General features: G+C 41.6%; 55 protein-coding genes, 1 tRNA gene and 1 riboswitch (1 of these 57 running past the window's edge). Of the genes, 9 read left to right on the forward strand and 47 right to left on the reverse strand.

Going from position 1 to position 57,671, the window contains the following annotated elements; all coding sequences use genetic code 11:
- Positions 1-189: 189 nt before the first annotated feature.
- The 8 genes from galU to DSBG_RS03595 all read right to left on the reverse strand — a co-directional run bounded on the left by galU (position 190) and on the right by DSBG_RS03595 (position 9,317).
- Complete coding sequence (gene galU / locus DSBG_RS03560) at positions 190-1,092, reverse strand: UTP--glucose-1-phosphate uridylyltransferase GalU (protein WP_068962851.1); 903 nt, start codon at positions 1,090-1,092, stop codon at positions 190-192.
- 97 nt (positions 1,093-1,189) lie between these two features.
- Complete coding sequence (locus DSBG_RS03565; protein ID WP_068962852.1) at positions 1,190-1,564, reverse strand: GtrA family protein; 375 nt, start codon at positions 1,562-1,564, stop codon at positions 1,190-1,192.
- A gap of 1 nt (position 1,565) precedes the next feature.
- Positions 1,566-2,534 (reverse strand): glycosyltransferase family 2 protein, encoded by a 969-nt coding sequence (locus tag DSBG_RS03570; RefSeq protein ID WP_068962853.1) that lies wholly within the window; start codon positions 2,532-2,534, stop codon positions 1,566-1,568.
- An 18-nt stretch (positions 2,535-2,552) separates the two neighbouring features.
- The gene (locus tag DSBG_RS03575) at positions 2,553-4,709 is read right to left on the reverse strand and encodes a glycosyltransferase family 39 protein (protein ID WP_068962854.1); all 2,157 of its coding nucleotides are present in this window, start codon (positions 4,707-4,709) and stop codon (positions 2,553-2,555) included.
- Positions 4,710-4,882: 173 nt separating this feature from the next.
- Entirely contained in the window at positions 4,883-5,257 is a 375-nt protein-coding gene (locus tag DSBG_RS03580) for a hypothetical protein (protein ID WP_068962855.1), read from the reverse strand.
- Between the two features lie 360 nt (positions 5,258-5,617).
- Positions 5,618-7,081: a DUF4179 domain-containing protein gene (locus DSBG_RS03585; RefSeq protein WP_068962856.1), complete on the reverse strand. Its 1,464-nt coding sequence runs from the start codon at positions 7,079-7,081 to the stop codon at positions 5,618-5,620.
- 11 nt (positions 7,082-7,092) lie between these two features.
- Complete coding sequence (locus tag DSBG_RS03590; RefSeq protein WP_068962857.1) at positions 7,093-7,623, reverse strand: sigma-70 family RNA polymerase sigma factor; 531 nt, start codon at positions 7,621-7,623, stop codon at positions 7,093-7,095.
- A 179-nt stretch (positions 7,624-7,802) separates the two neighbouring features.
- The gene (locus tag DSBG_RS03595; protein WP_083236714.1) at positions 7,803-9,317 is read right to left on the reverse strand and encodes a DUF4153 domain-containing protein; all 1,515 of its coding nucleotides are present in this window, start codon (positions 9,315-9,317) and stop codon (positions 7,803-7,805) included.
- 640 nt (positions 9,318-9,957) lie between these two features.
- Here DSBG_RS03595 and DSBG_RS03600 point away from each other — a divergent pair.
- Positions 9,958-11,151 (forward strand): Na+/H+ antiporter NhaC family protein, encoded by a 1,194-nt coding sequence (locus DSBG_RS03600; RefSeq protein ID WP_491005702.1) that lies wholly within the window; start codon positions 9,958-9,960, stop codon positions 11,149-11,151.
- A gap of 303 nt (positions 11,152-11,454) precedes the next feature.
- Here DSBG_RS03600 and DSBG_RS03605 read toward each other — a convergent pair whose 3' ends face one another.
- On the reverse strand, positions 11,455-12,993 hold the full coding sequence (locus DSBG_RS03605; protein WP_068962858.1) for a sensor histidine kinase: 1,539 nt from the start codon (positions 12,991-12,993) through the stop codon (positions 11,455-11,457).
- Positions 12,990-13,673 carry a response regulator transcription factor gene (locus tag DSBG_RS03610; protein ID WP_068962859.1) on the reverse strand — a complete coding sequence of 228 codons (684 nt, stop codon included), beginning with the start codon at positions 13,671-13,673 and terminating at the stop codon, positions 12,990-12,992. Before DSBG_RS03610 ends, DSBG_RS03605 begins: the two co-directional genes overlap by 4 nt.
- A 415-nt stretch (positions 13,674-14,088) precedes the next feature.
- Between DSBG_RS03610 and DSBG_RS03615 the strand changes: the two genes are divergently transcribed.
- Positions 14,089-14,391: a DUF5316 domain-containing protein gene (locus DSBG_RS03615; RefSeq protein WP_083236715.1), complete on the forward strand. Its 303-nt coding sequence runs from the start codon at positions 14,089-14,091 to the stop codon at positions 14,389-14,391.
- A 75-nt stretch (positions 14,392-14,466) separates the two neighbouring features.
- Here DSBG_RS03615 and DSBG_RS03620 read toward each other — a convergent pair.
- From DSBG_RS03620 to DSBG_RS21590, 14 genes are all read right to left on the reverse strand, one after another.
- Positions 14,467-14,552: transfer RNA gene (locus DSBG_RS03620), tRNA-Leu, on the reverse strand.
- Between the two features lie 55 nt (positions 14,553-14,607).
- Positions 14,608-15,621 carry an acetyl-CoA carboxylase carboxyltransferase subunit alpha gene (locus tag DSBG_RS03625; RefSeq protein WP_068962860.1) on the reverse strand — a complete coding sequence of 338 codons (1,014 nt, stop codon included), beginning with the start codon at positions 15,619-15,621 and terminating at the stop codon, positions 14,608-14,610.
- The gene (accD, locus tag DSBG_RS03630; protein WP_068962861.1) at positions 15,605-16,519 is read right to left on the reverse strand and encodes an acetyl-CoA carboxylase, carboxyltransferase subunit beta; all 915 of its coding nucleotides are present in this window, start codon (positions 16,517-16,519) and stop codon (positions 15,605-15,607) included. Before accD ends, DSBG_RS03625 begins: the two co-directional genes overlap by 17 nt.
- Before the next feature lie 3 nt (positions 16,520-16,522).
- A complete protein-coding gene (locus tag DSBG_RS03635) occupies positions 16,523-16,723 on the reverse strand; it encodes a hypothetical protein (RefSeq protein ID WP_009623934.1) in 201 nt (66 codons plus the stop codon).
- 77 nt (positions 16,724-16,800) lie between these two features.
- On the reverse strand, positions 16,801-17,301 hold the full coding sequence (gene coaD, locus DSBG_RS03640; RefSeq protein WP_068962862.1) for a pantetheine-phosphate adenylyltransferase: 501 nt from the start codon (positions 17,299-17,301) through the stop codon (positions 16,801-16,803).
- A gap of 75 nt (positions 17,302-17,376) precedes the next feature.
- Positions 17,377-20,901 (reverse strand): DNA polymerase III subunit alpha, encoded by a 3,525-nt coding sequence (locus DSBG_RS03645; RefSeq protein ID WP_242877395.1) that lies wholly within the window; start codon positions 20,899-20,901, stop codon positions 17,377-17,379.
- A 523-nt stretch (positions 20,902-21,424) separates the two neighbouring features.
- Positions 21,425-22,747: a DRTGG domain-containing protein gene (locus DSBG_RS03650; RefSeq protein ID WP_068962864.1), complete on the reverse strand. Its 1,323-nt coding sequence runs from the start codon at positions 22,745-22,747 to the stop codon at positions 21,425-21,427.
- A 68-nt stretch (positions 22,748-22,815) separates the two neighbouring features.
- Positions 22,816-22,995, reverse strand: coding sequence for an alpha/beta-type small acid-soluble spore protein (locus DSBG_RS03655; protein WP_068962865.1), 180 nt, complete (start codon positions 22,993-22,995; stop codon positions 22,816-22,818).
- A gap of 1 nt (position 22,996) precedes the next feature.
- Positions 22,997-23,137 carry a hypothetical protein gene (locus DSBG_RS03660; RefSeq protein ID WP_009623940.1) on the reverse strand — a complete coding sequence of 47 codons (141 nt, stop codon included), beginning with the start codon at positions 23,135-23,137 and terminating at the stop codon, positions 22,997-22,999.
- Positions 23,138-23,252: 115 nt separating this feature from the next.
- A complete protein-coding gene (locus DSBG_RS03665; RefSeq protein WP_068962866.1) occupies positions 23,253-23,951 on the reverse strand; it encodes a metal-dependent hydrolase in 699 nt (232 codons plus the stop codon).
- Positions 23,952-23,962: 11 nt separating this feature from the next.
- The gene (locus DSBG_RS03670; RefSeq protein ID WP_068962867.1) at positions 23,963-24,931 is read right to left on the reverse strand and encodes a glycosyl hydrolase family 18 protein; all 969 of its coding nucleotides are present in this window, start codon (positions 24,929-24,931) and stop codon (positions 23,963-23,965) included.
- 87 nt (positions 24,932-25,018) lie between these two features.
- Positions 25,019-26,098, reverse strand: a complete 1,080-nt coding sequence (locus tag DSBG_RS03675) for a glycosyltransferase family 4 protein (RefSeq protein WP_068962868.1) — start codon at positions 26,096-26,098, stop codon at positions 25,019-25,021.
- Positions 26,099-26,177: 79 nt separating this feature from the next.
- Complete coding sequence (locus DSBG_RS03680; protein ID WP_068962952.1) at positions 26,178-26,648, reverse strand: tRNA (cytidine(34)-2'-O)-methyltransferase; 471 nt, start codon at positions 26,646-26,648, stop codon at positions 26,178-26,180.
- Positions 26,649-26,664: 16 nt separating this feature from the next.
- Positions 26,665-26,880, reverse strand: coding sequence for an FmdB family zinc ribbon protein (locus DSBG_RS21590; RefSeq protein WP_083236716.1), 216 nt, complete (start codon positions 26,878-26,880; stop codon positions 26,665-26,667).
- A 248-nt stretch (positions 26,881-27,128) separates the two neighbouring features.
- Here DSBG_RS21590 and DSBG_RS03685 point away from each other — a divergent pair, with 248 nt between their 5' ends.
- The 3 genes from DSBG_RS03685 (at position 27,129) to DSBG_RS03695 (ending at position 30,782) form a co-directional block, all read left to right on the forward strand.
- Complete coding sequence (locus DSBG_RS03685; protein WP_068962869.1) at positions 27,129-29,054, forward strand: aconitate hydratase; 1,926 nt, start codon at positions 27,129-27,131, stop codon at positions 29,052-29,054.
- 70 nt (positions 29,055-29,124) lie between these two features.
- Positions 29,125-29,622, forward strand: a complete 498-nt coding sequence (locus DSBG_RS03690) for an Lrp/AsnC family transcriptional regulator (protein WP_068962870.1) — start codon at positions 29,125-29,127, stop codon at positions 29,620-29,622.
- Entirely contained in the window at positions 29,619-30,782 is a 1,164-nt protein-coding gene (locus tag DSBG_RS03695) for an aminotransferase class I/II-fold pyridoxal phosphate-dependent enzyme (RefSeq protein ID WP_068962871.1), read from the forward strand. Before DSBG_RS03690 ends, DSBG_RS03695 begins: the two co-directional genes overlap by 4 nt.
- A gap of 311 nt (positions 30,783-31,093) precedes the next feature.
- On the opposite strand, the gene queG is transcribed toward DSBG_RS03695, so the two are convergent.
- The 5 genes from queG to DSBG_RS03720 form a co-directional block, all read right to left on the reverse strand.
- Complete coding sequence (queG, locus tag DSBG_RS03700; protein ID WP_068962872.1) at positions 31,094-32,095, reverse strand: tRNA epoxyqueuosine(34) reductase QueG; 1,002 nt, start codon at positions 32,093-32,095, stop codon at positions 31,094-31,096.
- Positions 32,096-32,509: 414 nt separating this feature from the next.
- Positions 32,510-33,157 carry a flavin reductase family protein gene (locus DSBG_RS03705; protein WP_068962873.1) on the reverse strand — a complete coding sequence of 216 codons (648 nt, stop codon included), beginning with the start codon at positions 33,155-33,157 and terminating at the stop codon, positions 32,510-32,512.
- 132 nt (positions 33,158-33,289) lie between these two features.
- Positions 33,290-34,867 carry a tRNA nucleotidyltransferase/poly(A) polymerase-related protein gene (locus DSBG_RS03710; RefSeq protein WP_068962874.1) on the reverse strand — a complete coding sequence of 526 codons (1,578 nt, stop codon included), beginning with the start codon at positions 34,865-34,867 and terminating at the stop codon, positions 33,290-33,292.
- A 323-nt stretch (positions 34,868-35,190) separates the two neighbouring features.
- The gene (locus DSBG_RS03715; protein ID WP_068962875.1) at positions 35,191-36,072 is read right to left on the reverse strand and encodes a diacylglycerol/lipid kinase family protein; all 882 of its coding nucleotides are present in this window, start codon (positions 36,070-36,072) and stop codon (positions 35,191-35,193) included.
- Positions 36,073-36,229: 157 nt separating this feature from the next.
- Positions 36,230-37,348, reverse strand: coding sequence for an aminopeptidase (locus DSBG_RS03720; protein WP_068962876.1), 1,119 nt, complete (start codon positions 37,346-37,348; stop codon positions 36,230-36,232).
- Between the two features lie 153 nt (positions 37,349-37,501).
- Here DSBG_RS03720 and DSBG_RS03725 point away from each other — a divergent pair, with 153 nt between their 5' ends.
- A complete protein-coding gene (locus tag DSBG_RS03725) occupies positions 37,502-38,449 on the forward strand; it encodes an RluA family pseudouridine synthase (protein WP_176716161.1) in 948 nt (315 codons plus the stop codon).
- Here the strand turns inward: DSBG_RS03725 and DSBG_RS03730 are convergent.
- The 3 genes from DSBG_RS03730 to map all read right to left on the reverse strand — a co-directional run bounded on the left by DSBG_RS03730 (position 38,442) and on the right by map (position 39,905).
- Positions 38,442-38,636, reverse strand: a complete 195-nt coding sequence (locus tag DSBG_RS03730; RefSeq protein WP_068962877.1) for a YwbE family protein — start codon at positions 38,634-38,636, stop codon at positions 38,442-38,444. The two genes, DSBG_RS03725 and DSBG_RS03730, sit on opposite strands and share 8 nt — an antisense overlap.
- Positions 38,637-38,722: 86 nt before the next feature.
- Positions 38,723-39,142, reverse strand: a complete 420-nt coding sequence (mscL, locus tag DSBG_RS03735) for a large-conductance mechanosensitive channel protein MscL (RefSeq protein ID WP_068962878.1) — start codon at positions 39,140-39,142, stop codon at positions 38,723-38,725.
- 13 nt (positions 39,143-39,155) lie between these two features.
- Positions 39,156-39,905, reverse strand: coding sequence for a type I methionyl aminopeptidase (map, locus tag DSBG_RS03740; protein WP_068962879.1), 750 nt, complete (start codon positions 39,903-39,905; stop codon positions 39,156-39,158).
- A gap of 455 nt (positions 39,906-40,360) precedes the next feature.
- Between map and DSBG_RS03745 the strand changes: the two genes are divergently transcribed.
- On the forward strand, positions 40,361-40,768 hold the full coding sequence (locus DSBG_RS03745) for a glycine zipper domain-containing protein (RefSeq protein WP_068962880.1): 408 nt from the start codon (positions 40,361-40,363) through the stop codon (positions 40,766-40,768).
- Between the two features lie 199 nt (positions 40,769-40,967).
- Here DSBG_RS03745 and DSBG_RS03750 read toward each other — a convergent pair whose 3' ends face one another.
- The 7 genes from DSBG_RS03750 to DSBG_RS03780 form a co-directional block, all read right to left on the reverse strand.
- Positions 40,968-43,100: a heavy metal translocating P-type ATPase gene (locus DSBG_RS03750; RefSeq protein WP_068962881.1), complete on the reverse strand. Its 2,133-nt coding sequence runs from the start codon at positions 43,098-43,100 to the stop codon at positions 40,968-40,970.
- A 276-nt stretch (positions 43,101-43,376) separates the two neighbouring features.
- Positions 43,377-43,598 (reverse strand): hypothetical protein, encoded by a 222-nt coding sequence (locus DSBG_RS03755; protein ID WP_068962882.1) that lies wholly within the window; start codon positions 43,596-43,598, stop codon positions 43,377-43,379.
- 424 nt (positions 43,599-44,022) lie between these two features.
- On the reverse strand, positions 44,023-44,901 hold the full coding sequence (locus tag DSBG_RS03760) for a hypothetical protein (protein WP_068962883.1): 879 nt from the start codon (positions 44,899-44,901) through the stop codon (positions 44,023-44,025).
- Positions 44,902-45,560: 659 nt separating this feature from the next.
- The gene (locus tag DSBG_RS03765) at positions 45,561-45,884 is read right to left on the reverse strand and encodes a glycine zipper domain-containing protein (RefSeq protein WP_068962884.1); all 324 of its coding nucleotides are present in this window, start codon (positions 45,882-45,884) and stop codon (positions 45,561-45,563) included.
- Positions 45,885-45,903: 19 nt separating this feature from the next.
- Complete coding sequence (locus DSBG_RS03770) at positions 45,904-46,134, reverse strand: hypothetical protein (RefSeq protein ID WP_068962885.1); 231 nt, start codon at positions 46,132-46,134, stop codon at positions 45,904-45,906.
- Between the two features lie 67 nt (positions 46,135-46,201).
- Complete coding sequence (locus DSBG_RS03775; protein ID WP_068962886.1) at positions 46,202-46,462, reverse strand: DUF5132 domain-containing protein; 261 nt, start codon at positions 46,460-46,462, stop codon at positions 46,202-46,204.
- Between the two features lie 65 nt (positions 46,463-46,527).
- Positions 46,528-51,234 (reverse strand): cation-translocating P-type ATPase, encoded by a 4,707-nt coding sequence (locus DSBG_RS03780; protein ID WP_242877396.1) that lies wholly within the window; start codon positions 51,232-51,234, stop codon positions 46,528-46,530.
- 245 nt (positions 51,235-51,479) lie between these two features.
- Here DSBG_RS03780 and DSBG_RS03785 point away from each other — a divergent pair, with 245 nt between their 5' ends.
- Both DSBG_RS03785 and DSBG_RS03790 read left to right on the forward strand, forming a co-directional pair.
- Positions 51,480-51,740 carry a hypothetical protein gene (locus tag DSBG_RS03785; protein ID WP_207647213.1) on the forward strand — a complete coding sequence of 87 codons (261 nt, stop codon included), beginning with the start codon at positions 51,480-51,482 and terminating at the stop codon, positions 51,738-51,740.
- Between the two features lie 237 nt (positions 51,741-51,977).
- Positions 51,978-52,592 (forward strand): manganese efflux pump, encoded by a 615-nt coding sequence (locus tag DSBG_RS03790; protein WP_068962887.1) that lies wholly within the window; start codon positions 51,978-51,980, stop codon positions 52,590-52,592.
- A gap of 67 nt (positions 52,593-52,659) precedes the next feature.
- On the opposite strand, the gene ribB is transcribed toward DSBG_RS03790, so the two are convergent.
- From ribB to DSBG_RS03830, 8 genes are all read right to left on the reverse strand, one after another.
- Positions 52,660-53,301 carry a 3,4-dihydroxy-2-butanone-4-phosphate synthase gene (gene ribB / locus DSBG_RS03795; RefSeq protein ID WP_068962888.1) on the reverse strand — a complete coding sequence of 214 codons (642 nt, stop codon included), beginning with the start codon at positions 53,299-53,301 and terminating at the stop codon, positions 52,660-52,662.
- A 119-nt stretch (positions 53,302-53,420) separates the two neighbouring features.
- A riboswitch (FMN riboswitch) is annotated at positions 53,421-53,571 on the reverse strand.
- A 180-nt stretch (positions 53,572-53,751) separates the two neighbouring features.
- Positions 53,752-54,030 (reverse strand): inositol monophosphatase family protein, encoded by a 279-nt coding sequence (locus DSBG_RS03800; protein WP_068962889.1) that lies wholly within the window; start codon positions 54,028-54,030, stop codon positions 53,752-53,754.
- A 36-nt stretch (positions 54,031-54,066) separates the two neighbouring features.
- Complete coding sequence (locus tag DSBG_RS22290) at positions 54,067-54,276, reverse strand: hypothetical protein (RefSeq protein WP_141694232.1); 210 nt, start codon at positions 54,274-54,276, stop codon at positions 54,067-54,069.
- On the reverse strand, positions 54,266-54,481 hold the full coding sequence (locus tag DSBG_RS03805) for a hypothetical protein (protein WP_068962890.1): 216 nt from the start codon (positions 54,479-54,481) through the stop codon (positions 54,266-54,268). Before DSBG_RS03805 ends, DSBG_RS22290 begins: the two co-directional genes overlap by 11 nt.
- Before the next feature lie 14 nt (positions 54,482-54,495).
- The gene (locus DSBG_RS03810) at positions 54,496-55,359 is read right to left on the reverse strand and encodes a PHP domain-containing protein (RefSeq protein WP_068962891.1); all 864 of its coding nucleotides are present in this window, start codon (positions 55,357-55,359) and stop codon (positions 54,496-54,498) included.
- 87 nt (positions 55,360-55,446) lie between these two features.
- A complete protein-coding gene (locus DSBG_RS03815; protein WP_242877397.1) occupies positions 55,447-55,797 on the reverse strand; it encodes a GNAT family N-acetyltransferase in 351 nt (116 codons plus the stop codon).
- A 20-nt stretch (positions 55,798-55,817) separates the two neighbouring features.
- Entirely contained in the window at positions 55,818-56,657 is an 840-nt protein-coding gene (locus DSBG_RS03820; RefSeq protein ID WP_242877398.1) for a PhnE/PtxC family ABC transporter permease, read from the reverse strand.
- A 312-nt stretch (positions 56,658-56,969) separates the two neighbouring features.
- On the reverse strand, positions 56,970-57,671 hold the 3' portion of the coding sequence (locus DSBG_RS03830; protein WP_068962893.1) for an alpha-D-ribose 1-methylphosphonate 5-triphosphate diphosphatase. It continues 504 nt past the right edge of the window; 702 of the gene's 1,206 nt are visible here — the last part of the coding sequence; the start codon falls outside the window, past its right edge; its stop codon occupies positions 56,970-56,972.

Here is a 57,671-nt window from a genome sequence, read left to right on the forward strand (position 1 = left end):
ATATTACCGAACAGTGAGTTGCTTTCATTTGGCAATGAGTTGTGAGATTCAGCAATACTTTGAGTTGATTGAGCATTACTGCTATAGCTCCATAGTGAAGTTACGCATATTACTCCTGCGAACAATAAAAGTATTAGTAAGCTTATTTTGAGTATATGCTGTTTTAAGCCCACTGCTTAGCTACTCCTTTCAAACCGCTGCCCTCTTCGGCCGCTTCTTGTCTAGTTGCTTTTTAAGCACTTGCTGCAAATAGTCGATCATTAGGGGTTGCAGCTCTTCCCGCTGCAGCCCCATTTCAATGATAGCTTTCATGTAACCAAACTTATCTCCGATATCGTAGCGGTCTCCCTTCAATTCTAGGCCAAGCAGACCTTCCTCTTGACAAACTTCTCGCAAGGCGTCTGTCAGCTGATATTCGTTCCCCGCTCCTCTTCCTTGAGTTTTTAGAAAGGGGAAAATAGTTGGTTTTAAGATATATCTGCCCATGATGGCAATGTTGGAAGGGGCACTGGCAGAAGTGGGCTTTTCAATCAAATCTCGTACTTGCAAAATCTTGCTATGCTGAGCTAGCGCTGAAATAATGCCGTATTTGCTTACTTCCTCAGGTTGAACTGGCTGAACGCCAACAACAGTTTGCTCATAAGTTTCAAAAACGTCCAACATTTGTTTTAAGGCAGGAGGATCAGAAAGCATAATATCGTCTCCTAGCAGAACGGCAAACGGTTCGTCACCAATAAATTGCTCAGCGCAAAGAATGGCATGCCCCAGACCAAGTGGTTCCCCTTGGCGGATATAATGAATATTTGCCATAGTACTAATGTTTTGAATCTCATGCAGTAAATCGGTTTTTCCCTTTTCGCTGAGCATTTGCTCGAGTTCAACGGATCTGTCAAAGTGGTCCTCAATGGATTTCTTGTTTCTCCCCGTTACAATGAGTATGCTTTCGATACCCGATTGCACCGCTTCTTCTACAATATATTGGATGGCCGGCTTATCAACGATTGGGAGCATCTCCTTAGGCTGAGCTTTAGTTGCCGGCAAAAATCTCGTCCCTAGACCAGCTGCAGGGATAACAGCTTTCCTAATTTTCATACTATTCACTCCAATCTTTATCAGTTTGTTACAATCTCTCTGAAAGAGAAAAATATCAAACTGTGTTCAGTATACGCGAACATATCAAGCAACCGGGTCAACTAAAAACTAATACACGGCTGCCCATAAAATTAATGACAAGGCTTACTCCAGTGGCAAGCAATTTGCTGACAAGGATTGGCCATACTAAATAATCGTGCAAATAGACTAATATCCCATAAGTTATTGTTAGAGTTCCCAGATTCAGGACCAAGAATCGAATCCACTGACTGGAGTATTGACCACGTCCCCGAAAGGTCCATGTTCGGTTCAGCAGATAACTGTTCAATACTCCACAGGTGTAGGAGACACATTGTGCCACTAATAATAGAACACCCATATTGGAGAGAACCGTAAACACTGTAAAGTCTATGACCGTATTCACGGCTCCCACTAAAGAAAATTTTATAAACTCCAGAGGTCCCTTTGCCATATTAGACAACCTTCTTCACATATCGGTTTTTTTTCATCATCCCATGGCATTCACTTACAATATATAAGGGGCGGTCTCTGGCTTCGTCATAAATACGTCCTATATACTCTCCGATAATCCCCATCATCGCTAGGAGGATGCCGCTTAACACCAGTTGCATCACCATAACCAGATTCCACCCGGAGATAACAGACTCAGTGAATCCCTTCAAAAGTAACAGGACTGCCAAGTAGCTCAAGCCGGAAGCGAATATTACAGACCCTACATAGGTTGCCATTTTAATAGGTTTAAAGGAGAAGGAGGTAATGCCGTCGAGGCTCAACTTAATCATTTTTTTAAGAGGATACTTGGTTTCTCCAGCTAAACGTTCATCTCTTTCATATTCAACGGCAGTTTGCCGAAAGCCAATCCAACTCACCAAGCCGCGAACATAACGATTTTTCTCCGGCAACCGTTTCAGCTCTTCACAGACTCTGCGATCCAGTAAACGAAAATCTCCTGTGTCGGTCGGGATATCGAGATCTGTGGAGGCGCTCAGGATTCGGTAAAACAATCGAGCGGTTTGCTTTTTGAAGAACGTTTCCCCTTTCCGCTTTGTCCGTTTGGCGTAAACGACATCAAATCCTTCTTTCCATTTAGCAATCATATCCAGAATTAGTTCCGGGGGGTCTTGCAAATCGGCATCGATGACGACCACTGCCGAACCTAAGGCATAGTCCATCCCGGCTGTTATAGCTATTTGGTGACCAAAATTGCGCGAGAAAGAAATGAGTTTCACCGCATTATCTTGCTCTCTAAATCGTTTGATCATTTCAGTTGTATGATCACTACTTCCATCGTTCACGAAAATCAGTTCATAGGGCTCTCCCGTCAAATCCATCACCCGCTTCAAGCGCTGGTAAGTTTGGCCAATGACAGCTTCTTCATTGTAGACGGGAATGACAATAGAATAGCGAATGTCCGGATTCATACTCTTACCTCCTACTTTTTAGGGATTGATTTCGTATAGGGTTTGAGAACCGTTCCTACCCATAGCGCCCTGGGAATTCTGATTTTCTGTACTTGATTGCCACTCTGTCTGTGGGACTACCTTTGCGTTCTGGATGATCCAAGCTTGAACATCCGAACTGCCTCCTCCTTGACCACCAGAGGATGTTAAGAAATATTTGACTTCCTTGTTGGCAACCATTTGTTTCAATTTATCGACGGTCAGGATTGGATCGGAGCCGGAAAACCCACCCATCGCCATTACTGCTTTACCGGTATTGATAATGTAGGCTTCGGCTGTACTCGCATTGGTCGTTGCAAACAGATACTTCTCACCTGTATTATTGGCCGTTAAATAAGCTAGTAGATTTGTATTGACATTTCCCGATGATTGCCCAGCAGGCTGAGTCAGTGCCTTCCCTTGAGTTTGTTCTTGTATCTTGTCTGGAGTCTGATCTTGTGTCTGATCTTTTTCCTGCCCTTGTCCTGGCATACCACCCATTCCATTCCTCGAGGATGTCGGCCCCGCTGCTGGCAACATGCTGTTTCCTCCATAGATAATGGGAGTTGCTGCCCAAAAGAGGGGAGCTGCTAGCAGGGCTAACAAACCTACTACAGCGGCAGTTTTATTAATCATAATTCGAAGTTTGCCGTTTGAGGGTCGAGTGACTATTAGGGTACTGAGAATGAGTGAAACCACAACGCCTATAACCCCAACAGCAATCGGCAATCCAAGTCCAATTTGAGTCTTATAAGGAAGCAGAATATAAATTTCAAAGGCTGTCGAACCTAAAATCCCGACTGGCAGCAACCACTGTATCCAACCTGCGTGGTTGCGGCTAAAGCTATATAATTCTACCCAACCCGCGCCTGTAAGCGCTGCTATGGGGGGAGCCAACATAATCAGATAATACTGATGAAAAAACCCGGCGACACTAAAGAACCCCATGATCGGTAACAACCAAGCCAGCCAAAACAGACTTTCCTTTTGCTTATCCGTCAGCTGCTGTTTTCTACTAATCCCCATCAGTAAGCCCACTGCTCCTAATAAAGCAAAAGGGAGTAACCAACTGATTTGTCCTGACAACTGAGATTGGAACAAACGAAGTGGTCCAGCTGTTCCTGTGTTGAACATACCGTTGCCACCATTCCCCATCCCCCCACCATCCGGGGGACCCCCATCCCTCATTTGACGACTTGTATTGTTGTCATCAGTACCTGGAGTTGGTGCAGCACCATCTGTCATTTGAGCACTGCCGTCTTGCTGTTGTCCTGAAGAAGGTTGTTGCCATTGCCGACCATCAGGCATCTGGCCTCCGTCATCTTGTCCATCGCTAGCTCCTCCACGACTGCCTCCTCCTGGCCCTCCCTGTCCTGTCAACCGGGAAATGCCGTTATAACCGAAGGCTAGTTCTAAGACTGAATTTGTTTGACTACTTCCGATATACGGCCGATTTGCCGCAGAAATACTGTCGACAATGAGCGGCCACGATAACGATACTATCAACAGGGCTGCAGTTGAGGCAGCCAGTATAGCAAACTTCCTTTTCCAATTAACTTTGAAGGCCAGTAAATAGAACAAATAGAAGGCAGGCAGTACCATATACGCTTGCAGCATTTTGATATTAAACCCTACCCCGATCATGGCAAAAGCTGCGATAGACCAAATCCATTTCTTTGTTTTTACAGCCCGAAATAACATCCAGGTTGCTGCAAGAAGGGTAAAAACCAATAAACTATCGACATTATTTGTACGACTTACAGCTGCAGCGATGGGCGTACAAGCAGCTACTAGAGCTGCGATCCTGGCAGCTGTTTTACCAAAAGACGGTTTGACAAGAACGTAGATCAACAAAACCGATCCAACTCCAGCTAGAGCCTGTGGTAAGATAACACTCCAACCGTGTACGCCGAAGACCGATGCGAACAGCGTCTGAATCCAGAACGCGACAGGAGGCTTATCCACAGTCACGAACCCGCCTGGATCGAACGATGCAAAAAAGAAGTTGTGGAAACTTTGAAGCATACTTGTGACCGCTGCTGTGTAATAGGCATTAGCATATTGATCCTTCCAAATGCCGTACATATTTAAGAAAGCTGCAAGCAAGGTGATCCCAATCAACAACGGGTCAAATCGTTTAAACTTTAATGATTTCATTGCTTTATTAACTCCTTTACATATTGTTGTCTGTCGGTCATTACTCTGCTGTAGCTCTTGTAGGCTCTCTATAACTATAACCTGCGTTTCTGAATCAGGCCTAAATGTTACCTGAACGTTTATTGAGCGTTTCCTGAAAATTAGCTGAAATATATTGGAAAGATATTAGTTAATTAGTTCGATTGGTCAACTTGATTCGTTGGAAAAGATCTTCCTCCCTCTCCATGAAAACCATGAGCATTTCGTTGGGGACTAAAAACAGCAAGGGAATAACAAAGCCCAACGGAAACTAATAAAGTAGCTACTGCAGCGATAAGCTTCATTTTATGATGCACTATAGTCTTCGTAAGATTTACGATCCATCCTATATGCATCAAGAGGTGGATCACTAAAATTCCTGCCATTATATAGCCCGACCAAATGTGAAGCGTGTTCACATTAAACAAATTTGATCTTGAATCTAACAAAAAACCTGTGACAATACAAACGAGAGACATAACAATGAGCGAAATATTGATAAAATAGTTTTTCTCCGGCTTTGAAAACATTCTAAAACACCTCCATCAAAATTGGCACTTCCTTGGGCGATCGGGTTAATCTCAACGGTTCGTACTTCTTCGCATTTGGTTCTCTATTACTTTAACTCTCGTTCCTGAATCACACCTAAATGCCACCTGAACGTTTATTGAGAGTTTCCTGAAAATTAGTTGAAAATAATGAAATAACTCAATTGGATTATAAAATTACCAAAGGCTCTATTCGCTACAATTTGCGAATAGAGCCTTTTATATCTCCTGATTTCAATTTTTCGTATAATACTTTCTTGTTTTCTAAAACTCTCTTATTAATCTTCCGACACATCCCAGTTATTACTGAGCTGTTATCAGACGTTGACTTAGCAAAATCCTCTACTTAATTCGAATATTAATATCGCCCGTAATCCTGCTCGGGTAATCCTCTAACTGAAATGTGATTGGAGATTGATAGGATATATTATTCGGGAAAGTTACGGTAATGGTTTGATCATATCCAGGCTTCTCAGAATGCGACAACATGTAATGCTCTCCAGTATCCAATGATTGCCCACGAGCATCGCTAAATATGAAAGGGAAAATATTGAACCCACGTTCTTTATCATATTCTGGATTTGTTTTTAGCAAGAAGGATAGCTCAGCCACCTTTCCTGAAGGAGTCTTAACTATATGATCGAGTACAAGGTTTGGTGGGGCCTTCAGGATTCTCTCTCGTTCTAAATCCAGGGTAACACTCAATTCTTCTTTATTTAGAGCGCGGATGCTTTTGCCTCGCAAAAAGAGTTTTTTGGGTCCGGTGAAATAATTGCTCTGAAAGAAAAGGATTTCGTGGTTCTCATCGGGCCTACTGCCGGTCACTCCATTCATCCTCCCCCACTCTTGCCCTTTTTCATCGACGAGAACTAGGTCATCAAAAGCAAAGATTTTTTTGCTATTCGCCGGGGCATAGGACACATTCAATATCATTCGCGTCGGATAAACTGTAACTTTTTCAAAGGTAACTTTTTGCCCTTCAATAACCACGCTCTGGTTAACTTCATAGACTTTCTTCATATCGGTAAACTTATTTTTATCAACTGGGATTATGACCTTCCAAGTAGAGGAAAGTGTATCGGAAGGCTGGGGATATTTATCCTGAATTATTTTGCGAAGCTGTACTTTTACGGATAGATTATTTGGAATCACGGTCAGATCACTAAAGTTAACATTAATTTGGGAATGGACTTTACCATCGCCATCCTGATCGGCATTAGATGAGGCATAGGAAACAATTGACACCTCCTTGAGCGGTTCACCCATTTCATCAAAGAGTTTAGCTTCCGATAAATCGACTAAGCCCTGTCCTCTTTTGTTTTCCACAGTGTAGAAAATGACTAGGCTTGATTTATCCATCACGATCCCATCCACAGTAAACACAACACCCTCCTGTTCATCCGAGACTCCTAGCGGTTGAAAAAGGTCATTCTCCACTGCGGACTGAAGTCCTTTGTCATAATTAATAAGTTCCACAATATAACCCAGACCGGGGATCTGATGCAAAACTGCTGCTACAGCGGGGGAAACCCGCACGACCGTAATTAACACAACGAGTAGTAAACAGGCAACGAGAGTGCTCCATTTGCGGAACTGCCTTGCTTTCTGAACCTTCAATCCTTTGGCAAAACCGTTTTGAATATAATCATCGAGGTCCTTAGGTATTGCCATGTCCATAGATCGAGATTTAGCTTGAATCAGTTCATTTATTACTTCCAGCTCATCTGCCACATCAAGCTCATTAACGTCTTTCTCTTTCTCTTTCTCTTTCTCTCCCCTATCAGTTGCTTCTTCTGGTTCAAACACGATTCTCCCCCCTATCTATCTCGCAGGTGTTCTCGCAGTTGTTTGTATGAGTGATTTAACCAGGTTTTAATGGTTCCTTCAGGTCGTTCCAAAGCTATAGCAATTTCGCGAATCGTTAAATCCTCAAAGTATTTTAGTTCAATAACCTGACGGTGTTTAACTTCAAGACGATCCAGAGCTGAAAGAATATCTAAACGCTGCAAATCAGCGTTCCCCCCCGGCTCAGCTGAATCATCAAAGACCGTCGACCCGTTTGGATTAACTCCCCTCAGAGACGTTTGGACTCTTTGATGCTTCAGCTCATCATGACAAGTATTAATGAGAATACGAATAAGCCAAGTTTGGAAGTACTCTGCTTCCTTAAGTCTTTTAACACTACGGTAAGCACGAAAAGTCGTTTCTTGGATGGCTTCCAGCGCATCCTGTTCACTTTGCAGATAACGAAAAGCGATACGATAGAGTTGAGTCTTATGTAAATTCATTAGCTCATAAAAAGCTTCTGAATCTCCTTTTATTGCTGCGTCAACAGTTTGCGTGTCCATCACTCACCTCCATGTCTGACTCCAATCGATGAAATTTGACTTCACTCATTAGACTTCATTTACAGGAAAAAAGTTTAAAACCTCGAAGAAAATTTTGATGATAAACAGAAACCCCACACCACTTTATTCATAGTGTGGGGTGGGTGTTATTACTTAGGATGGCGGTTTGATGACCCCTATCATAATTTATATTGTGCAAGCACTTCCTTTGCCTTATGTTGGGATAAATTAAAGGACTGCCACGACTGCTTTTTAGATAATTTTTTTTGTTGTTCAACTAGATATTCCCTAATCTCCCGAGAAGGTTTCTGAACGTCAAGCAGGTTAACTAATTCTGGAATACTGTCATAGGACAAGTTTCTCAGATAATAAGTATCGAGCTTACCCGTTTCAAGATATCGGTTTATATTTTTATTGGCTATAAGCACGTCAATATTTGAAAAATTGATGATCATATAAGCCACAATTGTAATAACAATATACGGCTTAAGCAAAGACATATGCTCATTCCATATTTTATAGAAGGCTATCAAAAATAAGACACCCAAGAAAATCATGAAAAAATGAGTTAACACTCTTAAATACGTATAACCATAGGCCGCTTCATAAAGTGACATTCTAAAATATGCTGATAAAAGTATCACAACTGTACAGATTATAAGAAGGGAGTGCAAAAGCTGAACAGTTCTAGCTACTAACTTACTATCCTTTTGGGTGAAGCTTATACTACTTAACAATAAACCGAAATTGATTAAGGTGATCATTAATAATTCAAAGAATCCTCTTCGGGCATATTCAGCGTATGTAAAATCCGGCGGTAAAGCATTATTTACAGAAGCGAATAGGTAAGCAAACTGGATAATTGCAAAAACTACATAGACACAATTAATAACGCTCAAGATTGTAATGGAGATTATCGGATCCCAACCACTTGGATTCGTTTCTCTGACTTCGTGCTGCTGATTTTTTAGATTACTATTGGAATTAGTGAAGCTCCATATATAGCTGAAAGCAATTATTGTAATGACTAAAGCAATCATTGCTTGAAGAGAAAAAATAGCGATGTTTATAGTTTCAAATGAACTTGTTATTTCAGCTATGAAATGACTGAAGACTCTGTCTGCTGACGAAAGGAGAGAAATGATAATCATTAAGAGTGGAATAGAGAACCCCAGACCGATAAGGACCTTCTGAAGAACATCATACTTTTTATGTCTCTTCCTAATACGCAGGGAACTCAATCCTATTATAAATGGTTTTGAGGTACAACTAAATGCACGATTGAAAACACCCGAAAAGATATCCATCATAAACCTCGAATCGTACCAGTTGTATTTATTCTCCTCGCTAATAAGGATTGTCTGAGCGATTATTAAAAAGGGTATTATCAAAAAGTTTAAAACAGCAAAAATTTGATTTGTAAAAATAAAATACGTAGACGATAATGCCACAATAGGTATAGTCAAGAGCCATCCAAAACTAATTCTAAACGACATTATAGGACGTAAATTCCATAAAAACGCAACATAAAAAGCGATTACAAAAAGTGGGTACGAAATACCTAATGGTTTATTATAAAATAAAATGTCAAAAAGTACTCCAAGCAAGATAGAACAGATAAGAATATTCATATCTTTCTTTTTGAACAAAGTATTTTCCGCATCTTCCTTTTGTTCTATTATTATATCCTCCATAATATTTCCCTCTTCCCTTAATAAAATATTTGTTTAAGAATATGACCATCATCAACTTAAAATTTAAGCTACCTTTAATTTAAGTTGATTTAAGTATATACGAGCAATCAATCTTTTTTCAATATTTTTTTATCGTTTATCGATATTTATTTATCGAATATTTGTTCGCTATTACTTACTTAAACTTACTTAACTTACTTATAACTTATAACACAGCCATCAAAATGACTTCTACTAATAAAGGCCTGACTGAAGTAGACAAATTTCATTATCTACTCCATTCAGGCCTTGGTCGCTATTTCATTTCTTTAAGAAGTGGAACAATTGGTGGGATCAGTATCTATCCAGATGAATTTTGCTCAATGAAAGACTAATAGTGGTGTTTCCTCCCTTGTAGATTGTAAGCAAACTTATTATACTACACACTGTACCTATTATATGGCGCTTAGAATAAGCAGAGAGAATCAAAAGCACTCGAAGGGAGTAACCCGTGAAGCGTGGGAATATATACCTTATCAGCAGCGTGATTATTGCATTTATCCTTCTGATTCTATGTACCCTTAATGGAATATTTATTGGTTTTCCGTTGGCAATTTGTTTTCTCAATTTCACTTTCATCGCCTGGCAAAGAGGATATCCAGTGAAAGAGATTCTCCGAATGTCCTATCAGGGAGGTAAGAAATCATTTATTGTTTTACGAATTCTCGTGTTGGTTGGTGCGATCACATCCCTCTGGATGGCCTCGGGAACAACTCCAGCCATCCTTTATTATGGCATTCAGCTAATTAACCCAAAGTTGTTTATAATGTACGCCTTTCTTATAAGCTCTGTAGTATCTTTCCTACTAGGAACTTCTTTTGGAACAGTGAGTACCGTAGGCTTATCCCTAATATTAATGGCTAAGAGCGGCAATATCGATGCAGATATCGCCGCCGGAGCTATTATGGCCGGGGCCTATTTTGGTGATCGTTGCTCCCCTATGTCCTCGAGTGCGAATCTAGTTGCCTATTTGACGGAAACTGATCTATATCCAAACATAAAAAATATGTTAAAGACGGGGACGTTACCCTTTATTGTGTCTATTTTCTTCTACCTATTGTTGTCGTTGTATCACCCATTGACATTTACCCAAAACACCATGGCCACAGAAATCCTAAACATTTTCGGTCTTCACTGGGTCGCCCTATTGCCAGCATTAGCCATACTTATCCTGGCGATCCTAAGGGTTGACGTAAAAATATCCATGCTCGTGAGCATTCTTCTCGCTGTGATTATTAGTCGTTACCTACAACATTACAAGGCCCTTGAAATTGTGAAAACTATGCTGTTTGGTTATGATTTAGATCAAGCAAGCCCTCTTAAGACTATCTTGAAGGGCGGAGGGATCATGTCAATGTGGAAAGTCTCGGTTGTCGTTTTTGTTTCCTGCTGTTGGGCGGGACTTTTTGCCGAGACAAACCTTTTGGAAGATTTAGACGAAATTCTATTAAAAGCAAAATCTCGTCCTGCCACGTTTCTGATGACAATGACCATTAGTGTTATTACAGCCATCTTGGGTTGCAGCCAAACGATCGCTATCGTATTGACGAATTCTTTGATGAACAAGGTCTATGTAAGAAATAAGTTCGACCCTTACCAATTGGCAGTTGACCTAGAAAATACCTGCGTACCGTTAGCAGCTATCATCCCTTGGAATACTGCGGCCTTTGTTCCAACTTCCACAATGAATGTGAGTCTGATCGGCTTCATACCCTACGCTTTTTTCCTCTATCTTCTACCTTTAACCCAAATTCTATATCTAAAGTTTTCGGTTCAGAGTTGCAAATATGACTAACTACAAGTGTTAAACTTGAATTACTTAAAGATTATGAAAGGCTTTTAAAGAAAACTTGGCTGGCGCCCACGAAGACAGTGTCTTCGCACGGGTTAGACTTCTTGTTAGCCTCGGCAAAGGTGGCTGCCTAGTTGCCCTTATGCTTAGACGAAGACACTGTCTTCGCACGTATTAGCCCTTCTTGCAGTATATAACGTAAGTTTATACTTTCTAATATTAACAAAAAGACAACCCTATTCGCCATAAGCTAGCGAACAGAGCCGTCTTTCCATCTATATACTTCTTATACCTCGTATAATATATCTAAAGTTTATCCGGTATTGGAAGCCAAACATGAAAGGAAGTGCCTACCCCTGCAACACTTTCTACCTTTATCTTGCCTCCATGAAGCTCCACGATCGATTTCGTAATCGATAATCCGAGTCCCGCCCCTCCATATTTGCGAGTTCTGGATGAATCACTTCGGTAAAAACGATCAAACAGATAAGGTAAATGCTCATCCGGTATACCGGAACCGTTATCGCTCACGATCAATTCAACACTACCGATGGCGGTTTCCAGAGAGATTTGGATTTCCCCCATTTCAGAATCAGTATGCTGCACCGCGTTATGAAAAAGATTCAAGAGCACCTGTTTCATCTTATCCTCGTCAAATCGACATCTCAAATCCGAAGTAAGTCGAAGACAAACTTTGCGATTTCCTGCCAATACTCTCAGCTGCGGTGCCATCTCTTTAATTATGCTGTCTAATTCTCCTTCTCTTAGTTCGATCATGGGTGAGCGGTCTAACTTGGCAAGTAATAGAAGGTCTTGAACCAACTTTTTCATACGCTCTGATTCTGCATACATACTTTTTAAGGATTTGTTTAGCTTATCTGGTTGATTCATTGCGCCACGGAGTAGTACCTCTAAAAAACCATGAATCGAAGTCAAAGGAGTACGAAGCTCATGAGAAGCGTCAGCGACAAAACGACGCATTTGCTCTTTGGCCTCTTTTTCAGCTTCAAAAGAAGATTCCAATCTCTCCAGCATTCCATTAAAAGAGATGGCCAGACGATCGATTTCCATTTGCCCCTGTTCAACAGGTAACCTTTCGGCAAGATTTCCAACGTCGATTTGTTCCACCGTTTCCACGATCTTCGACAAAGGAACCAGCGTTTTTCTCAGAACGGGAATGAAGGCCAACATACCACCGATTAGAGCGAGCAACGCGAGAGACAAAAAAATGAGAAGTTGTTGAATCAACGTATCCTTCAAAGGCTTCGTACCTAAGCTAACTTGGACCACTCCAACTGAATGACCTCTCATCTGAATTGGCTGAAGAACGATCAATTGCTCATCACCTACAGTTTGGTTCAATACTTTGTAAGTCAATCTCTGTTTGGAATGCATGGCGTCTTGATAATCCTGTTCAGCAAGCTTAGGCGGGTTTCCAACGCTCATAGAGGTATTAGAAATCACTGAAAAGTTTCTTCCCTCACCATCGATAAGTGCAATTGTGGAGTCCGGAATAAAGAAAAAAAAGCCATGTTTAAATCCATTCCCCCGATTTTCACTTGATGCGTTTTCTGGACTATTATCTGGACTATTATCTGGAATATTATCCGGAACGTTAACTGAACTTTTGCTTGTCATCTGTTGCCAAGCGTCCGGAGGAACCGATTGAATCTGGTTTTGAATACTTGTCGCTTTACTTTGGTATATAAACCTTTGCATGAAAACGTATTGGAACAAACCGATGACTACCAGCAACACTGCCATAAGCAATAACGAACGAGATAATAGCTGAAAGCGAAGCGATTTAGGATCGAAAAAGCGTCGAAAGCGAATTCGCGGTGTCATAACAAGTCAACTCGGTACCCTGCCCCACGCAAGGTTCGAATCAGTCGGTGTTCTTTGTCATTCAATTTATCTCTTAGTGACCGGATATATACCTCTACGATATTTTCATCCCCGCCGAAATCGTAACCCCATACTTTATCTAAAATCGTCGATTTACTTAGGACCAAACCTTGATTGAGCACCATAAATTTGAGGAGTTCATATTCGGTTGTGGAGAGTTCTAGAGCCCTTTGATCGTACATGATCTCTTTACGCCGATCATCAATCCGAAAGGGGCCTTTCACAACCTCCCCCACCAAATTGGGGAATTGATTGCGAATTCTTGCCTGAATGCGTGCCAACAATTCCTCAAAGCTAAACGGTTTCATCATGTAATCGTCTGCCCCTAGGGTAAGTCCTTTCACACGGTCATCCACTTCGTCCTTAGCTGTCAGCATGATAATGGCAACGTTCTCGGTCTTTTTAAGCATTCGGCAGACTTCAAAGCCATCCATACCTGGCATCATGACATCGAGAATCACAATGTGGGGCTGAAATTGCTTAGCAAGCGTTACTGCTGTCATCCCGTCTTGAGCCGTTAGCACTTCAAAGCCCTCATCCTGAAGACCCATCTCTAAAAATTGTAAAATATTTGGCTCATCATCGACCAGCAATATTTTGATTCCTGTAATCTTCTGCATGTCTAAGCCCCCCTTATTCTCAAAGCTCTCCTAATTATCTAATGTTAAGCTGAAATGACTCTGAAGGAAAGCTGAAAGTTGGCTGAATCGATCTAATAATGACCAATTCAAGGAAAAGATTTTGATATAGTTTGTAGTTAAAAAAAATTTGTATGACAAAGGCATTATACTGATAATAACTCGATTAAGTCAAATTGAGCAAATTATGTGTGGACATTTGACATTGAAGTTCCTGCTCTATCTCAGAACAACCGATGGGGGAAAACTAAATTCATCCAATAACTATGCTATGTAGCAAGTTCTTCTTGCCAGCCGTATGCCCATTACAGAATGCTTCAGGGTACTTAGAACCTATTTACGATAAAAGATATTATACACAATAAGGTGTATAATATAGTAAAGGAGGGATATTGAGGTGCTATACTTAGGGATGGGAATTCTAGCCTTGATAATAACTAGTATAGTTTCTTTTATCTTTGGAGATTGGTCAATATTATTTAAGCTTTCTGGATTTATAGGAATTATTGCCTTGTTAATTTCCGCCTTAATGTCAGGAGCCTTAATTAGTGGTGATAGAGTTAGAGCAAATTGGACTCATGAAGACCACGAGGACGGAAAAAATCGTCAAGAACGGGCTTTTAAGTTGTTTTTATTTGGTTTACCAAACTTAGTCGGGGCAATAATATATATTTCTATAATCAATAAAGTAATAGCATAGTAAATGGGCAGTGAAAACTGTCCATTTACTATGCTTAGACGAAAATAAAAAGGCCCGAAGGCCTTGAAATTACTGTGGTGGGCGAGGGGGGACTTGAACCCCCACATACTCACATATATCGGATTTTGAGACCGACGCGTCTGCCATTCCGCCACTCGCCCTAAATTGTTTCGCCAAATATTCAATGGCGACTTAGCTATAATACCATCAACTTGTCTATTTAGTCAAGTCTTTTTCTAAAATATCTATCGATTTTTCGGAAATTCCTTTTTCGGAGATTTCTTGGTAAACACCAATTGCCCTTAACTTCTGATATCGATTTTCTCTCAACATTTCCGGTGTCTCCGAACGCAGACGTACCAGATATTTCGAAATGGCCTGTGAAATTTCTTCTGCTGTTTGCCTTAGGTTCTTATGAGCGCCACCTAGCGGCTCGCGAACTATTTCATCTGCAACCCCGAGTCGCAGCAAATCCTGTGCCGTAAACTTTAAGGCTTCTGCCGCTTCTTTCGCCTTGGTCGTGTCTTTCCAAAGAATAGAAGCGCAACTTTCTGGGGCAATAACAGAGTAGAAGGAATTCTCAAGCATTAAGACCGCATTACCTACCCCTAGGGCAAGTGCGCCGCCGCTTCCGCCCTCTCCGATGACCGTACTGATCACTGGAACGTGATAACCCGACATGGCCAGCAGGCATCTGGCGATAGCCTCACCTTGCCCTCGTTCCTCGGCCGCTAAGTCACAGGCAGCTCCGGGAGTGTCGATAAAGGTCAGGATCGGACGCCCAAATTTTTCGGCCTGATCCATCAGGCGTAATGCTTTTCGATACCCTTCTGGATGAGGCATACCGAAATTACGTTTAATGTTCTCCTTGGTGCCTTTCCCCTTAACCTGAGCGATTACTGTTACAGGAGTCCCGTGGAAAAGCGCAATCCCACCCGCAATTGAACGATCATCCGCAAAAAGTCGGTCTCCTTTAAGTTCTATGAAATCTTCAAACAACAAAGGAACATAATCGTAAAAATTAGGACGTTCTGAATGTCTAGCAATTTGAACTTTCTGCCAGGGTTCCAAACTTCCGTATATTTCCTTCTTTAAAAAAGCCACTTTCTTTTCAAGTACGCTAACTTCCTGGGAAAGATCAATGTCCTTATCTGCGGAGAATTTCTGAAGTTCCGTAATTTTCTGTTCGAGTTCCGCTATAGGCTTTTCAAAATCAAACAGTTGCAGCATACTGAACCCCTTCCTGATGGTAACGCAGCAAGCGTGCCAAAACTGAGCGCATCTCAGCACGTTGCACAATCAGATCAATTAAACCATGCTCTTGGTTAAACTCAGCGGTTTGCGCACCCGTGGGGAGCTCTTGCCTCATCGTCTGCATGATCACACGTGGACCCGTAAATCCAATTAAAGCATTGGGCTCGGCAATTAAAATGTCCCCGAGTGATGCATAGCTGGCGGTAACTCCTCCGAACGTGGGATCCGTGAGTACCGAAATAAACAATAGGTGATTTTCAGCCAATTTCCCTAACGCGGCACTGGTCTTGGCCATCTGATATAGTGAGAGGATTCCTTCTTGCATCCGAGCCCCCCCTGAAGTCGAAAATATGACCACCGGCAACCTCAGATCAATTGCCCGCTCAATTGCACGAACAATTTTTTCCCCTACAACCGAGCCCATACTGCCCATCATAAAATTTGCTTCATTGAAAGCAAGCACAACAGAGATCCCTTCAATCTGGGCCAACCCTGTAAGCACCCCTTCCGTCGTCCCCGACTTCTCATGGGCCTCCAACAGCTTACCCTCATAACCAGGGAAATCCAGCGGATCAAGTGTTAGCAATTCAGTATCCCATTCTTCAAAACTGTTTTGATCAGCTAACAACGCCAGACGTCCCCTTGCGGAAATTCGAAAATGATGCGCACACTTCGTACAAACCCGAGCGTTTTCTTCAAGATCTTTGTTGAAGAGAACTTCACCGCACTTCGGACATTTGACCCAAAGACCATCAGGCAGTTCTTTTTTACTAGGCATTGGTTGTAACGGAGGAGCATCAGGGGAAGGACGTTTCTGTACCGGAGCAGGCTGAATCGTAACATATTTTGTTTTTTTAAAAATATCTTTGAACATAGCTTAGCTCCCTATGGCGCCAATAATGATTTCATGCGCTTCCTCGGCTTCAGATTCTGGAACGAGAATTTCGACTGAAGCATGCTCAGCAAGATGTGCTGAACCGATCGGGCGAAGTTGAACAAGCATCCCTTCCTCAGCGAGGATTTTCTTATATTTTTCGGCTACTAACTTGTTAGGTGCAATGTAAATGACGGTCCACATTTTGTGAAATCCCCCTTATTAAATCGATTTATGATATCATAGCCCCTCTTATTGTGCAACAAAGGTATCCTCATAGGCTAGTCATCTTCTAATGTTCTTTGACTGGCGTACTTTTTCATTAGTGCCTTTTCGACATGAACTGGTACGAAATCCGAAACTCCCGCATGTAAACTGGCAGCCCATTTGATCGCACTAGAGCTAACAAAGGAGAACTCACTCTGAGTCATTAGGAAAATCGTTTCAATATCCGACGCTATCTTTTTGTTCATTAGAGCAAGTTGGAATTCATATTCAAAATCGGATAAAGCGCGAAGTCCTCGAAGAATGGCCACCGCTCCACATTGTCGAGCAAATTCAACAGTCAACCCTTCAAAAACACGAACACTAACATTAGGCATGTCTTTGGTCGCTTCCAAGAGTAACTCCATTCTCTCGCCAAGGGTAAACAATGGTGTCTTTTTACTGTCAGCGGCAATGGCTATGGTCACCCCATCAAATAGCTCTTTCCCCCGGATTAAAATATCAAGATGTCCATAGGTGACCGGGTCAAACGTTCCAGGATAAATCGCAGTACGCACGCTGTCTCTCCTTTTCATTTCAGGATATCTCCATGGGTTCGCCTTAAAAACCAATAATCCTGCTACTGGAAACCCTTAAGCAAAATTTTTAGCTGGCTTCCAGACCACATTGTGTAGGCCCATCACTTCTCGAAGGGCATTTTGGAGTTCATCTTCATCATTTATCCAAAATTCTCGCTTTCCTTCAATGACTTTCTGGTCACTCTCAAAATAGAAATAAACTGGCTGACTTCCAGGAAAACGCTGCAAAATACTCAGGACTGTTTCCATAAGATCACTTTTATCATCGGCAAATCTTAAGAAGAGGCGTTTTCCTACCATTTGAGAGGCTCTATGATGGGGTTTGGTGATCCCCTTTAATTCTTCAGAGGGCTCTGCAGTCTTTAAGTCCTCAAGTTTAGTTATTTTCTCAACAAAGATTTTTTTCTCTTCATCTCTGATGATGTACTTCCCTACAACCACGATTACTTGGTCATTACCTAAAGCACGGGTTTGTGCATAGACCCGCGGGAAGACTAAGACCTCAATCCCGCCTGTTAAGTCTTCCAGAACAAAACTGGCCATCATCTCACCTTTTTTTGTCACAGTCTGTCTAAACCCAGTTACCAATCCACCGAGAGCCACTTTCTTCTCCTCCTCACCTTCCAGGCAAGTCAAGATATCTGAAGACATGTGAGATTGGAGTTGAGGCAAAACAGCGGAAAGGGGATGCCCACTTAAATAGAGACCGAGATATTCTTTTTCCATCTCTAGAATCTCTCGTTCTGGAAAATCGGGACGATCAGGCAGTTTAATACCTTCATCCATTGCTTCATCCAAATCGAAGAGAGAGAATTGACCTGAAAGTCGATCTTTCTGTCGTCGTCCAGCCGTGTCTAAAACTTGATCCATCACCGCTAGAGCCTGTGCCCGAGAACAAAACGAACCCATGGCACCGGAACGGACTAGGCTTTCCAGAACACGCTTGTTTAAAACCTTATGATCAACACGCAGACAGAAATCATCGAGAGATTTGAAGAGACCGTCTTTTCTAGCTTCTAAGATCTTCTCTAAGACATTGACTCCCACATTACGAATGGCTCCTAAGCCAAAACGGATTGCTTGCGCTTCAATAGAAAAGCCGACTTGGCTGTACTGAACATCCGGCGGAAGAACCTGAATGCCACAAAGCTTGGCATCTTGAATATAGAATGAAATTTTATCCGATGAACCCATCACAGTGCTTAAAAGTGCAGCCATAAACTCTAACGGATAGTTTGCTTTCAAATACGCCGTATGATATGAAATCACAGCATAAGCTGTTGCATGCCCTTTGTTAAAACCATATTCGGCAAACTTGGCCATCAAATCAAAAATTTCCTCAGCATCCGGCCGCGTCAACCCAAGCCGAAGGGCGCCAGGGATAATCCATTTTCCATCCTCATCTTGCAACCCCAGAATAAAGTTCTGGCGTTCTTCTTCCATAATTTCTTTTTTCTTTTTCCCCATCGCTCGGCGGAGCAAATCCGCTCGCCCAAGAGAATAGCCAGCAAGATCACGGGCAATCTGCATAACTTGTTCCTGATAAACAATAATCCCGTAGGTGGATTTAAGAATAGGCTCCAACTTAGGGTGCAGATATGTGATGTTACCTCCGAGTTTTCGGCGGATAAACTCCGGGATTTGTTCCATGGGGCCGGGTCGATATAAGGCCACAACTGCGATAATGTCATCAAAGCACGTCGGCTTAAGTTCCTTTAGAATCGCGCGCATACCTCCACTTTCCAGCTGAAAAATCCCGGTACTGTTTCCCGAAGCCAATAACGTATACGTCTGAGGATCATCTAAAGGTAAAGTTAGTAAATCCAGTTTTAAACCTCGCGTCTCTTCAATCCGTCGCACAGCCTCTTGCAAAATAGTTAAGTTTCGCAAACCCAAAAAGTCCATCTTCAGAAGCCCAATTTCTTCAACCGCTTTCATCGGAAATTGGGTCATGACAAAGTCCTCTGACGACGTCCTCTGAAGTGGAAGATAATTCATAAGGGGTTCTTTGGAGATCACGATCCCTGCGGCATGCGTTGAAGCATGTCTGGTCATGCCTTCCAGTGACCGGGCTAGGCTATAGAGCCTTTTAATCTCTTCATCCTCTTCAACCATACGTGCTAAATCAGGGGATACACTCAAGGCTTTGTCTAAGGTCATGCCTAAATCACTTGGAATAGCTTTCGCAACCTTATCGACTCGGGCTAAGGGGATTGCCAAAACTCGCCCTCCATCTCTGATCGCTGCTTTAGCTCCCATAGTTCCAAAGGTGATAATTTGGCACACTTTATCCGCACCATATTTTTCGGTCACATAGCGGATAACACGTTCTCGGCCTTCAGGGTCAAAATCTATGTCAATATCCGGCATCGAAATTCGTTCCGGATTTAAAAAACGTTCAAAAAGAAGATCATGACGTAACGGCTCAACCGAAGTGATCCCTAGTAAATAAGCGACCATGCTTGCTGCCGCAGACCCCCTCCCTGGTCCAACAGCCACACCATTTTCTTTAGCAAAACGGCAAAAATCTGAAACAATCAGAAAATACCCCGAGAAACCCGTTTGGAAGATAACCTTGAGCTCATAGTCCAAACGTTCACGTTCCTCTTTTGTCATTTGGGGATAGAAACGTGGAAAAGCCTCGCGGCATTCAGCCTCAAGGAAGCCATCTAACGTATACCCTCGTGGTACCTCGAAGACGGGTAAAAGATTCTCTCCAAAATTAAAATCAACCGTACATCGATCCGCAATTCGACCTGTGTTTTCTAACAATTCAGGGTGTTCTCCAAACAATAGGGCCATCTCATGTTCCGATTTGAGGAAGAATTCCTGACTGGAAAAACGCATCCGCGCGGTATCCACTAAGGTTTTGCCGGTCTGGATACAAAGTAAAGCATCTTGAACGAAAGCATCCTCACGGTTAACATAATGAACGTCATTGGTTGCCACCATGGGAATTCCAGTGCGTTCGTGCACCATCCACATTCCTGCAATAACTTTGCGTTGCTCCTCTAAACCATGGTCTTGGATTTCGAGAAAGAAATTTTCTTTTCCAAAAATTTGCTCATACTCCAGGGCGCTTTGAACAGCCATCTCCAATTGATCCTGAACTAAATAATCTGCCACTTCTCCTGCTAAACAGGCGCTTAACGCAATGATACCCGCAGCATGCTCGCGAAGAATTTCTTTATCTACCCTAGGTTTATAATAAAAACCTTCTGTATGAGCCATAGAGACCAACCGTATTAGATTGCGATACCCTTGCTCATTTTCAGCTAAAAGGACCAAATGGCGATTGGTATCGTCCTTCCCCGGCCTCCGATCCGTCCGCTTATTTGGGGCAACATAGACTTCGCACCCAATAATCGGTTTAATACCTTCTTTACGGCAAGCTTTATAGAAGTCGATAATACCATACATGACTCCATGATCAGTAATGGCCAAAGCCGACATTTTTAACTCAACCGCACGTTTGACCAGGTTTTTGATTCGTGCTGCTCCGTCGAGTAAGCTAAATTCCGTATGATTATGAAGGTGGACAAACCCAAACTTAGTATCATCAATACTCTCTATATTCACAAGGTTCACCATCCTCCCTATATATGTATCTTAACAAATATATGTGTATCTTAAAACACTACTACATACATTGTATTATTACTTGTTTACGTAGTAATTAGCAAACATTATTTTAATATGTCGTTTTCAGAGACATTACCATAATGACGATTATCCAACAGTTTAAAATACACAAATAGTTTCTATCCTACGAGAGTTTCGCTGACCTTCCATGTGTTCTGGAATACGCAGAACACATGGTAATTAGCAATGATAAGATTTAAACGTAGTAAGGAAATAAGGATAGATCATCCCTCTACCAAAACAATCTTCATGTGAAGAGTTTCCAATGAAGCGAATCTTGTCTAATCGTGTACACATAGGATTGCTTCCTGACTATTATTTCAAAGTATAAACTTTAGTGTCCACTTATATTTAGGCGTATAAAACCCCCCTACCATAAGGGGGGTTTTATACGCTCAGGCACCTATATCCTATGAGCACACTCAAAGTACAGTTTGTAAAGGCATTGTCCGTTCTTTCTCTAAAGGGCTGTTTCGCTGACCAGTTTCTTATCACCAATCCTAGCCGTCATCAAACCTTTGGCAACGACAGCATTATCAACCGTTACTTCTACCTCAATATTACAATGTTTTTTAGCAACTAAAAGAAGTTTGGCAGTGACTTTAATTTCTGTCCCTACTGGAAGCGGTTGAAGTTGATAGAGCGTAAAATTTTCGGTGATCGCATTGAGTCGATACTTCTTACGCAATCCAATATAACCAGCCATATTCATAACCGTAACGATTACGCCACAGCTGGCAGAACCATAGTCATCAACCATAGAATTAGTAATTTCACCTTCGATAGAGAGATGTTCTGAATCATCAACAAATCGAAACCCGCTTAAGACGAGATTGTCCACTGTTTCACCAAACTGAGGTTGTTTCTGAACTTGCTGGTAGGCTTCAATAACATCTTGCAAGCTAATGATTCCAATCAGTTTATCCTGATCAACAACTAAAGCATTTTCCCATCCTTCCCAAACCATGATCCGGGAAATATGGGTAACGGGATCATCACGCCCTACGAGAAAAGGGTTCGCATTCATGACATCTTTAATTGGCGTTTTCACATCTACTCCGGCAACGTCTACAGCCGTCACAATTCCAACAAGTGTCATGTCAGCTTCTACGACCGGAAACCGACTGTGGTCGGTGTTTTGTGAAAGTTCGTGCCAATTTTCAACCGTTGCATCTACCTTCAGATAACTTACGTCTTTAACCATAATATCTTCAACTAAAATAAGTTCTTTCTGGATTAATCGATCATAGAGAGCTCGATTAATCATCGTTGTGACAGCAAAGGTATCGTATGGGGATTGAATAATTACTAATTCTCTTTGGCGTGCTAAAGCCATTACCTCTTCATCCGGTTCCAAGCCTTCTGAAATTAACAATGAAGCGTTGTGTTTCAAGGCACAAATTTGAGCATCACGACGGTTACCGACAATGCATAACGCTCCGTCTTCCAAGTAGCGTCCCATTGCCTCTAATTCCATCGCTGCGATGATAAATTTATTTGGAGAGCGATCAAGATGTTCAAAACCACAGATAACAACCCCTTCGACGATCTGTGATACTTCCCGCAACGTCAGGTCCTCAATTTGTCGCTCTTTGACCCCTTCAATTCGAATCGTTCCTACTTTAGGAATTGAACGAACAAATCCTTTGGCCTCTGCTTCCTTGATAGCCCGATAAGCTGTCCCTTCGCTAACGTCTAACTCTTTGGCAATGAAACGTACCGAAACTTTACTACCAATAGCCAGATCTTCAATGAAGGTTAAAATTTGTTGATGCTTTGTCAACTAAAAACGCTCCCTACTTGTTTCTATCCAAGCTATTATTATATCATAAGTTTCATTAATCAACCACGCTATTCATTTCTTCGTCGCCTCTGGGTCATAAGCCCTCCGATTTTTCCTGCTTCCTTGGCGCTTAAAGAATGCCATCCATCACTGTGTATCTGTTCGAGCAAGCCCAATTCGGCGGCAATCTCCATCTTCAATGGTTCTAACGGATCTATTCGCCTTACCTTAGGTTTTGACTGTTTCATTCTAGATTCTCCCCCTGCTCATGATATTAAAATCTTCTTCATAATGCGGGCAGTTCGGTCCCCGTTCTCCTAGAATGTGTTCCAAACGACAACGGCCATCAATTCCATAGAGACAACGCATTGAACATGGTTTTCTTGTCATTAAATCATCTCCTCAGTTTAATTAATAATTATCTCTCCCCAATTTAAAGCTTTACCATTTCTGCAGAAAAATATCCCGCTTGAAAATCAAGCGGGATATCAATTTAAACTAGGTTTTAAACTTCAAACATCTCACCGGGCTTTAACACCTTACCTTGACTCTCCGGAGCTCTGCGCTGAAGAAGATGCAAGAACTCCCTCACATCCTGGGCGATGAGTGGAAACGTGTTATAGTGCATGGGAATAACTACTTTCGGTCGTAAGAATTGTGAGGCATGAACAGCCTCCTCGACACCCATGACAAAATTATCTCCGATCGGAAGCATGGCAACTTCGAGTGGATGCCTCAATCCGATGAGCTCCATGTCACCAAACAATCCAGTATCTCCCGCATGGTAAAGCCATTTACCTTCGATTTTTAGCAAAAATCCACAAGGAGGACCGACGAAAATCATGTTTCCTCCCTCAGGATCTTCAATCCCAGACCCATGTAAGGCATGCGTTAACTTAACCCATCCAAAGGGGAACAGGCGCTTTCCTCCAATATGCATAGCATGCGTCTTTGCACCCTGACTTTGACAATAAGCTGCCAACTCAAAAACTGCAATAATGATAGCCCCTGTCTGCTTGGACAATTGTATTGCATCTCCCAAATGATCTCTATGCCCATGAGTAACCAGAATCGCATCAAGTTGAGTAAAGTCTTCGGGCTTAGCTGTTGTGCTGGGATTCCCTGTCAAAAAGGGATCAATAAGGATTCTTCCCGCTTCTCCTTCAATTTCGAAGCAGGCATGTCCATGGAAATGGATGCGCATTCTTCGACCTCCTACGTAATTTTTAAACGGCTAGCGTAATTTTGAAGTATTTCCCAGGCGCGAGGATAACTGAGGTTCATTTCCCATAAAGCGACTCCCCCTATTCCCATGCTTAAGGCAAGATCCAGTTTGTCTTTTAAACTACGCGGATCTTCGAAGTACACAGTATGACGCACTCCTCTCGTCTCATAACGAAAAAACGTGCTATGTTGATTTCCGTCCCATTGTAACGGGGCCCCGTGACGTCGAGCTAGCTCAGTGGCCCTGAGATAGCTAATAACTTGAGCTCCCCCTCGCTCTGACCAGTCATACCCATAGAGAGGAATTCCCATATAGATTTTTTGACGTGGAATAGTGGCTATCGCATAATTCAACATTTCGGTAACCCAGGGAATAGAAGCAACTGATCCGGGAGGACTTGCTGACCAATGTTCTTCGTAAGTCATAATGATCACCTCATCGACAGCCTGACCGATTGCCTGATAATCAAACGCGCCCTTCCACGGATCCGTCGGATCGCTGGCCGACTTAGCCGGAACATCAATCGTGACCAGGAAATTGGCTTGTCTAAACTTAGTAGACCACGATTGTATGAACTGGCTATATAGGGAACGGTCTTCAGGCGCTGCTTTCTCTAAATCGAGATTGACCCCATCAAGCTGATACTCAACCAAGATGTTTCTTATGTTCTGCCAAACGAGGTTAGCGAAGTCTTGTTCGCGTATTAAACGTCCGATTAAAGCAGTAGAAAATTTTCCTTGCTGGTTTAGATTACTAACTGTTAAAAGGACCTTGGTTCCCATGGTATGAGCTTCATTAACTAAACTACGACTTGGACGCCCATCAAGCGTTCCATTATTCAAAATTGCTATCTGAAAAAGAGCTAATTGGTTTATACTTCTCCCGAATCGTTTAAGATAAGGATAACCTTTTGCTTGTTCGTTTAAACCATTATAGAAGCCAAACACATTTAATGGCATACTTATACCCCCTTTCCGACCATCATATGCATGGAGAGAAAAAGAAGTGTAAGCATACTGTTTGAGAAGGGAAATGTTTATAATAGCTTATTTTGAATGACGTCGACTGAAAACCGCCAGCATCGCCGTTCGACGCATAATAATGATAATAAGCAATGTAAAAACTACCAATAAAACTGCTAATGCCCAAATCCACTGTCCCTTCGCCCCGAGCACGGCAGCCACACCAAAGCAAGCACTCATCCCATACATTGAAAGCACAGCCTGACGGTGAGTCAAGCCAGCGTCCAGTAAACGATGATGCACATGCCCTCGGTCAGCGGTCGCCATAGACTGCCCACGTAGTTTTCGACGAATAATGGCAAAGGTTAGGTCTGTGACTGGCATGCCTAAAATCAAGAGCGGGAAAACCAAGCCCAAAATTGTCGCTGTTTTGAGTAGACCCATGATCGAAACTCCACCAATAATGTACCCAAGGAACATACTACCTGAATCACCCATAAACACACGCGCTGGAGGGAAATTGAAAAACAGAAATCCTAGAAGCGCACCTGCTAAAGCCATCGTAAGATGAGCAGGGGCTGTCGATGTTTGAACAATCTGGTTAGCTGACCAAAATAGCAATAACGCCACCATAAAGCAAATTCCGGCAGCTAGTCCATCCAGACCATCTGAAATATTAACCGTGTTCACTAAGCCGACCACCCAAAAGACCATTAAAATAAGGCCAATTGCACTAAGACCATGCAACGCGAAATCAAATGTTCCAAAAAACGGCAAAGACATATTATTCATGGAGAATTTAAAAAGGAGAAGTAATGCTGCCGCTAAGATTTGCCAGAATAACTTTACCAAGGGGCGCATTCCATAAATATCGTCCCAGATTCCAACGATCATAATGATAGTGCTTCCGATGAATAACCCCCATATTTGCATAATCGACAAGGCATCCATTGAATAGGATTTATCCCATATAAATATAACTAAAGCCGAAACCCAAAAAGCAGCATATATCGCTATTCCTCCGAGACGAGGGATCGGGCGGTTATGGACATGCCGCCCTCCCGGATACGCAATGGCTCCCCACTTTTTCGCTAACTTCATAGAAATCGGCGTAGCAAGCACCGCAACCACTAAGGCCGTGAGAAAAGTTAACGCAAATGTCATGATTGTTCCTCCAACGCCTCCGCTTCACGTTTAGCCCCTGTATTTCCAACTCTGGGTGCCATTTTCTCTGCTCCTTTCCTTATACAAGACCCGAGAAACCCCATTGGCGCAATACCTCGTAAACAACAACCGCTACAGTATTCGATAAATTTAAAGACCGAGCTTCCGCAAGCATCGGTAGCCGAATGGCTGTATCAGGATAACGTGCCAAAATTTCCGGAGCCAATCCCTTGGTTTCTTTACCAAAAAGCAGGTACCCTCCAGGCTGATACTCAATATCTGTATGAGCTCGTCCACCCTTTGTCGTTGCTAGATATCTAGGCCCCTCAGGGTTCTTTTCTTCGAACTCCCTAAAATTTTCATAAATGACTATATCGAGAAAGTGCCAGTAATCTAAGCCGGCACGTTTAAGGTGCTTGTCATCGATGCTAAACCCTAAAGGTTTTACCAAATGAAGTGTTGCTCCAGTTGCAGCGCAAAGCCGAGCCACATTTCCCGTATTCGGTGGGATCTCTGGCTCAACCAGGACGATATTTAGCCGTTTGTTCAAAACTTTGGTTCCCCTTTCAGTGACACCCTGTGCAGTTTCCACGACATCCCGGCGAGCAGCTACCGCCCCCAGTCCCTCCGGAGACTCCGAGACTTGCGAACCCTGAGATTTGCTTCATAAGCCCGGCGTGCCCACACTCAACACACTTTAGCAATTCACCGTTTTCTCCCATCCTACACAATTCTGTTGTCAGAACTCCACAGCTCGGACACCCGAATTCATACATAGGCATTAATGATACCTCCCAGTTATTAAGTTCTACTTGCTGGCCATGACTCAACGAAGATGTTCGAGGTTCAAACCTCGTCATGGCTTCCTATTCAACTATTATAACCTGAAATTATGCCAAACCCAACCTATATTACGAAACATTGTATTTCTGCCAATTTTAAATAAGATATTTTGTATACTTTAAGTAAAACCATAGATGTTCCCTGCAGTTTTTGGTAATGTTAATATTACAACAAAGGAGGAATTATCATGGGGCAAAACCTAACTCAGAAAATACTTACATCGCACTTAGTTGCCGGTGACTTGAAAAAAGGAAACGAAATCGCTCTTCGGATTGATCAGACGTTAACTCAAGATGCTACAGGAACAATGGCTTATTTGCAATTTGAAGCCATGGACCTTTCTAGAGTTCAAACCGAGTGCTCGGTGAGTTATATAGATCATAATACCCTTCAAACCGGGTTTGAAAATGCGGATGATCACGCCTTTCTGCAGAGTGCAGCCGCGCGTTTTGGGGCATATTTTTCCCGTCCTGGAAACGGAATTTGTCATCAAGTCCATCTTGAACGCTTCGCCAAACCCGGGAAAACTCTGCTTGGATCAGACAGTCACACCCCCACTGCTGGTGGTATGGGAATGCTCGCCATGGGCGCCGGGGGGCTTGATGTTGCCGTAGCGATGGGCGGAGGTGCTTTTTATCTGCCAAACCCCAAGGTCCTTCGGGTCTGGCTTACCGGTCAACTCTCTGATTGGGTTTCCGCTAAAGATATTATTTTAGAAATACTTCGCACTCTCACGGTAAAAGGGGGCGTCGGGAAAATAATCGAATACGCTGGACCGGGCGTGAAGACCCTTACTGTCCCAGAACGGTCAACCATCACAAATATGGGAGCAGAATTAGGTGCGTCTTCTTCAATCTTTCCCAGTGACGAACAGACGCTTCGTTTTTTAGAAGCCCAGGGGAGAGCTCAAGATTTTGTCCCTCTTTCTGCTGATGAGGATGCTACTTATGATGAAGAACTGAAAATTGATCTTTCCTTGCTTGTACCGATGGTGGCCCAGCCCCATAGTCCAGATAATGTGGTTTCTGTAAGTGAGCGATCTAACCTCCCCGTGCAGCAAGTAGCCATCGGAAGTTGTACGAACTCTTCATATCAAGACTTAATGCGTGTTAGTCAAATCCTTAAAGGAAAACGTGTTCATCCGGGCGTAAGCTTAGTAATTTCTCCTGGGTCCCGTCAAGTCTTAAGTATGCTTGCCAACAATGGCGCCTTAACAGACCTCATTGATAGTGGAGCACGTCTTCTTGAATCCACCTGCGGTCCATGTATCGGCATGGGGCAGTCTCCCGTATCTAAAGCCGTCTCGGTTCGAACTTTTAACCGCAATTTTGAAGGGCGCAGTGGAACGCAAGATGCTTCGGTCTTTCTGTCCAGCCCGGAAGTCGCGGCTGCCTGTGCCTTGACAGGATTTTTAACCGATCCCCGAACGTTGGGACTCCCACCCTCCGTAAATTTTCCCGAACGCTTTAGAATTGATGACAGCATGATTTTGCCACCTGGTGATCCTGAAACCCCGATTCGACGCGGTCCCAACATTCAACCACTTCCCCTGGCTCCTGCGCTGGATGATATGCTAGACTTACCTATTATTTTGAAGCTTGGAGACAATGTGACAACAGACGACATCATGCCCGCCGGGTCCAAGATACTCCCCCTCCGTTCGAACATCCCGGCAATTTCTGAATATACCTTCCACAAAATCGATGCTCAGTTTGCTGCTAAGGCCAAGGCCTTAAAGCAGAGTATCATCGTTGCCGGCCATAATTACGGCCAAGGTTCAAGTCGAGAACACGCTGCCCTTGCTCCCATGTATCTGGGACTACGCGCTGTTTTGGCCCAGAGTTTTGCTCGCATCCATCGTGCTAACCTGATTAATTTTGGCATTCTTCCTCTGACCTTTGTCAATGAGCAAGACCTCGAGCGCCTTCACTCAGAAATCATTTTACACTTAGTCAACTTGCATCAAGCAATTCAAACTCCTGACTCTTTTGCTCTGACTATTGATAAAGACTCAAACCCGGTTTGGGTCAGACATGATCTCACTGAACGTCAAGCCAAGATCCTTCTTGCCGGGGGCCTTTTGAATTCGACCAAATATTCTGTTAGTGTTTGATAGCCAAAGCTTGTTCTGTTATATAAAAGCATGATATGATGTTTTTATATTTAGAAAAGAGGTGTATTTCATGCTCACTGAAGAGGATCGTAAACTACTCAAACTCATTGAGGAGGATTGCCGATTAGCACCTGAGGCACTTTCCATTCAAACCGGATTGACGCCTGAATACATCACTCAACGAATCAGCGATTGGGAAAAAGAAAAGGTAATTGTCCAGTATCAGCCGCTGATCAACTGGGAGAGAACCGGTGATGTATTAGTATCCGCCCTTATTGAAGTTAGAGTCTTACCGCAGCGGGGCTATGGTTTTGACAAAGTCGCTAAACGGTTGCAAAAATATCCCGAGATCAAGTCCTTATTTCTAATGTCTGGAGCGTATGACCTAGCTCTGCTCATCGAAGGTAAAACAATGCAAGAAGTCGCACTTTTTGTAGCTGAAAAATTAGCTCCACTTGAACATATTCAGAGCACAGCTACCCACTTTGTGCTGCGCTGCTACAAGCAAGATGGGATCGAGCTTATGGGTGAGGAAGAGACGCTGCAACGTCTAGTGGTGTCGCCATGAATCGATATCTCGCCTCCCATGTCGAAAACCTCCCCCCCTCTGGAATCCGTAAATTTTTCGATCTTGTGGCAACGATGAAAGACGTCATATCTTTAGGGGTTGGGGAACCAGATTTTGTGACTCCCTGGATAGTACGCGAAAGTGGCATTTTTTCTTTAGAACAGGGACAGACCATGTATACCAGTAACGCCGGACTCTTTGAGCTGCGTGAAGAGCTTGCGCACCATTTAGCAACGACTTTAGGTCTTTCCTACAATCCACTCGATGAGATACTGATTACCTCTGGAGCGAGCGAAGCTGTTGACCTCGTGATGCGTGCCGTTCTCACACCTGGAGATGTTGTCTTAGTTCCTAATCCATCCTACGTATCCTATGGGCCTTGCGCGACATTAGCCGGTGCAAATGTCCACTACATTCCGACCCATGCTAAAGAAGATTTTCGTTTGCGCGTTGAAGACCTAGCCCAGGCATATACTCCCAAAGCTAAACTCCTTGTCCTTTCCTACCCAAACAATCCGACCGGGGCGATCATGAGTCGAGAGGATCTGCTCCCCATTGCGGACTTTGTGGCTAAACATGATCTTCTTGTTCTGGCCGATGACATTTATTCGGATCTCACTTATGGCGGAACGCATGTGTCTTTCGCTAGTCTACCCGGCATGCATGATCGAACTCTCTTTGTCAGCGGCTTCTCCAAATCCTACGCCATGACCGGCTGGAGAATTGGTTATGTTGCTGGACATAAAGACCTGATCGCCGGTTTGACAAAAATCCATCAATACACAATGCTTTGCGCTCCCATTATGGGCCAATTCGCCGCCTTAGAAGCGTTACGTTCTGCCTCCGAAGAGAGAGATGAGATGGTCAATGCCTATGACCGACGACGTCGCCTGATGGTCCACGGTTTTCGGCAGATGGGTCTTGACTGTTTCGAACCTTTAGGCGCTTTTTATGTTTTTCCTGAAATCACTAAAACGAAGATGACCTCTGAAGAGTTCGCCGAAGAGCTCTTAAAAGAAGAAAAAGTAGCTGTCGTTCCTGGGAACGCCTTTGGGCCTTCCGGCGAAGGACATATTCGCTGTTCATATGCTTATTCTACCGAGCAGCTTCAGGAAGCCCTCAAACGCATTGCTCGTTTTGTGCAACCTCGCATTAGTTAAACTTTGGACAATCAGAAAAGGGGCTGTGCTAAAACTTGTTACTATATTTTTCACATCCCCACTTTTGCTTCTATATCATCAAAACACAAGCGTCCTTACTCCACTTTAATAGTGAAATGAGGACGCTTATTGATTGTTGTAACCACTTGAAATTTTGGAGACTGAGTTTTCACACATCCCCTTTTTTGTTGTGGGATGGTTCTTGCTTCAGATTCAGATTCGCTCCAATGAAGGAAGTTTCAATAGCTTTGAGGGTCGACGGGGAATCGACTGGACTTGCAAGAGGGGACTTTGTTCTTGCTTGCCTCCCGTTAGAGATATGAGGAAATAATGGGGGGTATTGATTTATCTTTTTTGTGTTCTGACAACCAAGGTTTTAAACGACAGTCTTGAACATTTTGCATGGCTAAATAGGCATTTCTCTGAAGAACTGCTTTTCCACGCCACCCAGCCGCTGTTACTTGAAAGCGTTCCTGAAACTCTCTTTTAGATAAATTGAGAGTCTCGAGTAAATCTACTCCTCGTCGGTGCGAGAATGGGGATAAATCCGTTTGTTCTTCCTTAAGCCTTTTTTGATTGTGAGGACAAACGTCTTGGCAAGAGTCACAGCCAAAAATTCCCGTTCCCAGGCGCTTACACTCCTCGGGAGAAAGTGTCTCCTTACTTTGGGTAAGATAAGAGACGCAGTCTTTTGACGCAAATGGCTCTTTTCCTATGATGTGTGCCGGACATACTTCAACACAACTTTGACAGACTCCGCATTGATCGGAGATAGAACGGTCTGATGCAATCTCACGGTCCAACAGGAGTAGAGCTAAGACAACAAACGAGCCGTATCCTGGAATAATGAGCTGTTGGTTGCGGCCAATCCAGCCAATCCCGGCCCGAACTGCAAAAGCACGCTCAACAAGAGGCCCTGTATCCACTTGCCACCGAAGATTTCCCGGCCACCCGTTGGTACGCATAATATCTACCAGCCGATTTAATGTTTGCCGGAGAACACGATGATAGTCCTCGCCAACTGCTGAGCGTGCAATCACTCCCTCACCTTCTTGAGGAGGAAGTGTGTAAGGAAGCGGATAGGCTAAGGCTGTAATGGTCTGGCAATCTTGCCACCCCGCCTTCGGATCAATCCGTTGCTTAACTTCCTTCCCCTCAAAAGGTGTAGCTAACCCTCGATCAATTCGGGCCTGTAGCAATTGATCTAACCCGTCCACTGGTTCGGCCGAAGTAAATCCAATTGCTACAAAACCTAATTCACATCCCCATTTTTTTATGTTTATTTTCCAGTGCAGTTGTTCATCTGAATCCATGTTTCCTCCTCGAAATGAATGTAAGTATAATTATCAAATATTAGAAATTCATTTAGATCTATGTAACCTGACTAGCTCTTTCTAATTCATTTATAATTCTGTCGACCATAGCATAAGTTTCTTTTAAACGCCCAACATTGAAAAGACAAGTATCCTCAAATATTTCTCGTATATTTCCTACAATATCCTGATATTCTGAGTTGGAAAATTTATGTAACAGATCAATCGCTAAGAGTTCGCAAAACCAAATTCCCTCCTTATAAAAAAAACGCCGAATTCAATAAATCGGCGACAAAATTTTTGTTCGGTAACTCGGCTATCTTCCACTCTAAGGTGTGGGGGACCAGTGGCTTTGTCCTCAACAGTAGCTAAAAGGAGTTGAACCTATCCCTCTAATCTTCCAATGTATTAAACTTATTTACTTGCTCTAAAGTAAGCGTAAGTCATCGGATCGCCTTCTTGAAGGATCTCCCCAGCGGTAACGTCAGCAAGAAACAACGTATGTGTCCCCGCATCCAGTTGCCCCACGACCGAGGCTTCCATGGTTACAAGCACATCATTAAGCAAAAGAACTCCTGACTCTCCACGATGGACAGCCAAACCCTCAAACTTGTCGACATCGCGACCTGTTCGATATCCAAACCTGCGCGCATAATCGTGACCAGTTTGATTAAGCACTGAAACGCCAAACTTCTCACTCTTTTGGATTAATTCATGGGTATAATTTAATTTATTGATCCCAATGGCTAATCTGGCTGGCTCTGCTGTGATTTGGAAACAGGTGTTCGCACATTGACCATTGTCCCGTCCTTCAGCCTGTGCTGTAATAATATAAAGGCCGTACGAAATTCGGTAGAGAGCTTGACGAATAGCTGCTTCTCTATCCGACGGAACTACTATTGGCTTAGCGTTTGATTTTACTTCAGGGGACATATTTGCTTCATCCACTTGAGATACAAGTTCAAAAAAACTTGCATCTGCACCACAAATTGGACAGATGTCTGGTGGATTTTCGCCATTATGGATATAACCACATACGGTACAGCGCCATTGTTTTTCCATTGAAGCCCCTCCTTATTTAAACAAAAATAACATTATAATTGTTCTAGGTCAAGATTATTTTTCCTGAACTCACAATTTATTTATATGGATCCGATAGTGACCTCTCCGTTGCTATGTTCGATTTCTAAACTCTTATAATTTCTTATTCCATAATAGTCTATACTCACGTTCAAGCAATTGAGGGTCGGTCAGTTCATACTTAGCGTTCATCATGGCTTGCCGGCGAACCTGTTCTTTTAACTGACCGAAACATTCTCCTTTAAGCCCTTTTTCACGGGCAAATTCTTCAAAACAAGACCAATCAAGTTGATTCGACCGCTCAGTTATAAAGACGCAAGCATCTCTTATTTCACCCTGGATCCAGTCTAACCATTCTAAATTTTTTTGAGAATACTGCTTCCCGCCAAGGAAATCTGCTCGCCACAAAACAAGCAAATTTTCTACTTTTTGTATCTCAAAATCATGTCTATTCCAACCGATCTCCCAAGCAAAGCGTCGGGCCTTATTACGAACCTTGGTTTCTGACCCTTCCTCTCTTAATTCACTCATAAAAGTCAGAGTTCCCATCATATGGTGCCCTACCAAAAAAAGGAGTTCTTTTTCTCCAAGTCTTCCGCCAGGAAGAACCATAGACCATCGGAAGCGTGGCAAAATTTCTTTGACTAAGCGGGCACTTTCCCATTCGTGTTGTAGAAAGTGTCGCTTACCTTCAGGGATTAACTTAAAACTTTTATCTTGCGAAGATTGAGCTGCTTTGATGCGTTTTACAACAATTGTATCTGGATAATTGTCTAACAGAGCCCCGTGGACTTCTACCTCTTTGTTTCTCCACCGCTCTAGGTTTTTCCCAACTAACTTAAATTCATCTATTTTATAGCCATGATGCAGTAAATGAATAGTTCCCCACGCGTAACATTCCCGACTAGCTGTTTCCCATTTTCCTAGATCATGAAATAAGGCAGCTAAACGTAACAACACTAGAGGAGGTGTATTTTTCACGACATGCCTAGTATGTTCCCAGGCATCTTTTGTATGATAACGATTTTGTACTAATCCTTTTAGCCTAGCCAGTTCAGGGATATAAGTTCGAAAATACCCCAAGTCATCAAGAAGTTCTAAGGACTTGTCAGTATCATCCAAAATAAGGATTCGACCAAATTCCTCGGTTACTCGCTCCAGTGAGACTTCACGCATCTGTGGTACATGATCAACTGCAGATCGCCAAGTCTCCTGCTCGATTTCCAAGCCGTAACGAACGGCTAAGCGAATGAGGCGTAGAATCCTTAGCGGATCTTCTTTAAATCGATCTGCCGCATGCCCACATGCTTTCAGTCGTTTGGCATGTAAATCGTGAAGCCCGCTTAACGGGTCTTGGATTTCTCCTGTTCGAACATCTTGATAAATAGCATTTAAAGTAAAATCTCTACGTAGAGCATCCGTTGCAACCTCTCCGGAAAAAGACGCGATATCTACTCGTTCTGTTCCTCGGAATAAGCTGACCGTCTGCTGCTTGGCTCCTATTCGATGAGGTATATAACCCCAATCAGATAACATTTTATCTATTTCCTGGAGAGAGAGTGCTATAACCGCATCCACATCTTTAGAAGGAATCCCCAATTGAGCATCACGAACAGCTCCTCCAACAATATAGACTGGTCTTAGTTCACTGAGTCTCTTCAGGATCTCCTGCTGAAAAGATGTGCCGATCATTAACTCCCTCCATTCTTTACTATTTTGGGTTACACTTATGTTACTCTGCTGCTATTCTTACATACAAACCTTATTTTCAAGCGTAATTAAACAAAGATATTTTCTCCAACGGATTCTTTTCTACTCGTAAATGAAATAACATATCACAATTTTAAACAAGGCGAAACCCATATAAGAGCTAAGCCTTGTTGATACTATAACCACGGGCACTTTGCCATCCATGGCGGTGCTCTGATCTCGAAAGTCCTGTTCCACTCTTAGCAGCGTCTAAGGTATAGCTGAAGCGGTCGCCTTTGCCAAGGCTTGAACCAGCCAAGTTTGCTTTAACAGAGCACTGTGATCTTGGGCCCTATTTTAATATGCCATGCGCTTTCCGGCCCATGTTCACCATCAAGATCCGAGAAAATTGGGCGATCGGTAGAAACTATTAATTCAGAGCTTAGAAATTTTTTTACTTTTTCATCGTCTGCTTTTTCGCCTCGCCAAACGTTTAAGAGCAGACGAACCGTCTCGGGCCAGCCTGCCGATGGAACCATTAAAATATCCAGCTTTCCATCGGTCAGAGATGCCCTAGGTACAAGCTTCCTAATTCCCCCCACCGAGAGACCATTTGCGACCATAAACAAAACGACCTCTTCGATATATCGTTTTCCATCATGCTCAAACTCGACACGAAAGGGGCGAAAAGAAGGAAGGGTCTCCAAACCTTTAAGAAAATAAGCTAATTGCCCGAGTGTATTTTTAACACGCGTATCTACCTTTTGAGAAACATCTGTTAAAAGACCCGCGCTGGCAACATTAACAAAATAACGATCATTAACTATACCTGTATCGATTTCAAAGGCTTTTCCCGTGGCAATAACTTTGCACGCTTCAGGAATACTTTTCGGTAAATGTAACGCGTAAGCTAAATCATTTGCCGTTCCCACGGGCAAAATACCAAGTGCAGGACGTTGTTCTGGAGAAATATTCATCAACCCGTTGACCGCCAGATGAATACTGCCATCTCCCCCGGCAATAACTATCTGATCCACATCCGTACTTTGAATCGCGATTTGTTCAATATCTTGGGGAGATCCTGCCCTGTGTACACAAACTTCATGTCCGCTTTCTTGAAAAATACGAATCACGGTATCAAGTTGCCCAGTTAATTTACGCCGCCCAGCATTTGGATTATAAACTAAACGTAATCGCTTACCTTTCATGTCCTTTTTTAATCGACTCCTTACTTGCTTACTTCTTTTTTATGTAACTGGCGAACCTTTGTATTCAGGACCCGTAGGTTCGTACTACTACATTAGTTTTCTGAACCCCTTTACAAAATGGGAGACCCAAAGTCGGTTCCCGCACATCTTGTAAGCACTAAGACTTTAGATTCTCCGGGTTCAAGGCCTCAAGCTCAGGCAAGACAAATCGCCCATCTTTTCGAACCAACCTCTTATCAAAATAAATCTCACCACCACCATATTCTGGTCTTTGAATACATACCAAGTCCCAGTGGATAGCAGATTTATTTCCATTGCTACAATCATCATAACTGGCCCCAGGCGTAAAATGGAAGCTTCCGTCAATCTTTTCATCGAACAATGTGTCTTTCATGGGCGTTTGAATAAACGGATTCACCCCGATAGCAAATTCACCAACGTAACGTGCCCCATCATCGGTATTAAAGACAGTTTCAATCCGTTCTGAATCGTTCGAGGTCGCCTTAACAATCTTGCCATCTTTAAATTCCAACACGATGTTTTCATAGGTAAACCCTTGATAAAGCGATGGCGTATTATAACTAATCCGTCCATTGACAGATTCTTTAACAGGTGCTGAAAATATTTCTCCATCCGGGATATTGACATGTCCATCACACTTGATAGCAGGCATTCCTTTAATAGAGAAGATCAAATCAGTTCCTGGTCCAATGATGTGTACCTGATCAGTTTTTTCCATCAGCGCCTTCAGCGGCTCCATAGCTCTTGACATCTTTGAATAGTCCAAGTTGCAGACATCGAAGTAAAAATCTTCGAAGCCCTCAATGCTCATATTCCCTAACTGCGCCATAGAAGCATTCGGATACCTTAATACACACCAGCGGGTATGGGCCACCCTTTGCTCTGCATGCACAGGTTTCAGGTAGTGGGACGCATAAGTTCTCATGGCATCACTCGGGACATCAGCCCATTCGTTCGCATTCTCTCCTGCCCGAATTCCAATAAAAGCCTGCATCTCCTTCATTCGAGCGAGATCCCAGCGAGTCATGGCTTCTGCCTGCTCCACCGTAAATTCTTTCAATAGTTCACGCTGTAGGGTATTATTGATGGTAGACAAAAATGGCAAACCACCAGCTTGATAGGCATAACGAACAAGAGCTTGAGCTAGTAGAATGTCTTGTCCGATCACTTCAATAAGGATTTTCTCGCCTGGTTGAAGTGCAATCGAGTAATTAATTAATGAATTAGCGAGTTTTTCTATGCGAGGGTCTTTCACCTTTGGGCCTCCTTAACCATGTTTAATCCAATCAAGACTTTTAAAGAAGTTATATTCTTCATACTTCATAATTTTCCTTTTTATCATGACTTCTACGTTAAAAAGTCTATTGATGCATCTATGTAAAGGTTACTATTACGAGGAGGAATAATTATGAACGTGAACGCACAACATTCTTTATGGGAATACCGATTGCAACCGGAGGATTCCGGTCAGAAATATATAAGTATTCTACTCCACAAATTTCATTTCTCGCTCAAGTTATTACAACGGTTAAAGCAGGGAGAACACGTTTGGGTTAATGGAAACTTCACTTATTTAACGGCGCGGGGCAAAGAAGGAGAAACATTATCCATCCAGCTTTCTTCTGATGAGGAAACCAACCTTCTCGGAGAAGATCTCCCACTCCATATTCTCTATGAAGATGAATACCTTTTAGCGGTTAATAAACCTGTGGGTCAAGTGGTTCATCCGACACACCGTTATCTCACAAGCACTTTAGGAAATGCCGTCATTGGCTACTGGGAACGCAAGGGGGAGTATCGTCTGTATCGTCCCATTCACCGGATAGATCGCAACACCTCTGGTGTTGTCGTCATCGCCAAAAATCAATTTGCCCATCAACAACTTGCCTGGCAACTGGAGCGTGGACAAATCCACAAACGATACTTCGGATTTGTTACAGGAGTTGTACCCACAAATGAAGGTACCATCAACGCCTCCATTGGATTTGCCCCCGATAGTTTTATCAAACGCCAAATCCAGCCCGATGAGCAGCCTAATGGTCAGCCAGCACGAACCCATTTCAAGGTCATCCACCGCTATCCCGCTGCCACTCTTCTTGAATTCATCCTTGAAACTGGACGCACGCATCAAATCCGCGTTCACTGTGAAGGCTTTGGACACCCCCTGCTCGGGGATGATCTTTATGGTGGTGATACCACTCTTCTTTCCCGTCAAGCCTTACATTCCTCAAAGTATGCTTTTCTACATCCTGCTACAGGTCTCCCCATAGTCATCCAAGCACCCTTTCCTGGAGATCTTAGGGCATTGATGAAAAAGCTCACTTCTCTCTCAAATTCGGATGGCGTTATTATTTAAGAATTTGTTGCACTCTTCCAATTTGACCGTCCGTGAGTCTAACTTTAATTCCTCTGGGATGGGTCTGTGAGTTTGTCAAAATATCTTTAACAACTCCTCGTGTCAGTTTCCCAGTTTTTTGATCTGCTTTTAAAACGATATCAACGGTTACCCCTGCATAGATATTCTTCCTGGTCTGACCATCCATTCTGAAAACTCCCTCGAATTTTATGGTTAGGATAACGCTTGTGAAATGGAATTTATTTGAATATTAGCATATCATATCTTACTGGCTTACTTTTTCTCAAGAAGATCCCTGATCTCCGTAAGAAGTTGCACTTCTACACTGGGTACCACCGGAGCAGGTAGTTCTTCAGATTTTTTCCTATTTAACCGATTCATGACTTTTACGATTAAGAAAATGGCACCCGCAATTATTAAGAAGTCAAAAACCGCTTGAATAAAGTTGCCAGTGTTTATAGTAACTGCCGCTTTGATAACATTTCCTGAACTATCAACTACGGCATCTCTAAGCGACCATTTAATATCTGTAAATTTGATGCCTCCCACAATCAGACCAATCGGAGGCATAATTATATCTGCCACAAGGGACGATACGATTTTCCCAAAAGAGCTACCGATTATAATACCTACAGCTAGATCCATCACATTGCCTCTTGTCGCAAATTCTTTAAATTCTTTTAGTAAACCCATTAAAGTGCCCCCTTTAGTCTTGCTCAGTTAATATTAGCGTACCATTTTTGGTAATTGCAATTGTATGCTCGTATTGAGCGGATAAACTACCGTCTATAGTTCTAGCCGTCCACTGATTGTAGTCAATTTTCAATTGTTGTAAACCTATGTTTATCATGGGCTCAATTGTAAATACCATCCCCTCCCTAAGTCTCTCTCCCCTATTAGGGCGACCATAATGAGGAATTTGTAATTCTTCGTGCATGATTTGTCCAATTCCATGGCCCGTAAATTCGCGCACTACTGAGAATCCGTGAGCTTCAGCATGACTTTGAATTGCGTGGGATATGTCTCCGATTCGATTGCCGATGATCGCCTTTTCAATACCAATATAAAGACATTCCTTAGTAACTTTAAGAAGCTGTTCTACTTGCACCGATATTTGTCCAACTGGATAAGTCCAAGCAGAATCCGCGAGCCACCCATTAAGATTTACGACCATATCAATTCCCACAATATCCCCATCTTTCAGAGGGTTATTGCTTGGGAACCCATGACAGATTTCATCATTTACTGAAGCACAAGTTGCAAAAGCATACCCTTTGTACCCCTTCTGCTCGGCCTTCGCCCCGTGCGATTGGATGAAATCCTCGGCGAATTTATCTATTTCCAAGGTCGTTATACCCGGACGAATCATCGTTCGAAGTTCCCGATGACAGGCTGTCAATATCTTGGCCGCTTCTTGCATAAGAGCAATTTGTTTTTCTGTTTTAATTACAACCAATGTCTTCCTCCTCAAAATCGTTATAAAGGGAGTATAACCTATCCCTGAGTTTAGAATGCTTTACTACTAAACAGTTGTACCCAATACTTATTATAATACTTTATTAAGGAAGGTGCTTGTATCGTGCCCTACAAAGGGGATTGTTTTTCATTATTTTCTCGCCTTTCTAGATAAAGTTTAAGTTTATCTGACGCTTTTTTGTCTTATTCAATTCAATTCTATTATTTGATATTCCATAGACAATATATTATAACGTCTATGAAATATCAAATAATAAGGATGTGTTTCTTGTAGCGACCGCGAAATACAGAAGGAATTGGGCATTGGTAGCGCCTCTAAATTGAGTAATTCTCGAAAATAGAGATGTTTGTATTTTTTTAAAACTAATTACTAATAATATATTTTGAACATACATTTTCAAACTACTAACTTTATAGGGAAAGGGGTTGAATCCTTTGTTTAAAGGCATACCCGAGGTACTAGGAGAATCTTCTTTTTTGGGCTTAGTTCTTGCCGGTACAGCAGTCGTTGTATTGGCACCAACTCTGAAAAACGTTTTGCGTGGTGTGGCAGTTGCAACAGCTAAAGGTGTTGTATCGATTACAGAAGGTGGCGCTGCCTTAGCTTCTAGTGCTAAAGAAGGCTGGGAAGATGTAGTAGCTCAAGCCAAAGCTCAAAAAGGGATGACAAATCTTGATAAAGGTACTATAGTTGGCGCAGGAGCCGGCGGGGCTATAGGTGCTTCAATTGGTGGCATGACGGGACCTGCTGGAGCAGCAATTGGTGGCGGTTTAGGTGGAGTAACAGGAGCCTCCGTAGGAAGTGGAATGCCCAACCAAACCACTGATCTGAGCAATGATTAAGCTAAGGTTGTAAAAATTCAATAGCAAAAAAGGGATGTGTAAAACTCAGTCTCCAAAATTTCAAGTGGTTACAACAATCAATAAGCGTCCTCATTTCACTATAAAAGTGGAGTGAGGACGCTTGTGTTTTGATGATATAGAAGCAAAAGTGGGGATGTAAAAAATATAGTAACAAGTTTTAGCACAGCCCCTTTTGCTATTAAAACCATTTCTGGTAATAAGTATTGAATACTGTAATGACTGTTGCCATCTGTCCTAGAAAAGCTGCACTGACATTGTTAATCAAACCGCCCGCTCCAAGACCCAAACCTATGACGTTAATGCCAATAGCAAAATTTATATTTTGCTTCGCTACTTCTTTAGTTTTTTGTGCCAAGAGCATTGCCTCCACTAGAACCTGAGGATTCTGGGCACTAATTACAATTCCCGCAACTTTAGCCGCAGAATCTGCGCCCTTTTTACCCCAAGCAATTCCTACCTCTGCTTCCGACATAGCTAAGGCATCGTCAATCCCATCTCCTAACATGGCTACCTTGTGCCCTTGCATATTTAATGTTTTGATAAATTCAGCTTTTTTGTTTGGTGTCATTCCGGTATGGAATTCTACAATTCCTAATTGATTAGCAACAATCTCTGCCGCTTCAAACTCATCTCTTGTTAACAGTACTATTCTCCGTATTCCAAGTGCCCTGAGCTGTTCTATCGCTCCTCTTACCTCTGGCTTTATAGTTTCGCGCACACCAAATAGTCCACACAATCTACCTTCGACTGCCAGATATATCGGATTTAAGCCCAGATGCCTAAATCGAAGAACTTTACTTTCAATTTTGTTAAGTTTTACATTCTCCTGTAACATTAGTGTTTTAGTCCCTAATAATATTTTCTTCCCTTTCATTTGAGCTCGAATTCCTAGTTTAGGGATAAATTCAGTTTCTACTCCGGCCGCTACAGGTCCAAAATTCGTTAAATAGCCTCTTTTACGTATTATTTCTACTAGTGGATTGCCTTCCATTCCTTCACTTATCGAAGCAATCCTTAAGATTTCACTCTGAGTATATTCTTTATTAACTACAATAATTTCTTGAATAGATGTCTTCATTACGGTTAGTGATGGTACTTTATCTAAAACCATAGTATCTACTTCACTTGCATCCCATAAGTGGTTACCATTTTTAACGTAAATCCCTCGTTGAGCTGCCTTCCCTATGCCTACTCCGTTGGCAGTTGGAACGGCAAGACCTGCTGCAGATGGCGAGGCAACGATTAAAATAGCCAAACTTCGGTTCAGATTTCCGGTCAGTAGGTAGATACCTCCTGCTGCCATAAGTGAAAAATAAACCATACGATCAATACGTTGCCGAAATATTGCCTTATCAGGTTGATCGTTCTTATGAACTGCCCTTCTCGTCAATTTGCTTAATTGAGTTTGGAAACCAGTTTGTTCTACTAATATCTTTAAAGACCCGTCCAATATTTCCGTACCTGCAAGTACTTTAGAACCGGATAATTTATTGATGGGCTCAGATTTGCCACTTATTTGAGATTCATCCACAACCGCTTCTCCATCAACCACTGTACCGTCGACCGGAATTATTTCTGCGTTTCGGACTACAACTAGATCACCGCTTACTAATTTTTCTAACGGCATTGCTACTTCGCTTTTATCAATAACAACCCACACTTTTTCTGGCAATTTGCCTATTCTAGCAATAATTTGGTTTGTCCTCGTGAAATCCAAAGCCATAATTATTTTCGAGTAATTAACCAACAACATTAGTAATAAACCTGTATAACTTTCCTGCAGTAGTAACAACGTGAAAGTTATAGAATTAATTACTAAATCGTAGCTTCTATTTCTTGTTTGTTGAGGATGCTTCAAACCCCAGAGGAAAATTGGGTAAGCTATTATTAAGCCAATTGCTGTAGATGCGTTGTTCAAAATATTAGAACTTGCTAAAGCAGAAGGACCTAGTATTTTACTTTTAGTAAATAATAGCACGAGCGCCGTAGCAATCAGGAATATCTTATTAGCTCTCTGGGTAATCATAGGACTTAGCTTTTCAGTTAATGGGACTGGATAATTGTATTTTCTCCGATGATCATCGACAAAAATTATTATACTTGGGCCATGGATGAGGTTTTCATTGAAATGCACAAGTAATGTACCCGTCAGAAGATTAGTTCCAATTTGATCGATTCCTTCTATATTCTCTAATGCATTATGAATTTTTTCAGCTAAATAATCATTTTTCTTTAAGCCCGGCACCTTAAGCCTAATTCTTCCAGGGGTATAATGGACATATTTATTCCAAATTGCTTTCGTTTCAATCATATCCGATACCACCTTATTTAGCTTAACTTACTAAGAAGAGAGTGCCCAGTTAACAAACTCTATATGTGCTACGAGCTTGACAAGGAATTATTTTCAACTGTTCTCAGGTGATCTACTGTAAATTAAGACTAATTTAACATAATTAGAAGTATTTCTAGGCATAATTATAATACAGTACAATTTTGTGACAATTTAGGAAACCCATTGAATTGTTCAGTCACTCAATGGGTTAAGCTTGAATGTGCTTTTAAATTTCCTACGTCGTTCTAGAATTTCTTAGGCGTTTTGATAGTGATACCCTTCCTTAATTAGCCTTTTCTTAACTTTCGTTAATTCCATCGGATCGAAGAAATGTACCTCTTTTCCGCTGCGTACAGTCCAAACTTGGGGAGTTAAATGACCTTCCTTGATAAGCTTTTTAAATTTGAAACTTGATACTTCGAGATAATATGTAGCCTCTTTGGTATTTAATAAGGAATATTTATATTGCGGGGTCATTTTCCAGCCTCCTTTTTAATACTAGTCAGAAAATACAAACTCAGATTTATATACTTTCTGGAAGCATAAGCACAACTAAGGCCAACGCCAGCGGTCCCTTCACGCGAACCTCAAATCCTGGTTCGAGTAATATCGATACTCTAACCTTGATGTCCTGTTCAAGTCTGTCAGCACATGAAGAACTTGTCGATAGCCTAGTATTCTTTATAAACAGGCGTTCACTTTTAGAAAATGAAATTATTGAACCCGACGCTTTATATGGATTAATCAGCACTGATACCAAGTTTCTTTGGCATCACCTCTTTCATTACTTCCATTATCCATATTCCTAATTCCATCATATACTTTTAATATTAAGGTAGTATTAATAAAGCTTTAAGTCTAGGTTAAATTTATACGAATATCCAGATCTTTTCTTCTATAATTATGCTTCCATCAAATTCGTTTCATAAATTTCTTCTCTAGCTATTTCTTCTTCGAGTAAATTAATTTTCATTTCAATTTTTGAATTTATCAATGTGTCATGAGCTTTATAAAAGATATTAGCAAGTTGATCATTAATATCTTGAATCAATCCTATCTTTATTGAATCAAGAGCTCCTTCAATTCGATCAGAAAGTTGAACCATGAGGTCCATAGTTTCCAAACTAGAATCGATGTCTAGCTTTTTTAGAATTAGCGTGCTTATATCAATATTACTGCTAAGTTTACTGATTAAAGAATTCTCAATAAGTGATTCGATGGAGTTATTTAGAGTTTTTCTGCTTAATGCTTCTATATAGGAAGTAATCAAAATCGTGCGCATTTTTGTATTTTGGTATTTTTTAAGTTGGTTAAAAATATTGGAAACCCAATCATCAGCTGTACGGCCTTTTTTTAATTGCCATACTATGTGATTATTAAATCGCTCAAAAAGTTCATGCAGTATAACATTTTCAGTTTGTCTATAAATCTTTTCTAGGTCCTTATTGCCGAATATATCAGAATATGATTTTTTTTCTCCGTATATTATCTCGGTTAATAATCGATTATTTACAACCCTTTCCTTTTGCTCAAAGAACCCTTCAATTTCATTATTGATTAGCCGCCTGCAACTATCTACGGCTATTATTGTTCTTCTTTCACTAAAGCGTTGTCTTCTTCTAAAGATACCAAGTAAAACATTTACCCTTCCAAGTACAATAGGTATATTTAATGCGGTTTTATTATGACTTTGTTTATAATCTTTAATGAATGATATATCAGCTTGAGGTTTACAAACCTTCTGGTGTTTCGATTTATTTTCTAACCATTTCAATATCATATTCCCATCCACCTCAATAAAGCTTTGATACTATTTATATTAGCAAAATTGTGTTAGAGCTCTGCTAAGCCAGTGTAAAATTTATGTTAACTTCCCGTCCAAAAGACTGGTAAATATTATCTATTCACTTCCTACTCGGAGTCAGATATTCTTAGAAACATCCCCTTACTTATAATATGATTAACTCATGACCCGGAATCAAAGTCATACCAACACATCATTAGCATTATAAGATCTCTAAACAATTATCATTATCTAACTCTTTTTATCTTTTTCTATATAAATTTGTGGCTAAACTTACGGGACATTGTTATATTTTTCTCAAATATTTTTAAATCTTAGAATTGTTAGGTGGAAATATTAAATGGCAAATTCAATCGTAAACATAAAAAAGTTTCAGAATACAACTGAAACACTATATTGTGATTACCAAAGCCATCTCCTATTTAGCATATACTAACATGAGATGGCTTTGGTACGTCTGTTGACACTGCTGTCAGAAACGAATTAAGTGCACCATTAAGCGTGTAAACCATTATTATTTTTGTTAAGACGTTTGTGTTGTAAGCATAAAAGAAATAGTTTTCTACCTTGATGATAGAAAACTACTTTATGTTTTGTTGAAATTCACTTTTGCTACTCAGCCAGATAATCTCCCATTAATTAAGGCGTTGTCGTTCTAACCTTTTTTGATTCATAATAGAATTGCCTACCTGTATACCTACCACATTTCCTAAACGATCTCCTAAAATACCGCCAAGAATGGTTCCAACTATAGAACCAATGCCGGGAATTAAAGCCGAACCAAGTACCGCACCATACTCCAATCCTGCCATCAAACCTAAAGTTTCTGAAACGTTTATTGTGGTATGGGCGACATACTCATCTGCATTTATCTTCCCAGTGGTAAATTCGCGAGAACCTTTTATTTGGGCAATCCCACCAGAAATTGCCCCAGCCCATAAAGTACCCTTACTAAACAAACTTATCCCTCCATTTTGATTAATGCCGAATACGAGGAAAGCTTATCCACCCTAATAGATTGACTCGTTGCTCCTTTCCTTTGGCGCGTGCATACTCAAAAAATTGTCCCAGAAAGGCCTCCCACTTCTGCCCAATTAACTTCTGAGCTGAAGGATTTTCGACTCCTGCTGTAATACTTGTATTTATGGCCAATTCAATATGGGATAGAGCTTGTCTCAAATTTTCATCTATTTTCTGCTCATCTAACACGCTCGTTAATCACACCTTTCAGCTCTGATGAAACTTGTATTTCTCCATGAAAACCCCTTTGTCTTTGTCAGTTTTCCGACAGGAGATTAATCTCCTTATCCAATTGATTTTTCATTCTTTCAAACTGTGCTTCGGCAATTATGTCCTCTATCTCTTCTTTAGCAAGTTTAACAGTTGTTTTAGTACTATCAACTAAGCTTATAGTTCCCCTAACCCCAATGATTCCGAGGTTAAGAAGTGTCCTCTTCATAATAGGCAGAATGGTTGTAGCCGTTAAGCCAAGAGCAACACCCGTTATCAAACCCGTCTTCTCTATGTTTTTAAACATTACTTGGCCTCCATCCGTTCAATCCTATCGAGCATCGTTGCAATGATCTGTGTCATCCCCTCTGCTTACACGCTCACATTTCCATTTAACAGAACGGTCGATTTACCGGGCACCAAACCCAGTTGATCTTTCTTAGATACCAGAAATAGAAACGGTTTTGATAATATGGAAACTGAACCAGCAACTAAAAGGATACTCAACCAGTGTTGAGGCATAAGTGGTGCTGTGTAGAAGAAGCCTGCTACTGCAGGAATGTAGATCGCTCCTAATAACGCTAGGAAGGATGCTCCTAAACCGAAAACCAGATAGCGGTCTTTTAAGGATTCCTTAATACTCTCTTTGGAACCCTCTTGTCTCCAAGAAAGAGTTTGTACCAATTGGCCCACAACCAATGCTGAAAAGGCTGTCGTTTGGGCAACAACTAGCGGCGCACCAGCTGCTAAAGTAGCAGCAAATAAGCCTAACGAACCAACGCCCAACAAGATCCCGCGCGTAATGACCTTAGAGTACAGTTCTTTGTCCACAATATCTTGGCGAGCAGTTTGCTTTGTTTTATTACCGGGGTTGACCGCTAAAATCATAGCAGGTATTGCATCCGTAAGCAGGTTCATTAATAGAATTTGGATGGGTACAAGTGGCATAGGTAACCCTACAATAACTGCGGCAGCGGTCACTAATACTTCTGCCAGATTCCCAGTTAAAAGACAACCAATTGATTTCCTTATATTTCCTATTATTGTTCGCCCTACTTTTACCCCTTCGATAATCGAACCAAAATGATCCTCCTTCAAAATCATATCCGCTGTAGCTTTAGTAACATCGGTTCCCGTACGACCCATAGCAATACCAACATTTGATTGTTTTATTGCGGGGGTATCATTAACTCCATCTCCAGTCATCGCAACAATATGCCCACATTTTTGATAAGCTGTTACAATTCGAAGTTTATGTTCAGGGGTTACTCTTGCAAAAATAGAGATTTCTTCGACCTGGCTAACTAATTCTTCGTCGGTGAGTTGATCTAAGTCTTGACCCGTTAGAACTTGAGTATTTGAATCCCCAATTCCAAGTTCTTTGGCAATGGCTATGGCCGTAATAGGATGATCACCTGTTATCATCACCGGCTTCACCCCTAGAGCATAGGCTTCTAAGATGCTCTTTTCTACATCAGGTTTTGGCGGGTCCATCATTCCCATTAAACCAACGTAAATAAGCTGGTCGTCGATTACTTTAGGTTCGGTAGACTGCCCATCAATCCACTCTGTTGGGCAATAAGCAAAGGCTAATACCCTTAGAGCATCGCTAGCCAAGGTTTCGTTTTGCCTATGGATTAATTCTTTCGTTTCCTCAGTCAGCGACTGAATTTTCCCATCCAACTGATACCATTTACATCGGTCAAGAACTACCTCAACAGACCCTTTACAAAATATAAAACAATCTTGGTCTGTCTGAGTATCCTTACATACTACATTCATTGTCCCAGAATTGGAGTCGAATGGAACCTCATGTACTCGATGCCAATGAACCATCTTTTCTTGCCAGAGACCAAATTTTGCCGCAAACGTTAAAAGTGCTCCTTCTGTTGGATCACCTTTAGTAGTCCACGACTCGTTTTCTTGCATGAGCTTGCTGTCATTGCAAAGAACCGCAATTCTAGCCAGTTGCTGTAATTCTGGACAATCTTGAATACTTTTCTTGACCAAGGAATTGGATGAACTGACATTGGTAATTTGCCCTACAGGTTCATATCCATTTCCTTCCACTGCATACGATGAATTTATTAGAGCTACTCTTTTTACCGTCATTTCATTTTTGGTTAAAGTACCCGTCTTGTCAGAACAAATGACGGTTGTTCGTCCTAATGTTTCCAGTGCTGATAACTTACGTATCAAGGCGTTCTTCTTAGCCATGCGGAAAATACCTGCGCTTAAGGCGATAGTTATTGTGACCGGGAGTCCCTCCGGTACAGCAGAGGCTGCCAGGGTAATCGAAGTGGTAATCATCTGAGTAATGGGTCGTCCTCTCAGTAACCCAGCAACAAATACTAAAGTTCCTGCAAGTGCTGCCCCTTTAATAAACGTTTTACTGATACCAGTCACTTTCTCATGCAGAGGAGTTAAAATTTTTTCCTGCCCCTCCATTAGAGACATTAGGTATCCAATTTCGGTTGCCATCCCAGTCTTAACAACAATTCCTATACCTTTACCTCTTGTCACATCGGTTCCTAAGTAAAGCATATTCTTGCGCTCTGCTAAAGGGCAATCTCCGCTTACGACTTGGGGATTCTTATTGATTGGTAGGGATTCCCCTGTTAAAGCTGCCTCATTTATTTCTAGGTTCCAGGAATTCAGCAAACGAATATCGGCGGGTACCCGGTCACCAGCCTCTAGGTTCACGATATCACCCGGAAGCAATTCATCTCCTGATATTTCTAACTGTTTTCCTTCTCTTAGTACTTTGCTGCGGGGAGGTTGAAATTGATTGAGCGCTTCGATTACCTTTTCGGCTTTGCGTTCTTGAACAGTACCAATCGCAGCATTTACTAAGAGGATCGACCCCATTGCCAATCCATCAAACCAAGATCCAGTGGCAAGTGCAACTAGAGATGTTCCCAATAAAATCAAGGTCGTAAATTCTTTAAACTGTGCCAAATAAGACACTAGCCATGGTTCCTGTTCTTTTCGCTCTAGATTGTTTACGCCGAATTTTTGACGATGGGCAATTACTTGTTCAGTTGTTAATCCCTGATCTTCATCCACTTTAAAATTTTGGGTGATTTCTTCTTGAGGGATAGCATGCCAAGAAATTCCCGATTCTTTCCTTAAAGACTGTAATTTATCTTTTATTGCGTTCGCTTGCGTTCTTTGTATTTCCTTAAGGGGAGAACTTGGGGCCTGAATACTTTCGCTGATCCTCTTACTTCGGGCTAGTAAAATTAAGGTAATTCCATCTGAAAGTAGATTAACAATTGGGGCAGTTACCGACAGAGGGATAGCTAGAAAAGTGCCAAGTTTATTCCATAGTTTAGCTATTTTAAAATGCTGCTGCACTGTTGTTTTGATGTTTTGTGAATATTCAATTGCCTTACATAAATCTTTTATCTTTTCAATTGAGATTGATGAAACGTTAAGTGAATTAACCACTTCCCTAGTTTCATCGTCCTTGCCTCTGATAAGAAGAGCATTTTTTCCGCTCTGACGCAAACCAGCAATTTTCTCTAAAAATACTTCTTTGCTAATGCCTAACCAGTCAGTCTTAAGTCCTAATTGATGGAGGGTTTCGCGACTCAAATTCAAACTATCATTTAAGATATTTACATTCATATTATTTTGCCGTAAATAATTAATTGACTTATAAAACTCATTTGAAACAATTTCTTTTTTCCTTACTAGAATGCCAAGAAAAGTCTTTTCTCTTGCTAGGCACAACACTTCATAACCGTGTTTTTGTTTTCTCTTTACTTCCAGTAAAAAACGATCACAAATCACCTCATTTTGTTCTAAGAATTTTAGACTTCCCATTAAAACTTCAGCATTTTGGACTTTTGCTTTGGTACCTTGAGCAAATTGCTCAACTTTAAATGCAGTACGCAGGGTTCCTCCTGCTTTTTCAGCCTGCTGAGTTACTTCATCTCGCCAAGAATGTCCCGTTTTTTTCATAATTGAAGCGGCCAAATGCCATAATTGAGACTCATCATCTTCGTTGGAAATGCACTCAATTTCTGTCAAATATTCGCCAACAATGAGATGGGTATCCTCGATAACAATGCAATTGGTCGCTGCTAATTCTTCAAGAGAGCTATTTTCGGGGATCATATACCCATTTTCTCGAGCTGTAAAATCTGCTTGATCCCAGGTATATTGTGCTGGTAAAGTTGCTACCCTGGGGTTACCAGCCAGGAGAACTGCTGCTCCCCTCAGAGGACTTCCCGTAAATGCCCATGTTGCCCCCGCCAAAAGGGTACTCATCTTACTTGTTTTCTGACTGTAACTCTCTATTTCGGGTGATAAAGGTCTGTTAACTCTGCCTAAATTAAGCTGCTCTCTTTTCCACTTTAGATACTGCATAATACTTAAACCGGCAAGAACAACTATATTTTCCCTTACAAGAGCAAGAGTGAGCGCGCTGGCCCCGATCAGAAACTCTGGATTAAGCCATTTATGCAGCGTCTGAGAAGGATCACGCTTAAAATACGAGTAACCACTGACCACTGCTAACATCGCCGCTAGATTAAAGACCGTGGAGCTTCTGGCTAATGCCGATCTGCCCCAAAATAGATGTTTAATTCCAAGTACTCCCAATCCCGCTACAGAAAGCGTTAAGGAAAGCGGTATCTGTGTTTTTTTAATTTCTGATTGTATTAAGGAATTGGAATTAACTGCCCTTAAATTGGATCGCGAAAAGATATGAGGATTATAATTTTTAGTTGAGCCCTCTATGTTTTCACCTTCGACCGTAGCAGCCGCCACTTCGTTATATACTTGTTCAGTTATTTGAGATTGATTATGCAAGGTGATAGCAGGTAAAGCTTCAATTATTATGAGCATATCTATAATCACTGCTACTGAAATCTTCTGCTCACAATACAATACTAGCAACCTACCTGTATCTATACATGGAGATACCATCTCAATACCTTCACATTGGCCTAACACCTCAATGATTTGTTTTGCAAGTTCCACGTTATGCTTAAGACCAAATACTTCTATACGTACTCTTCCTGGCAATTTTCGAATATGCCGTTGTTTAGGCTGATTTAATAGAATCCCCAATTTCTCCCCCCTCACCTTTCTCCAATCCTTTCCAATGTAACAGAATTCAGTATGTTCCTAAGTAGGCTAATTTATACCTGAAAGCTTAATTGGAACGAAGATTTAGGGAATCACTCGTCAAGAAAATGTTACTTAATTTTATTAGGACCTAGTCTTATAAGGGTAGCGCGAATAAATTATGGAAATTTTGGAAACTACTTTATATAATTTCTTTGTTGCAATTAACTTTTGGAGGAGTGTTCATAATGTTCAAATTTATCAAGAAATCACCTTTTGGTTTTATCCTTGGCGCTGCAGCAATAGTACTAGTAGTATCACCAGAAGCAAGAGAAGGTGCCCGTAAGGCAGTAGTCAAAGGCACGACCGTCGTGTTAAACTTTGTTGATCAAGTTAAAAGTTCGTCTTTATTGCCCTCCCAAAATTCGCCTGAATTATTAAGGGCTCCTGCTGAACAGGTAACTGACCAAGTGACAGAAGAAAAAGTACCTAGCGACGAAAATATCTAACGGCTAGGGACTTTTGGTTCGTCTTGAATTCTTTACTTTTTAAATTAAAGGAGTTAATACATTGGTTTGGCCATTTGCAGCCCATTTTTGTTACCTATTATATATAACTAAGAGCCTTCTAACATGAAAGTGTTAGAAGGCTCTTAGTTATTTATTACCCAGCAATTTACAGTTTATTAGCTCAGTCTTTGAACAAAATAAAATGACATAAATTAAGTGATTTTTGGAGGCAAAAAAATGCATAATTTATTAGGAATTTCTATATCAATTGGAATCATTTCCAATTTAGATAACTTAGGTATAGGAATAAGTTATGGTTTACAAAAAATCCGTATTTCTTTTTTCTCAAATCTACTAATTGCTATTATGTCAATAATGGCAACATCCTTTGCTATGTCAATGGGAACATTTTTAAACAAGGTATTTCCGTTTGCAAATTTAGTAGGCGCGTTATTATTGATCCTCATTGGGTTATGGATTTCTTTTGGTAGAATCTTGCAAAAAAATCTATTTCCGATGATTTATAAACGATCCAAAGCTGTTCAATTACTTATCAATATAATTAATAATCCTGCCAAAGCGGATCGTAATGCTAATGGGATTATTAGTATTAATGAAGCAGTAATCATAGGTGTATCTCTTTCTTTAAACTGCTTTGTTACCGGTTTAGGAGCAGGTCTGAGTGGGCTTTCATTAATTCCAGTAATATTTTCAGTTTTTTTCTTTAGTTTAATAACAATAACTATTGGCTACGACCTAGGTATTAGAGCGAACTTTCTCTATTTTGGACATCTTTCCGAATTTATATCTGGTGTCTTACTAGTTGCGATAGGGATTCGTAACCTCATTTAATTCTTAACAAAAAAGAAAGACTTTTGACGTACCCTAAAGGCATGTTAAAAGTCTTCAGAACCTCATTCTATTCTCTCATTTTTCGATAACTAATTATATCGTCAACCGTAACCACGGTCATATCATTTTTTTCGGCAAAGCTTGCTATCTCTGGCAGACGCGCCATTGTACCATCAGGATTTGTAAGTTCACATAATACTCCATAAGGCTTAAGTCCTGCAAGCTGCATTAGATCAACATTCGCTTCAGTATGCCCTGGACGTTCTAATACACCTAATGGTTTGGCCCTTAAAGGAAAAACATGCCCTGGGCGTCGGAGATCATCCGGACGCGCATGATCTGCAATCGCCGCTTTCACAGTTGCGACTCGGTCAGCAGCAGACACACCTGTAGTGACACCGCTCGCAGCTTCGATTGATACTGTGAATGGCGTTTGATAACTGCTCGTGTTGTTTTCCACCATCATAGGCAGTTCTAAGGCTTTGACCTTTTCCCCCGTCAAACACAAACAGACGATACCACTGCCTTCGCGGATTAACATCGCCATTTGCTCATTAGTTAAAGACTCCGCTGCAAAGAAAATATCTCCTTCGTTTTCCCTTTGTTCATCATCGGTAACTAAGACTCCTAAGCCACGACGCAAGGCGTCAAGAGCCCTCTCCACTCTCTCAACTGAATTTCCGAACCGAGTTAATAATGTTTGATTCAAAGTAATACGCCTCCTATTAATATAGTCGACTTACTAGAATCAGGGCACAGAGACAGACAGTAAGCAAAACCAAATAAACCTCATCTCAGATTCTGATGTAAATTAGATTATGCCGACTACCTTATCCTCTTTCATCCGGACTATACCGTCGGCTCTGGATTTAAACCAGATCTGCTGACCTCCTTTTTAAACAAAAGGAGCGCTCGCGGGCTCCCCAGAATCATCTGGGATACCGCCGGTGGGGACTTGCACCCCGCCCTGAGAATAAGTCAACCTTATTATACCGCTATTTTCTATTTACTGTAAAGTAAACCTTCCCCACTAAATCGTTTCGACCTACTCACCTTCGACATACTCAAATTACTCAAAACTAAGCCCTAAATTTATCTCTGAGACATTGAGGAAGGTATTCGAACGCTTCCTCCCATATCAATGGCGAACGGAAAGCAGCTACCAATAACTTACCACAGGGTGATCCATTATCGTCTTTTCTGCGGATAAGAACCCCTCCCCCGCGTTGTTCCAAATTCCATGCCCTGGGTACTTTCCTAGAATAGCCTTTACCAATAACTTTTCAATTAGTAAATCATGCTCCGTAACCAGGTCCATCTGGGATGTTTTTTCCCTTACGGTAATTACAGAGTGTTGACGTTCTAGTCTTAATTTAGACCCGGCAGAATGCGTTAGGTCCTTGGCAAATTCATACATTTCTCTTTCTTCATCATTCATAATATCGTAACCCTCTCTTGCCGGGAATGTTATTGATCACCTACCGAACGTCCATTTACCCGCTACCATGGCCTTTTCTACTATGGGGAGATCTCCGGGATTATGGCGAACAAATATTAGATCTGCTTCCTTGCCTTCTTTAAACCTTGTGTAACGAGGTGAGTGATCCATTACTGAAAAAAAGTCCACCATTCCTTCGTCGAAAATATTGCTAAGGATATCTAAGCCAGCTTTATTATTGCTCAAGCATATCGCAATGGAAGTCTACTAGGCCAGGCATAACATAACAACCATTGGCATCGATTATTTCATAATCCTGACGATCAGTTTGAACCAGTATTGGATCAGCATCTTCAATGATATGACTAATTTTATTAGCCATAACAATTATTGAGCCTTCAATAACACCACCGGGAATTGCGATTTTGCCCTTCTGGATTATTGTTTTCATAATTTACTACCCCTCTAACGAATGTTTTTATCCTGTATCCTCCTTTTTCTGGCTAACAATTCATTAATACAATCCTGAGCCAAATCGAGACATCCTAATTCAACTGGCTTCTCCGCATAAAAGCCATGAAAATCCGAACCTCCAGTCATGATCAAATTATGTTTTTGGGCATAGTACTTTGACATTTGCCGATCCTCCTCCGTATGACTGGGATGAAATACTTCAATTCCTTCCAGCCCTAACTCCACCCATTCATCAATCGCTTCAAAATTACCGAGCTGGCCCGGATGGGCAAGAACGGCGATCCCACCTGCTTCTCGGACCGCCCCAATCGCCTCTTGAGCATCAATATAGTCTAGCTGAATATAAGCGATTCCTTGAGCTTCAGAACTACCACCTCTTCGAAAAAGCTTTTTGTAAAGATTGCAATAAATGCTCTCACAATAACCTTTGTCCAGCAAAGCATGCATAATATGTTGTTTATAAACACCCGTTCCCCCTTCATACTTTCGTACATCCTCCCAGGAAATATCATACCCCGCTGCAATTACCTTGTTTACCATCTCGTAGGATGCTTGGTTTCGATTTTGCACAAGAGAGGTGCAAAGCAAATCCAGGGAGGGATGCCCGGGTTCAATGAACAAACCGAGTATATGCGCCCGTTTATTTCTCTGATAATCATAGGCAGATATTTCGATCCCTGGCACAATTTTAACCCCAATTTCCTGACCAAGGGTTATCGCCTCTGTTAATCCTTTCGTGGTATCATGATCCGTTATAGCCAGGTGGGTGATTCCCTTCCCCTTAGCCAGCCGAATAACCTCACTGGCACTCAAGAAATTATCTGAGATGTTTGTGTGCACGTGTAAATCAATCATTTATTACCTACCTCTATCAGGAAACTTATTCCATGTTGTTGGAAACCCAGCTGCTCATAAAATTTGTGAGCCTCAATCCTTTTTTTATTACTGGAAAGCATCAAGTTTATAGCAATTTTCCTCCTGAGCCTTTCCCATGACAAATTGCATCAATTTACTTCCCATGCCGCGTCCTCTGTAATCCTGACTTACAATCATGCTTTCTGCGACTGCAAGTTTTGCACCTTGATGACCTAAATTATCTATTATGATAAGGCTGCAAGTTCCGACAATACGCTTGTCATCTTCCACAACAAAAACTTTATAATAAGGATATTCCATCATATTACACCATACTGCCCCCGCCTCATCGCTATCTATGCCGTCTTCTCCATCCATAGCTTTTAGTAGCTCAATAACACTTGGCAGATCAGTTTCTATTGCTTCTCTGATTAACATACATATCAACTCTTTCGTGTCTAATGGGAAAATCTTCTTCCAAATCTCATAGAACCCGACTCTAATACGATGGCAAAAGCTAAAATGAAATAGGTAATCAACCCTACTTCTCTCAAGTCAAAAGAAACCAGCCCACTTGTCCCCGCCGTAACTAGGGCAATGGCGTTGGCGAAGTTTATCTCAAGGCTCAAGCAAGTCCAAGTAGACAAATTGCTAACATAAGAAGGGATAACCGCTCGAAAAACAATTTGCCACCAATTAGCGCCAGTGGCCATTAAAGCTTCAATAACACTCCGGTCTAAGCACTCAAAAGACTCAGAAAAAGCTTTTGTCAGATAGCTAAGCGAATGAAGCGTCATACCAACAACGACTGCAGCACTACCAAACCCTGCCACCGCAGCAATGATTAGAACCAATATTATTGTAGGTACTGTTCGAACAACCATAACCACTCCCTTGATAATATTGACCACTTGTTTGGTGGCCAAATTTCGGGAAGCCAGCAGTCCCAAAAATAAAGCCAGGATTCCACCAAGCAGCGTGGGTATTAATCCGAACCCCAAAGTTAACACGATTTCCTGGAAAGCGTCCCCTAAAGTAAATCCATTAGCATAGGATTGGAGAATTATCGTCTGAAAATCACAATTAAGGAAAAGATATATGGTTAATACCATGGTAATTAACAACATTAACCGCCTAGCGACAGTCATCTTATTGCGCGGATTGACAGCAACAAATTCAAGCTCATCTTTAGATAGAGCCACTCCTGCCAAGGCGCTGGGTTCCCCTTCTCCTGAAGCACTTAATTGTTTGGAGATTATTAGTGACTCTTCTATTATCAGTTCACTAAATTGATTCACGAAATCACCTTTCAAGCTTAAATCGTCAGGAAGGCTAGAACCTATATACAGGCCAATGGTCCCGACGATAGAATTCCGAAAAATTATCGAATTTTCTCACCTCTGCCCGTTCTAAAATGAAGGGCAAAGGGTTCGCGAATGATCTTCTGTTTATATCTGCGACTGCACCAGCAAGTTTTTTACTTTCTTTTTTGAATAATTTTTCTTCGAGGTAAAATAAAGTTATATGTCCTCGGAAATTACGTTTTCTCTCAACGCCTAACTGCTTTAACACTGCATCTTCTAAAATCTTGTAGGGTAGGTCCTGTCTAATCAACATACATTATCAACTCTTTCGGAGTTCAACACCAAAAATTCTGATTGAGAAATAATATTCCCACCCACCATAGTTTTACGAATGATGGGATAATCCTGATGCATTGCCACAAAGATTAAATCCGCACATTTTCCAACTTCTATTGTTCCGACTTCATTGTCAATCCCCAGAGCCTTAGCGGGATTTAACGTGACCATCTTAACAGCTTCCGTTAGCTTAATTCCTTCCTTTGTAAGTTTAAAAATTGCAGGAAGCATCGCACTTGGAAGATAGTCAGAACACATGATATCTGCAGCATTATTAAGAATGGCATCAATCGCCCTCATATTGTTACTATGGGACTTCCCGCGTATTATATTGGGGGCGCCCACACAAACATAAATATCTCGGGATTTTGCGTAAAGGGCCGTCTCTATGTTAATAGGGAATTCGCTTAATACCCCTTCACATTCAAGTAGCGTCTCAATTTTCTCTCTTGTGTCATCATCATGGGACGCCAATCTAATTCCTATTGTTTTCGCAAGTTTAGCTAAACTCCTAAGTTTAAACCAATCAATCATAGCCTGTTGCTCGATGGTTTTATCCATAAATTCTTCGACTTCCTGCGCCTTTTTTCCATAGGATTGCATCGTAAAGCTTTTAAGGGCTTCTGCATCTTTGAACTGTCCCTGACCAGGAGTATGATCCATATAAGACAT

It is taken from the genome of Desulfosporosinus cupriresistens (assembly GCF_001707885.1).
Taxonomy (GTDB): Bacteria; Bacillota; Desulfitobacteriia; order Desulfitobacteriales; family Desulfitobacteriaceae; genus Desulfosporosinus.

Coding starts and splice junctions, on each gene's coding strand:
- galU (WP_068962851.1), bottom strand. CDS start 1,092: ATGAAAATTAGGAAAGCTGTTATCCCTGCAGCTGGTCTAGGGACGAGA.
- DSBG_RS03565 (WP_068962852.1), bottom strand. CDS start 1,564: ATGGCAAAGGGACCTCTGGAGTTTATAAAATTTTCTTTAGTGGGAGCC.
- DSBG_RS03570 (WP_068962853.1), bottom strand. CDS start 2,534: ATGAATCCGGACATTCGCTATTCTATTGTCATTCCCGTCTACAATGAA.
- DSBG_RS03575 (WP_068962854.1), bottom strand. CDS start 4,709: ATGAAATCATTAAAGTTTAAACGATTTGACCCGTTGTTGATTGGGATC.
- DSBG_RS03580 (WP_068962855.1), bottom strand. CDS start 5,257: ATGTTTTCAAAGCCGGAGAAAAACTATTTTATCAATATTTCGCTCATT.
- DSBG_RS03590 (WP_068962857.1), bottom strand. CDS start 7,623: ATGGACACGCAAACTGTTGACGCAGCAATAAAAGGAGATTCAGAAGCT.
- DSBG_RS03595 (WP_083236714.1), bottom strand. CDS start 9,317: ATGGAGGATATAATAATAGAACAAAAGGAAGATGCGGAAAATACTTTG.
- DSBG_RS03605 (WP_068962858.1), bottom strand. CDS start 12,993: ATGACACCGCGAATTCGCTTTCGACGCTTTTTCGATCCTAAATCGCTT.
- DSBG_RS03610 (WP_068962859.1), bottom strand. CDS start 13,673: ATGCAGAAGATTACAGGAATCAAAATATTGCTGGTCGATGATGAGCCA.
- DSBG_RS03625 (WP_068962860.1), bottom strand. CDS start 15,621: ATGCTGCAACTGTTTGATTTTGAAAAGCCTATAGCGGAACTCGAACAG.
- accD (WP_068962861.1), bottom strand. CDS start 16,519: ATGTTCAAAGATATTTTTAAAAAAACAAAATATGTTACGATTCAGCCT.
- DSBG_RS03635 (WP_009623934.1), bottom strand. CDS start 16,723: ATGTGGACCGTCATTTACATTGCACCTAACAAGTTAGTAGCCGAAAAA.
- DSBG_RS03655 (WP_068962865.1), bottom strand. CDS start 22,995: ATGAAACAGTCAAAACCTAAGGTAAGGCGAATAGATCCGTTAGAACCA.
- DSBG_RS03660 (WP_009623940.1), bottom strand. CDS start 23,137: ATGACAAGAAAACCATGTTCAATGCGTTGTCTCTATGGAATTGATGGC.
- DSBG_RS03665 (WP_068962866.1), bottom strand. CDS start 23,951: ATGCGCATCCATTTCCATGGACATGCCTGCTTCGAAATTGAAGGAGAA.
- DSBG_RS03670 (WP_068962867.1), bottom strand. CDS start 24,931: ATGCCATTAAATGTGTTTGGCTTCTATAATGGTTTAAACGAACAAGCA.
- DSBG_RS03675 (WP_068962868.1), bottom strand. CDS start 26,098: ATGACATTTGCGTTAACTTTTCTCACGGCCTTAGTGGTTGCGGTGCTT.
- DSBG_RS21590 (WP_083236716.1), bottom strand. CDS start 26,880: ATGCCTATGTATGAATTCGGGTGTCCGAGCTGTGGAGTTCTGACAACA.
- DSBG_RS03685 (WP_068962869.1), top strand. CDS start 27,129: ATGGGGCAAAACCTAACTCAGAAAATACTTACATCGCACTTAGTTGCC.
- DSBG_RS03690 (WP_068962870.1), top strand. CDS start 29,125: ATGCTCACTGAAGAGGATCGTAAACTACTCAAACTCATTGAGGAGGAT.
- DSBG_RS03695 (WP_068962871.1), top strand. CDS start 29,619: ATGAATCGATATCTCGCCTCCCATGTCGAAAACCTCCCCCCCTCTGGA.
- queG (WP_068962872.1), bottom strand. CDS start 32,095: ATGGATTCAGATGAACAACTGCACTGGAAAATAAACATAAAAAAATGG.
- DSBG_RS03705 (WP_068962873.1), bottom strand. CDS start 33,157: ATGGAAAAACAATGGCGCTGTACCGTATGTGGTTATATCCATAATGGC.
- DSBG_RS03710 (WP_068962874.1), bottom strand. CDS start 34,867: ATGATCGGCACATCTTTTCAGCAGGAGATCCTGAAGAGACTCAGTGAA.
- DSBG_RS03715 (WP_068962875.1), bottom strand. CDS start 36,072: ATGAAAGGTAAGCGATTACGTTTAGTTTATAATCCAAATGCTGGGCGG.
- DSBG_RS03725 (WP_176716161.1), top strand. CDS start 37,502: ATGAACGTGAACGCACAACATTCTTTATGGGAATACCGATTGCAACCG.
- DSBG_RS03730 (WP_068962877.1), bottom strand. CDS start 38,636: ATGGATGGTCAGACCAGGAAGAATATCTATGCAGGGGTAACCGTTGAT.
- mscL (WP_068962878.1), bottom strand. CDS start 39,142: ATGGGTTTACTAAAAGAATTTAAAGAATTTGCGACAAGAGGCAATGTG.
- DSBG_RS03750 (WP_068962881.1), bottom strand. CDS start 43,100: ATGATTGAAACGAAAGCAATTTGGAATAAATATGTCCATTATACCCCT.
- DSBG_RS03755 (WP_068962882.1), bottom strand. CDS start 43,598: ATGACCCCGCAATATAAATATTCCTTATTAAATACCAAAGAGGCTACA.
- DSBG_RS03760 (WP_068962883.1), bottom strand. CDS start 44,901: ATGATATTGAAATGGTTAGAAAATAAATCGAAACACCAGAAGGTTTGT.
- DSBG_RS03775 (WP_068962886.1), bottom strand. CDS start 46,462: ATGTTTAAAAACATAGAGAAGACGGGTTTGATAACGGGTGTTGCTCTT.
- DSBG_RS03785 (WP_207647213.1), top strand. CDS start 51,480: ATGTTCAAATTTATCAAGAAATCACCTTTTGGTTTTATCCTTGGCGCT.
- DSBG_RS03790 (WP_068962887.1), top strand. CDS start 51,978: ATGCATAATTTATTAGGAATTTCTATATCAATTGGAATCATTTCCAAT.
- DSBG_RS03800 (WP_068962889.1), bottom strand. CDS start 54,030: ATGAATGATGAAGAAAGAGAAATGTATGAATTTGCCAAGGACCTAACG.
- DSBG_RS03805 (WP_068962890.1), bottom strand. CDS start 54,481: ATGAAAACAATAATCCAGAAGGGCAAAATCGCAATTCCCGGTGGTGTT.
- DSBG_RS03810 (WP_068962891.1), bottom strand. CDS start 55,359: ATGATTGATTTACACGTGCACACAAACATCTCAGATAATTTCTTGAGT.
- DSBG_RS03815 (WP_242877397.1), bottom strand. CDS start 55,797: ATGTTAATCAGAGAAGCAATAGAAACTGATCTGCCAAGTGTTATTGAG.